Here is a 57,671-nt window from a genome sequence, read left to right on the forward strand (position 1 = left end):
TAGTGAGGTGTTATTTTTGCAACGGCAACATTATATAATAACGGGGGCAACAAGTGGTTTAGGATTGGCTCTCTTAAAAGCCTTATTACAAAAAAATGTACAAGTAACTGTATTGGCACGCAATCCTCAAAAGATTACACAATTAACGCGTACGGTTAATTCAAAGCAGTTAACTATTATTAACTGTGATTTGCTTAATCTTGATGATATAAACAACATTCCTTTACAACTACCTAACACTAAAATAGATGGTTTAATATATAGTTCAGGAACTGGGTATTTTAAATCGTTACAAGCACATACTATTGAAGAAATATTAGAAACATATCAATTAAATATTGTTAATTTCAATGTCTTGTTTAAAGTGTTATTACCATACTTCACAACCAATGCTTCTATAGTTGGCATTGGTAGTCAGGCAGCATATACTACTCAAGCTTATGCAGCACATTATGGTGCTAGCAAGGCCGCATTTATTCAATTAATGAATGCATTACGCTTAGAACATCCATCGTTTCACGTTATGACGGTCAATACGGGTCCTGTTAATACACCTTTTCACAACCATGCAGATCCGACATTAAAATATGCTAAAAAATATCAACGTATAATGCTAGATCCTACACGATTGGCTCATGATATTATCGATGGTATAAAGAAACACAAAACAGAGATTAATAAACCAAGTTGGATGCATTTAATGCTCAAAATTTACAATTTAGCACCACGTACGGTTGAACGACTATTTCCTTTTGCTTTTAAAAATAAAAAATAAAATAAAAATCCCAACAATTCAATATTGTTGGGATTAATTTTATAGAGTTTATTTTACGTGCTGTGTATATTGTAAGTTTTTCACGCGTTCTCTTGCCGCTTTTAATTGTTCGTTACCAATGGCTTGAGCCGCTTCGTAATTTTTAATATTCTCTTCAAGTTGAGCAGGGCTGCTAGCACCTACAATAATAGAACCTAATGCTGCTTGTGATTTTAAATATTTAAATGTTAAAGCTGTCAAATTATTTTCTACTTCTTTAACTGAAGCAATTGTTTCTCCTAATTCTTGGTAAGTGTAATCAAAGATACCTTCATTAAATTTATTGTCTAATGCTTTACTACTATTAGCAGTTAGAAGTCCTTTGAATACTGGTCCACGAGCTAAAATTTTCACGTTGTTAGCATTAACTTCATCAACTAAATCCTCTGGTCTATTATCAATAAGATTGAATTGCGACATTAACGTTTCTATTTGACTATGTTCTAAATAATATCTTATTACATTAGGTCTTATAGAAGAAATGCCATACGCACGAACAATACCTTCTTGTTTTAACTCATCAAAAGCACTAATTGTTTCATCTAAAGGATCATCAATCGTACCACCATGTAGTTGATATAAATCTAGCTCATCTAATCCTAAATTTTTCAATGAATCTTTTACTGCTGATTTAATATATTTTTTTGATGGATCCCAAAATGTTGAACCATCATCTTTTAAATGATTTCCTACTTTTGTACCGATGACAATATCATCTCGATTTTGGTATTTTTTCAATGCCTTACCGACGATTTTTTCATTGATTCCTTTATCGTAAATATCAGCTGTATCAAAATAAGTGATACCTTGATCAATTGCACTTTCGATAATTGATTCGGCCTTATCATATTCAGTACCAAGGCTCATACAACCTAATCCTACTTCAGATAATTCAATGCCACTTTTCAATACGTTCTTTTGCATGTTGTTTCTCCTTTCGATACACTAATGAGATAAGATAAAGAGGCGTACAAATTAAGTAATAACTTAGTTTGTAACTTTTTATATTAATTCATAAATGAATTGTGTATGACACCTCCATTATCAATATACCAATCTTAACAGTATCTATAAAATATTTAAAGGAACGTGATTACCATGAACTTATATGAAAAAACTACAAATAAAACAAGTATCTATGAAGGGAAAATTATAGATTTAGAAGTACACGATGTTGAACTACCAAATGGTGAAACTTCTACGCGAGAAATAGTATTACACAATGGGGCAGTTGCTGTATGTGCATTGACGCCTGACAATAAAATCGTATTAGTTAAGCAATTTAGAAAACCACTAGACGATACTATGTTAGAAATACCAGCCGGTAAATTAGAAATAGGGGAAGAAAGAGAAGAAGCGGCTAAGAGAGAATTAGAAGAAGAAACTGGTTATAAAGCAAAATCATTGCAACTTATTACCGATATGTATGGTTCACCCGGGTTTACAAACGAAAAAATCTCAATATATTTAGCAACAGAATTACTTCCAGGCGAAGTTCATTTAGACGAAGATGAATTTATAGAAATTCACGAATTATCAATTAGCGAAGCTCAACAAAAGCTCTTAAACAATGAAATCAACGATGCTAAGACTATTATTGCAGTTCAATATCTATTACTTAATTATAATCATTCTAAATAGATAATAGAATTAACTTGCGAATTTTATCAATTATTGGTATTTTAGATATGTATCATTAATGTAAATTAAAATGATTATAATTATTAGTAGGGGAGTGAGGCTTCCGTGGAAGAACGTTTAAATCGCGTGAAGCAACAATTACAGCAATCATCATATAAATTAACTCCACAAAGAGAAGCAACTTTAAGAGTTTTAATTGAAAATGAAAAAGATCACTTAAGCGCTGAAGATGTTTATTTAAAAGTTAAAGATAAGGCACCTGAAATCGGTTTAGCCACAGTATATAGAACATTAGAATTACTAGCAGAATTAAAAGTTGTCGATAAAATTAATTTCGGCGATGGCGTAGCTAGATTTGATTTACGTAAAGAAGGCGCCAAACACTTCCATCACCATTTAGTTTGTATGGAATGTGGCAAAGTTGAAGAAATCGAAGAGGACTTATTACCTAAAGTTGAAGAAAAAGTTGAACAAGACTTTAACTTTAGAATATTAGACCATCGTCTAACGTTCCATGGCGTTTGTTCTTCCTGTCAGGCTAAAGGAAAATAATGACAGATTGAAGTTTATGAGGTGGCTATATGGAAACCATAAAAAACGAATACTTAAAATTTATTCAAATAGAAAAAGGGCTTAGTTCAAATACAATTGGAGCGTATCGTAGAGATTTAGATAAATATGTAGCGTATTTAAACGAGCATAAAATTGACCATATTGATTTCGTAGATAGACAAACGATTCAACAATGTTTGGGCTATTTACACGATCAGGGTGCATCCGCTAAGTCTCTAGCCCGTTTTATTTCGACTGTGCGTAGTTTCCATCAATTTGCATTAAGAGAAAAATATGCAGCTAAAGATCCAACAGTATTAATTGAAACACCTAAATACGAGAGAAGGTTACCTGACGTTCTAGAAGTTGATGAAATTGTAGCTTTACTTGAAACACCGGATATTAGTAAAAATAACGGTTATAGAGATAGAACGATGTTAGAATTATTATATGCAACAGGTATGCGTGTTTCTGAGCTTATTCAATTAGAAGTCGAAAATGTCAATTTAATTATGGGCTTTGTACGTGTCTTTGGTAAAGGAAATAAAGAACGTATCGTACCTTTAGGTGATACAGTGATTGATTTCTTAACTAAATATATAGAAACCGTACGACCACAGTTACTTAAAAAGACAACAACTGATGCATTATTTTTAAACTTGCATGGTAAACCTTTGTCCAGACAAGGTATATGGAAAATGATTAAACAAACAGGTATTAAAGCTAATATTAATAAAACTTTAACACCACACACATTAAGACACTCTTTTGCTACACATTTACTTGAAAATGGTGCTGATTTAAGAGCAGTACAAGAAATGTTAGGCCATTCGGATATTTCTACCACACAATTATATACACATGTATCCAAATCACAAATTAGAAAAATGTATAATGCTTTTCATCCAAGAGCTTAAGATATTGTACATTTATAAAACCACATGCCTTCTTGAGACATGTGGTTTTTTACATTATTTAAATAACCGATTGTTTTTTTGTATAGACGCTTCTCTTGCTTGGATTACTTCGCTACGATCTCTTTTTTTATGATGATGGACAATATAGTCATCATCAATCACATATGGTGTCAATATATAGTTTGGAAACTCTTGTAATATTTGTTGTTCCATCGTCTTTGTAATAGGTAATTGAATTGGTTCAAATGCTTTTTGTTGTTCTATATTGTTGATCATTTGAACAATTAATTTTTGGTAATACTCAATGTTAAGACCTAAATTTTGAGAGCTTTCAGCTTGTGTTATAACTTTATAAGCACGTTGAAAAGAACGTTTAGCACCGACATGATTATGCCGACGATAATGGTAACAGCCTGTTGCAAAAAGTATTAAACTTACGACAGGATCGTTTTTACTAAAAGATGGATTTTCTTTCCAAGCTTCTTCTAAAATATCATGGCAAAAAAAGTAATGTTGTTCTGTATGAAATTGATAATAAAATAATTTTAGTGCATTATCCATAAACTTTCGCTCCAAAAATTTATTGTTTATTACAAACATGGTATAATATTTTAGTGAATAACGCACTTAACTTGCAACTAATATGAGGTAGATAAAATGTATGAAGTAAAATTAGATGCTTTTAATGGTCCTTTGGATTTATTGTTGCATCTTATCCAAAAATTTGAAATTGATATTTATGATATCCCAATGAAGTCACTCACAGAACAATATTTACAATATATACATACGATGAACCAACTAGAAATCAATGTAGCGAGTGATTATTTAGTAATGGCTTCCGAACTATTAATGATTAAAAGTAAAATGTTGCTACCTCAAAGTGATGAAACTGAGGATTTCGAAGAGGACCCGCGTGAAAATTTAGTTGGGCGTTTAATAGAATATCAAAATTACAAAGAATACACTGAAACTTTAAATGAGAAGAAAGAAGAACGTGCGCATTATTTTTCAAAGCATCCAACTGATTTATCTCACTTAGAACAAAATGAGACTTGGGATCCTGACAATACGATAGATTTAACAGAATTAATAATTGCGTATCAACGAGTCAAAAACAGAATGGAACTTAATACACCAAAGGCAGTTAACATACATAAAGAAACTTTTACGATTCAACAAGCTACTTCTCAAGTACAGCAACGTTTACAACAGGAGAGCTCTTTTAATTTCTTTAGTTTGTTTAATTTTTCAGAACCTGTGGAAATGGTAGTCACACATTTTTTAGCAATTTTAGAAATGTCTAAATCTGGTGTTATCAATATAGAACAACAAAAAAGTTTTGAAGATATTAATATTATAAGGGGCGTAAATTATGGCATTAATGCATAACGGCATCTTAGAAGCACTGCTGTATACTGCAGGTGATGAAGGTATAGAAGAACGACAATTACTTGAAATATTAGAGTATGATCAATCAACTTTACATGAACTCATTTCAAACTACGAATCTCCCGGTTTATTGATTCAAAAATTTGGTACTACATATGTGCTAACGACAAAAAAGGAAGCTTCAGAATATGTAGAAAAATTAGTTGAACAAAAAGCCAACATGAAAATATCACAAGCAGCTATGGAAGCATTATCTATTATTGCTTATAATCAACCGATTTCTAGAAGTGATATTGAAATGATTAGAGGTATTAATTCAGATGGTGCTGTAAAAACATTAATTGCCAAAGGGTTAGTGGAAGCTAAAGAAGAAGATGCTTCACGTAGCCACCAACTGTATACTACAAATTTATTTTTAAATGTATTTGGTATTGAAAATATCGATGATTTACCAACAACTGACGAAGAAGATGAAGAAATCGAAGCGTTCTTCAGCAATTTAGTCAATCAAAAAGGAGAAAATAATGAGTAACGAAATGGAAAGATTACAAAAGCGTATCGCCAATAGTGGTTATACATCTAGACGTAAAGCAGAAGTATTAATAGAAGAAGGTAAAGTAAAAGTAAATGGCGAAACAGTGACTGAATTAGGTACGAAAGTAAAATCTTCAGATACTGTTGAAGTCGAAGGCATTAAACTAGAACAAGAAGACAAACTATATATTTTATTCTATAAACCAGCGCAAGTCATTACAAGTGTTTCAGATGACAAAGGTCGTAAAGTAGTGACTGACTATTTTAAAGAACTTGATACAAGAATTTATCCTGTAGGTAGATTAGATTACGATACTTCAGGTTTATTGTTATTAACTAACGATGGTGATTTTACTAATTTAATGACGCATCCACGTTATAAAATCAAAAAGAAATATGTCGTCAAACTAAAAGGTTATTTAATGCGTGAAGAAGTAAAAGCGTTAGAAAAAGGCGTAAAATTAGAAGACGGTGTAACACAACCAGCTACAGTTAAAATTAAAAACCAAGATAAAGAGAAATCTACTACACTAGTAGAAATTACCATTACAGAAGGTCGCAATAGACAAGTGCGTCGTATGTTCGAATATTTCGGTCATGAAGTTTCAAAATTACAAAGAATAGAATTTGGTCCTTTAAACTTAACAGGTTTAAATGCTGGTGAAGGCAGGGTATTAACACCGCATGAAGTAAAAACATTACGTCATTTAGCGGAGAATGGTTAATAATAATAATTGTACTCGATTGAAATTGAGAAAAATTTCACAAACATTGAGTATTTTAGTAAGAGATACGCAAAGTGCTATGCTATACTAAATATAAATAGAAATTGCAAACATGTGTGGGAGGTATTTATATTGCCAAATCAAATTCTTGTCGTAGACGATGAAGATAGAATTAGAAGATTACTAAAATTGTATCTTGAAAGAGAATCTTTCGAGATTGATGAAGCCAGAGATGGTAAGGAAGCATATGAGAAAGCAATGAATCATGATTATGCATGTATTTTGTTAGATTTAATGTTACCTGAAATGGATGGAATAACTGTCGCATCACGTTTAAGAGAGCATAAAGAAACGCCTATTATAATGTTAACAGCTAAAGGCGAGGAAACTAATAGAGTAGAAGGATTTGAAACAGGTGCAGATGATTATATCGTAAAACCATTTTCACCTCGTGAAGTCGTATTACGCCTAAAAGCACTATTAAGACGTACTCAAGTAGCAACAAGCGAACAGAGTGAACCACATGCTAAAGATTTAATAGAATTTAATCATTTAACAATTGATAACGATGCACATCGCGTATTAGCAGATGAAAAGCAAGTCAATTTAACACCTAAAGAATATGAGCTATTGATTTTCCTAGCTAAAACACCAAATAAAGTGTTCGATCGAGAACAACTATTAAAAGAAGTTTGGCATTATGAATTTTATGGTGATTTAAGAACGGTTGATACACACGTAAAAAGATTAAGAGAAAAACTTAATCGTGTATCTGGCGATGCAGCACAAATGATACAAACTGTTTGGGGCGTTGGCTATAAATTCGAGGTAAAATCAAATGATGAATCGGCTGAATAATGTAGTCATAAAACTGTGGTTAACTATAATCTTTATAGTAACGACAGTTTTAATTTTATTAAGTGCTGCATTGATTACTTTTATTCAATCATATTTCACTCAAGATACCGAAAAATCACTGTTACAAGATGCTAAACAAGTCAGTCAATTAGTCAATGAATCCAAAAATAAGGATACCGCTATTGAATACAGTCATAAGTTAATCGAAGGTCCAGTTGGATTAATTATATTGACTGATAAACAAATGACTGAACCTAAACATAATAATGTCAAGCAGCAAATGTTTCATGTTATAAAATCAGATTCTAATTACGACAAAGTTTTTGATAAAGGGCAAAAAAACTCGGAGCATGTTAATGTTAAAGTTAACGGAGAGCAACGTACTTATGTATTAATTGGTTATCCTACTAAACCAATTAATAATGATGTTAAAAGTAAATATAGTGGTGTTTTCATTTATCAAAACTTAAAAAGTGTCGATGAAACAAACAATGTTATTACAGTGATTATCTTAATCATTGCGGTCATCTTCTTGGCCATTACAACAGTATTTGCATTCTTCTTATCATCGAGAATCACTAAACCTTTACGACAATTAAGATCTCAAGCTATAGAGGTTTCGAAAGGGCAATATAAACAAACAACAACCATCACTTCTAAAGATGAGATTGGCGAGTTATCACGTGCGTTTAATACGATGAGTTATGAAATCCAACGCCATGTCGATGCACTTTCATCATCTAAAAATATTAGGGATAGTTTAATCAATTCTATGGTAGAAGGTGTAATTGGATTTAATGATAAAAAAGAAGTTATATTATCCAATGATATGGCGCAAAACATCATCCAATCTATGGATAAAGATTCGCTTGCTAAATTAGATGCTCAAAACGAATTAACGTTCAAGAAAAAAATTACTCAGTTCGAAGAATATGAAATAAACACACGTTATTTTGTTATTATTATGAGTTATATTAAACAAATTCAACCTGATGGTCGTAGTGGCATCGTAGCAATTATTCGTGATATGACTAACGAACACAATCTTGACCAATTGAAAAAAGACTTTATCGCAAACGTGTCACATGAACTACGTACTCCAATTTCTCTACTTCAAGGATATACTGAATCTATTGTAGATGGTATCGTCACTGAACCAGAAGAAATTAAAGATTCACTTTCAATCGTGTTAGACGAAACTAAACGATTAAATCGATTAGTTAACGAATTATTAAATGTAGCACGTATGGACGCAGAAGGCCTTTCTGTGCATAAAGAACATCAACCTATAGATAACTTATTAAATAAAATGCAACAAAAATATAAACAACTAGCTACTGATTTACAACTTAATATGCAATTAAACCCTCAAACAGATGGTCACGATTGGTATTATGATTCTGATAGAATAGAACAAGTATTAACCAATCTTATCGATAATGCGACACGCTATACTGAGCCAGACGACACTATCACTATCGACTATGGAGAAGATGAATATACCGACATTTTATATATTCAAGATACAGGTACTGGTATTGCGCCAGAACATTTAAAACAAGTATTTGATCGTTTTTATAAAGTCGACGCCGCTAGAAAAAGAGGTAAGCAAGGTACTGGTTTAGGTCTCTTTATTTGTAAAATGATTATTGAGGAACACGGTGGTAGCATTGATGTTAAAAGTGAATTAGGTAAAGGTACTACATTTATTATAAAACTACCAAAATAACTAATTGTTAATTTAAGCAAACCCATATTAACTCTCTCTACGTTAATATGGGTTTTTATTATTATATTATTTTCATAATCATACTTAAAAAATAATATAATAAACAGGCTTTATTAAAAGGTACTAAACTATTGTTATTTATAAACCAATAATGTGACATAAATAGTGTTTTCATGCTAATATAAATTTCAATCAATAATTTAACTTAAAAAAGAGAAGACGAGGATATATTGATCAATTTTATCCTTTTATTCTATGTATATTGAATTGGGAGGAGAAAATTGAATATGCAAAACAATCAAAAAAAATTGATTACAATTAGCATGTTAAGTGCAGTAGCATTTATTTTAACTTTTTTAAAGTTTCCGATACCATTTTTACCACCTTACTTAACATTAGATATCAGTGACGTTCCCGGTCTTTTAGCGACATTTACGTTAGGTCCAGTTGCTGGATTAATCGTTGAGTTTATTAAAAATTTACTCACATTTTTATTTAATATTGGAGACCCAATAGGACCATTGGCAAACTTCTTTGCTGCTGCTTCATTATTACTTGTTGCTTATGCTGTAACTAAAAACAAACAATCTACCAAGTCACTAATTATTGGATTAACTAGTGGTACTATCGTTATGACTATTGTTTTAAGTATTTTAAATTATTTTGTACTTTTACCACTATACGGCATGATTATGAATTTAACTGACGTCGTTCATAATGTAAAAGTAATTGTTGTTTCAGGCATTATTCCATTCAATATTATTAAAGGGATAGTCGTGTCTTTAATATTTATTTTACTGTATAAAAGATTAAAAAAAGTATTGAGTTAATAGGGAAGAAACATGAGCCTTAGACATTAACGTGTCTTCAGGCTCATTTTTTCATATTGGCAGTAGATGACTGAATTGAAAATACGCTTATATCAAGCTTCTTTCAACTCTAGTCATCCTTGCCGGGGTGAGACTACAAAACCTTTTTATAAAAATAAGATTTTTATCCCGCTTTCTTTTTGTACAAAAAAGAGAACGCAATACATTACGTTCTCTTACTTAGTATATTAATGATGTTATAATCATTTATTCAAATTTTAAAGGATCGCCATCAAATGATTCCTCTTCAATTTTAATTGAGTCTGTAGGACAACCATCAAGTGCATCTTCCATATCCTCATATAACTCTTCAGGCACTTCAGCCGTTCCTTTGTTGTCGTCTAGTATAACGTAAGCTATACCTTCATCATCGTAGTCATATATATCAGGGGCAGCGGCACCACAAGCTCCACATGCTATACATGTATCCATATCAACTATTGTATATTTAGCCAATTTCTTCGCCTCCTTTGACAAAAATGCTACACTAATATCACAATTAATATTGTAGTCATCGAGTTTCTATTTTTCAAATGTTTTTGTTTACAAAATAACAAGGAGTTACCCATGTATAATATAATAAATTTTGTGCAAGCACAGTCCCACGACTATAAATCACAAAAAAGCATATATAATATTATCACAGGCAAAAAGTCACATCAAACCTTTTTTGATGCTGCCAGTCAAAATCTACTATCATTATATCATAGCTTACCTAACTTAAAATATCCGTCGTTTGAGCGATTTTCAAATGACGACAGTGATTTTAATGAAGATTGTGCACTCATTACGCATCCAAGATACACATATGACAGTTTAATTAATACGTTCAGTGCTATTCAATTACTTACACAAACTGTTTCAAATTTAAATCATCATCAAAATCATTTTATTCCAACGTCTCAACATCAATTTATTCAACAACGTGTAAAAGAAGTTTTCACTTATATAAAAATACATAATTTACATAACGACTTTAAAGACGAGTTAACTCAATTATTTACTACACTGTATCAACAACTCGGCCAAACATATTTACATTATTACCTACAAGGTTTTGAAGAAAGTATGTATACAAGACAACAAGTAAGTTTGATTGAAAATATACCTCAGCATCATTTATTAGAACTAGAATATATAGAATTAGTTTCCCTATTAAGTTTAATAGAAGATAACCAAAACTTTAAATTATTGAGTAAACTCATTATATTACCGTCGCTATTAAACAAAACACAATTAACATTAAACGGCTTAACTCACGGACAATCTATCGAGACCATTCAACAACAACAAAATGTTAAAATCAATACTATAGAAGATCATTTATTAGAACTTTTTATTAAAGGTTATATACATGATTATTACTCATATTTTAGTGAAGAAGATATTGAGACATTTAGTCCATATTATGCCACACATAGAGATGAACGTTTACGCTTATTTAAAGAACAATTTCCGAATTATAGTTATTTCCAAATTAAATTAATGATAGTGGGTATAGAAAGAGGTGATTTAGTTGTTACATGATGCACTCAAAAAGTGGTTTGGCTTTGATAGTTTTAAAGATGGTCAAGAAGCCATCATAACAAGTGTCTTAAACCATACTAATACTTTAGGCATCTTGCCTACAGGTAGTGGTAAGAGCTTGTGTTATCAACTTCCCACCTATATAAATCAAAAGCCAACTTTAATTGTGTCACCATTAATTTCATTAATGGACGATCAAGTCATGCAAATGAAAGTAAATGGCGAAACATCAGTAAGTTGTGTTCATTCAGGCATGGATGAGCAAGAAAGACAATTTAATTTATCAAAAATTAAATCTAGTCGCTTTATCTTTTTAAGTCCTGAATTTTTATTACAACCATTTAACACTAAGTTATTAAACCAACTCGATTTAGGATTAATCGTGTTAGATGAAGCACACTGTCTGTCAGAATGGGGCTATGATTTCAGACCGCATTATGCGTTAATTGGTAAGATAACTCGCCAGTTTCCCAAAGCTACTATCTTAGCTTTAACAGCAACGGCACAACCATATTTACTTAATGATATAAACCATATGTTAAATACTAAATTTACGGAAATTAAAACAACGATGAATAGAGACAATATTTCTCTCTCACATCTAAACTTTGATAACGATGAAGGCAAGTTAACTTGGCTTTTAAATTTCATTCAACATTCTGGACCAACCATCATCTATGTTTCTTCTAAAAAAATTTGTTTAACTTTAGCTAAAGCAATATACAATGAAGGATACTTAACAGGGATTTATCATGGGGATTTGACCTATCAAGAAAGACACACCGTGCAGCATCAGTTTATAAATAATGAAATTCCTATTATTGTCGCTACAAGTGCATTTGGAATGGGGATTAATAAGAAAGATATTAGAACTATTATTCATTTCCACTTACCGACAAGCCCTTCAAGTTATATGCAAGAGATTGGCAGAGCAGGGCGTGATGGGGAAATTAGCCAAGCAATCAGTTTATATCAACCTGATGACAGTTTTCTATTAGACACATTACTTTTTACTGATAGTATAACTGAAGATGATATAACTTTATTTGAATCAGGTGACTTAATTGATCCTGTTAAAGTTGAAATGCTAACTATACTTAATGACTATTATTCGATAAATGAGCTAACTACAATTTTTAATAAAGCATATCAAAGGAAACAAATCGCCTATAAAAAAATGATTGGCTATAAAATGCTAGATTCATGTAGACGTCAATTTTTACTTAATTATTTTGGCGAAAATGATTTTGCAAAACCGTTGAATTGTTGTGATAATGACTCAGATTTAAAAAATTTAACGATATATAATAGAAAAAAAGTAAAACGTAAAATGAATTATTATGAAAAGTTACAGAATTTATTTAATTAATGCACAATTACTTTACTTCACTTTTTAAAACAAGCTATAATACAATCTATAAAAGGATATTTATTGCATTTTTATTTATTTCACATACATATTTACCACTGAGTAGGGTATAACTTTGTATAAAAAATTAATAGGAAGGATGATGATTTTGTCTAATAATAATTTTAAGGACGATTTCGAAAAAAATCGTCAATCAATTGATCCAACTGATCACAACGACAAATCAGAAGAATCGATTGATCAAGAAACAGAACAACATGCTGATAAAGCTAGCGAAAAAGCAAATGAACAATTCCCTCCAAGAAACGCACAACGTAGACAGCGCAGCAGAAATACTGCTACTAATCAGCCAGAAAAAGAGCAAGATGCTTCACCTGATGAAGTACATAATGAACACGAAGAAAGTGCGCATGAACAACGTGAAGATGAGGATAATAATCATCACGATGAAGATTCACATAGCAATACCGGAAAAGGGGTTGCAGGTGGCGTATTAGGTGGCTCTGCCGTAGAATCTTCTAAGGATGCAAAAGCTTCAAATCGTGATAATGAACAGGATGCGCATAAAGCGCAATCATCTGAAGATGATACTGATAATTCAAATTCACAAGATGAAGAACATGTTGAAGATAATCATTCTAATAAAGGCAAGAAAGGTGCTGCCGTTGCTGGTGGAGCCGCTGCTGCTGGCGCAGGTGCCTATGCTGCCAAAAAACATCATGATAAAAAACATGACAATGAAGAAAATCATCATTCAAGTAAAGAAGATGACAAAGAAAGTAAAGATAACAAAGATAATGATAAAGAGAATGCAGATGAACATTCTAGTAAATCTAAAAAAGCTGGTATAGGTGCTGCCGCAGCAGGTACTGGAGCCGCTGCCGCTGGTGGAGTCGCTGCTGCAAAAGGTAGTGGAGCTGGTTCAAATAATGGCGGTACTGGAAATAACGGTGGCAATGGAAACGGCGATGACAACAATGATAATAACGGCAAGAAAAAAGGTTTCTTAGCTAAACTGTTACCAATTCTAGCTGCATTATTAATATTAGCTGCTATCGCTATATTTGCTGGTATGGCATTAACTGGTGGTAACAATGGCAGTGATAAATCTGACGATAATAAAACTGCACAAAAATCAGATAAAGATTCTAATAAAGATAAAAAATCTGATAGCGATAAAGATAAAAAGTCAGATAGTGACAAAGACAAAAATTCTAGTGACGATAAAGCAAATAAAGATGGCAACAACAGCGATAGTAACAGCAACGATAAATCTGATAGTGACAACGGCTCATCATCTGATAATCAATCTGCTGATGATAACAACTCAAATTCAGATAGCAACAGCCAAGACCAAGATCAACAGAATAGTCAAGACCAACAAGGTGATCAATCACAACAAGATCAAAACCAAGGTCAACAAAATAGTCAATCTCAACAAAATTCTAATTCAAGCCAAAATGCTTCTAGTAATAGCAGTTCACAAAGTAATAGTCAAGGCCAACGTACACATACAGTAGAAGGTCAAAACTTATACAGAATTGCAATTCAATATTATGGTGAAGGTACACCAGAAAATGTTGAGAAAATTAGAAAAGCGAATAACATTCAAGGTAATGACATTCATAATGGTCAACGCCTAGTAATTCCACAATAAAACGAACATATTTTAGAGGCCAATCATTTTCACAATGATTGGCCTTTTTTTATTTAATATCGCTACATAAAAAACTAAAAATACAATTTTTAATCGGTTTAAAGAGAATTTACAAATTTTCAATATCTAATGTTTGGAATTCATTACATAATTGGTATAATATATTGGTGATTAAAGGAGGCATAAACATATGCAAACGGTAGAAAGTATCATCATTGGTGGTGGACCATGTGGTCTAAGTGCTGCCATAGAACAAAAGAAAAAAGGTATTGAAACGTTAGTTATTGAAAAAGGAAATGTGGTTGACGCTATTTATAATTATCCAACACATCAAACTTTCTTTTCATCAAGCGACAAATTAAGTATCGGAGATATTCCGTTTATCGTTGAAGAAAGTAAACCTCGTAGAAATCAGGCGTTGGTATATTATAGAGAAGTAGTAAAACATCACCAATTAAATATAAATGCCTTTGAAGAAGTGCTAACAGTAAAGAAAATTGATAATCGTTTTACTATTACAACTACAAAAGATGTTTACGAGTGTAGATTTTTAACAGTTGCGACAGGTTATTATGGCCAACACAATCAATTAGAAGTTGAAGGCGCCGAATTACCTAAAGTTAAACACTATTTCAAAGAAGCACATCCTTACTTCAATCAAAATGTAGTCATTATAGGCGGTAAAAACTCAGCTGTAGATGCCGCATTAGAATTAGAAAAAGCGGGTGCACATGTAACTGTTATTTATCGAGGTAATGAATATCCTAAAGCAATAAAACCATGGATTTTACCAAATTTTGAATCTTTAGTACGTAACGAAAAAATTGATATGCTATTTAATACAGATGTCGTTAAAATAACTGAAGATACAGTTATATATGAGCAAAATGGTCAAACATATGAAATACCAAACGACTACGTATTCGCAATGATCGGTTATCATCCAGATTATGATTTCTTACAATCAATTGGTATTGATATTAATACGAATGAATATGGTACTGCGCCGGTTTATAATAAAGAAACATATGAAACTAATGTAGAAAATTGCTTTATCGCAGGTGTTATCGCAGCAGGTAACGATGCTAATACTATATTTATTGAAAATGGTAAATATCATGGTGGTATTATTACGCAAAGCATTCTTTCTAAAAAACAAACACCGCTTGAATCATAATAAAAGAGATTGTGTCTTACTGAGACACAATCTCTTTTTATAATTGGGATTCAAAATATGTTTTTAACTGTTGAGACGATAAACTATTACTTAAACCAACTAATAACTTCAAACGTGCTTTAGGCCCATTTAATCCATTAGAAAAGATGACGCCTTTTTCCGCCAACGTTACGCCTCCACCTTTATATGCATAAATTGGACCTACAATACCATTAAATGATCTAGATACTAGTACAATAGGTATATTTTTATCTAAACAAGCTTGTAAACCTTCTAGACAAGTAGGTGGTAAATTCCCTTGTCCTAAAGCTTCTATAATAATACCATCTACTTTGTTTTGACTATGAAAATGCAACACATCACTATTCATACCCATATAAGCTTTTACTAGAGGAATATTTAATTCGTGGTTAATATTAGTCAATACTTTCTTAGCGAAAGGTTTATGGTGAAATTGCACACTATTTTTAGTAATAACACCTAACGGGCCGTGATTGGGACTTTGGAAAGTATTTGTATTAGATGTATGTGTTTTAGTGACGTTACGAGCAGTATGTATTTCATCATTAAACACAACCATTACGCCCATGTTTTCTGCAGCGTCCGTCGTCGCAACTCTAATAGCAGCAATAAAATTATATAATCCGTCCGAACCTATTTCATTAGAAGAACGCATCGCACCAGTAATTACAATTGGTTTAGAAACTTTTAATGTTAAATCAAGTAAATATGCTGTTTCTTCAAGCGTATCAGTGCCGTGAGTAATAACATAGCCATCATATAATTGTGCTTCTTCTGCATTGTCGATAACTTGTTTTAGATGTTGAACATCACTAATTTGCATATGAGGAGAAGGAACATTAATAGGTGTTATTTCTGTAACTTCAGCATATTGACCGATTAATTGTGCATGTTTCGTAATCGGGTTTTCGTCATTTGTTATTACTTTATTTGTTTCATCTTGAGACATACTAATTGTCCCGCCCGTATGAATAACGAGAAGTTTTTTCATGTATACTTTCCTCCTAGTTTTAAAATACATATTTATGATAAAATATTATTCATAAAACAACAAGGAAGGGTTTCTTACAATGAAATTAATAAATATCGCTTTAGATGGTCCAGCTGCAGCTGGTAAAAGCACAATCGCTAAATTAGTTGCTGCAAAATTATCAATGATATATGTCGATACAGGCGCTATGTATCGAGCAATCACGTACAAATATCTACAAAATAACAAAGATGATGATTTTACTAACTTAATTAATAACACTACATTATCTTTAACTTATGATGCTGAAAAAGGACAACGCATCATTTTAGACGATCAAGATGTTACGGACTATTTAAGAGAAAATGATGTGACAAATAATGTATCTTATGTAGCTTCTAAAGAACAAGTACGTTCATTTGCCGTTGAAAAACAACAAGAACTCGCAAGTAAAAAAGGTATCGTCATGGACGGTCGTGACATTGGTACCGTAGTATTACCAAACGCAGACTTAAAAATTTATATGATTGCATCAGTTGAAGAACGTGCAGAGCGTAGACAAAAGGATAACGAATTAAGAGGTATTGACTCCAATATCGAACAACTAAAAGAAGAAATCGAAACACGCGATAATTATGATATGAATCGTGAAATTTCACCTTTAAAAAAAGCAGAAGACGCAGTTGAACTTGATACAACAGGTAAATCAATCGAAACTGTAACTAATGAAATTCTAGCGATGGTTGAACAAATAAATTAATTCAAACAGTCCGAGTTATTATAACTATTTAAAAATATTGGTCGCTACGTTTAGTTATACTTTGATGTAGGGTATAAGATAAATATCTATCAAATAAATTTAATTGCGGTGGTTAAAATTTATTACAATTCAGTTGAAATTTTAATAATTGAGATATTTGACCATTTTAAATTTTAACTATTTAAAATACCGTGCGAATTAAAGCGGTATTCCTTGACAATTTAGTGACTTTGTAAGATGTTATAATTATGTAGTGTAATAAGGAGGCAGACAAGATGACGGAAGAATTCAATGAATCAATGATTAATGACATTAAAGAAGGTGACAAAGTTACCGGCGAAGTACGTTCTATTGAAGACAAGCAAGTCATTGTAGACGTTAACGGTGGCAAGTTCAGTGGTATCATTCCAATCAGTCAATTATCTACACACCATATAGATAGCCCAAATGACGCTGTGAAAGTTGGCGATGAAATTGGTGCTTATGTGACTAAGATAGAACTAGACGAAGAAAATGAAACTGGTACTTACATTTTATCTAAACGCCAACTTGAAACAGAGAAATCTTACGAATTTTTACAACAACAATTAGACAACAATGAAACTATTGAGGCCAAAGTAACTGAGGTAGTTAAAGGTGGACTCGTCGTTGATGTTGGTCAACGTGGCTTTGTTCCAGCTTCATTAATTTCTACTGATTTCATTGAAGATTTCTCTGATTTTGAAGGACAAGTATTAAAACTTAAAGTTGAAGAACTTGATCCTGAAAATAATCGTGTCATTCTTAGTCGTAAAGCTGTAGAAGAAGTGGCAAATGCTCAGAAGAAAGACGAGTTATTACAATCACTTAATGAAGGTGACGTTATCGAAGGTAAAGTTGCTCGTTTAACTAATTTTGGTGCATTTATTGATATTGGCGGTGTAGATGGACTTGTTCACGTGTCTGAATTAGCACATGAACATGTTAAATCACCTGAAGACGTTGTAGCTATTGGTGATGCAGTTAAAGTTAAAGTTAAATCAGTAGATAAAGATAGTGAAAGAATCTCATTATCAATTAAAGATACTTTACCAAGCCCATTTGAATCTATTCAAGGACAATTCAATGAAGGTGACGTTATCGAAGGTAAAGTTGCTCGTTTAGCTAACTTTGGTGCGTTCGTTGAAATTAAACCAGGTGTTCAAGGCTTAGTACACATTTCTGAAATAAGCCATAAACACATTGGCACTCCAGGTGAAGTATTATCACCAGGTGATGATGTAAGTGTCAAAATCCTTGGTATCGATGTAGAAAACGAACGTATTTCACTTTCTATCAAAGCTACGCTACCTAATGAAGATGTGGCTGAAAGTGACGATGCAACAACAAAAGCTTATCTAAGTTCAAATGATGAAGACGAAGACAATCCAACTTTAGGAGATGTTTTCGGAGATAAATTAAAAGATTTTAAATTTTAATAACTACTATATTTAATCTTGCCTTATTTATTAAGGCAAGATTTTTATTTATGTGCAAATTTTTACATAATTTATAACAGCTATCAAAATATCTTTTTCTTTATGTTTGCCATATGATAAAATTATAGAGATTCAAAATAGAGAGGAAGTTAGTTTATGACTAAACCTATAGTTGCAATTGTAGGCAGGCCAAATGTTGGTAAATCTACAATTTTTAATAGAGTAGTAGGTGAACGTGTTTCCATCGTAGAAGATACGCCAGGCGTAACTAGAGACCGTATATATTCTACTGGAGAATGGTTGACACATGAATTTAATATTATTGATACAGGCGGTATCGAAATAAGTGATGCACCTTTCCAAACACAAATAAGAGCACAAGCTGAAATTGCTATTGACGAAGCCGACGTCATTGTATTTATGGTTAACATTAGAGAAGGACTAACACAAAGTGATGAGATGGTCGCTCAATTGTTATACAAATCCAAAAAACCGGTTGTTTTAGCGGTAAATAAAGTAGATAATCCTGAAATGCGTAATGAAATTTATGACTTTTATGCTTTAGGATTTGGTGAACCTTATCCAATTTCTGGTTCTCACGGACTTGGATTGGGTGATTTATTAGATGCCGTTGTCGAACATTTCAAAGAGGAAGAAGAAGATCCATACGATGACGAAACAATTAGATTATCAATCATTGGTAGACCAAATGTAGGTAAATCAAGCTTAGTTAACGCCATACTTGGTGAAGAAAGAGTTATTGTATCAAATGTCGCTGGAACAACACGTGATGCGGTAGATACTGAGTATTCTTTTGATGATCAAGATTATGTATTAATCGATACAGCAGGTATGCGTAAAAAAGGTAAAGTATATGAATCTACTGAAAAGTATTCCGTATTAAGAGCGCTTAAAGCGATAGAACGTTCTAACGTTGTTTTAGTCGTTATCGATGCAGAACAAGGAATCATTGAACAAGATAAGCGTGTAGCTGGTTACGCTCATGAAGAAGGAAAAGCAATCGTTATTGTAGTCAATAAATGGGACACTGTCGAAAAAGAAACTAATACAATGAAAAAATTCAAAGACAAAGTTCGCCGTGAATTCCAATTTTTAGATTATGCTGAAATTGCATTTGTTTCTGCTACAGAACGTCAGCGTTTAACGACACTATTCCCATATATTAAACAGGCTAGTGAAAATCATAAAAAGCGTGTCCAAAGCTCTACTCTAAATGAGGTTATTACGGATGCCATTTCAATGAATCCAACACCTACAGATAAAGGGCGCAGACTGAATGTCTTTTATGCTACTCAAGTAGCAATCGAACCACCAACGTTCATCGTTTTCGTTAATGATGTTGAACTTATGCACTTTTCTTACAAACGCTATTTAGAAAATCAAATTCGTGATGCATTTGGATTTGAAGGTACACCAGTGCATATCGTGGCTAGAAAGAGAAATTAAACACGGAGGGGAAATCGATGACTAATATTACTGTATTTGGTACTGGAAGCTTTGGTACAGCTTTAGCAAATGTTCTTGCTGAAAATGGCCATGACGTTTTAATGTGGGGAAAAAATGAAAGTACCATTAACGAAATAAACACAAGTCATAGCAACACAAAATATTTAAAAAGTGCGCAACTAAGCACTAAAATTATAGCTACACACAATCTTCAACAAGCGGTAGAACATGCCGATATTTATTTAATCGCACTACCAACTAAAGCTATTCGCGAAGTCGTTTCAGAAATCGATCAACTTTTAACAACGTCTAAAGTATTTATTCACGTAGCTAAAGGTATCGAAAATGGTACATTTAAACGCGTTTCTGAAATGATTGAAGATTCACTAACACCTGCACACAATGGTGGCATTGGTGTATTATCTGGTCCAAGTCATGCTGAAGAAGTGGTAATTAAACAACCAACAACAGTTGCAGCATCATCTAAAAACATAGAAATAAGTAACTTAATACAAGACTTATTTATGAATGATTATTTACGTGTCTATACGAACAATGATTTAATCGGTGTTGAACTAGGTGGCGCATTAAAAAATATTATCGCCGTCGCTAGTGGAGTCATAGCAGGTATGGGCTTTGGTGATAACGCCAAAGCGGCATTGATGACTAGAGGCTTAGCAGAAATTAGTAGATTAGGCGAGACATTAGGTGCTGATCCAATGACTTTCCTTGGTTTAGGAGGTATTGGCGATTTAATTGTTACTTGTACTTCTACACATTCTAGAAACTTCACATTAGGTTATAAATTAGGTGAAGGTAAATCTGTTGACGAGGCTTTAAATGAAATGAATATGGTTGTAGAAGGTATTTATACGACTGAATCTGTTTATCATCTAGCTGAAAGTCATCATGTAGATATGCCGATTACCGCTACTTTATATGGGGTTTTATTCGAAAACAAACCTGTTAATGAAAGCGTTAAATACCTAATGGGACGCGAAAAGAAAGCTGAATAACGGTGTAAATTTACAATATAATGTCTAATTTCCTTAAATTATGATAAAAAACCTATAATTACAACGTTTTTTGCATATAAATCATTGCAGTGGCAATAATCGTTGTGTTAAAGTCATAGCATAATGATATTAAAATATCATTATTAACCCTAGGGGAGGTGAATTTGTAATGAATAAAACAGATTTAATCAACTCAGTTGCTGATCAAGCTGATTTAACAAAAAAACAAGCAGGTTTAGCTGTTGACGCAGTATTCGAATCTATTCAATCATCACTTGCTAAAAGTGAAAAAGTTCAATTAATCGGATTCGGTAACTTTGAGGTACGTGAGCGTGCTGCACGTAAAGGACGTAACCCTCAAACTGGTAAAGAAATTGAAATCCCTGCAAGCAAAGTTCCAGCATTCAAAGCTGGTAAAGCACTTAAAGACGCAGTTAAATAATTCTTTACTTACACAAAAGCCCTTTTTTAAAAGGGCTTTTCTTTTTGCCTTTATTAAAAAATTTACATATTAAAATGAAACTAAAATCTTTCATTCACTAATTAGTCAAATACTTTAATACATACATATACAATGAATTGCGTTGTTAATGTTATAATTTATATCTATGGAAAACATAATTTTATAGTAAACTTTCAATATTTCTTGTTAACTCAATCATCCTGCATTTTATTTTTTAACATATAATGTTAATATGAATATTGATTACAACGTGAGGTGTAAAGATGGAAACGACATATAGAATATTAGAAAATCAAATTACGCAACGGTTGGCTGGTATAAATAATTACGAACCAATACATATAAACCAAGCCTTAAGTCACTATTTAGATTCGTACCAATTGCCAATGAAAGCTAAATTAGCTTGCCTCACAATTGACACGGCTATGCGCCATTTAGATACAACTTCAGCAAATAATTTATCGAGACACTCTATTTTAATTGGTGATTTATTGAGTGCTCATTTTTATACGCTATTAGCGGAATTAAATGAACCTGCATATCAAGATAAAATAAGTAAAGCAATCGTTACAGTAAATGAATTAAAATCTTCTATACAACATCAACAATTGAACATAGAGGAATTAGTTAATGCCATTGTGAAGATCGAAACGATTTTCCCATATATTACTGCGGATTACTTTTCTGTTGAAGTTTCTTTAACAGAGTTAATTAAACAACTTATTCCTTCAATCGTTGAGAATCCGCCAATTTATTTAAATAACTTTTCTCACGATAGGTTAGTTGAACTGCAAACTGAAATTGAAGCTCATTATATATAAAAGAGGTAATAAACATGACTGAAAACAAAGCTAAAAAAGAACAAGTACACACGGTATTTCAAAATATTTCAAATAAATATGACCGATTAAACAATATTATTAGCTTCGAACAACATATTATTTGGAGAAAACATACTATGAAAGAAATGAATGTTAAGCCAGGAAGCAAAGCGTTAGATGTTTGTTGTGGCACTGCGGACTGGACTATTGCATTGAGTAAAGCAGTCGGCAACAATGGGCATGTTACTGGCGTAGACTTTAGTGAAAACATGTTAGCTGTTGGTGAAGAAAAAATTAAAGGCTACAATAATATTAAATTAGTTCATGGTGATGCAATGAATCTTCCATTTGAAGATAATACCTTCGATTATGTAACGATTGGTTTTGGTTTACGTAACGTCCCAGATTATCTAGCTACTTTAAAAGAATTAAATAGAGTATTAAAACCAGGTGGTATGGTTGTATGTTTAGAAACGAGTCAACCTACAATGCCTGTATTTAAACAATTTTATAAAATGTACTTTAAATTTGTTATGCCTATTTTCGGTAAAATATTTGCCAAATCTAAGGACGAATATGAATGGTTACAACAATCAACATTTAACTTCCCTGATAAAGAAAAATTAAGACGCTTGTTCAATCAAGCTGGTTTTAGCAATTTAAAAGTTCGTAGCTATACAGGTGGCGTTGCTGCAATGCACCTTGGCTATAAATAAATCGAAACAACCAAAGGTGATTAACGTGGCAAAGTTGAACATGAACAACGAAATCAAGAAAATAGAAAAGTACTTACAACAAGCGATAAAAAGTAATGATAAAGTTTTGGAAGAGGCCGCTTTTCATTTACTATCATCAGGGGGCAAACGTGTTAGACCAGCTTTTGTTATTCTAAGTAGCCAATTTGGTAAAGGAAATGAAAGTTATACAAATCGTGTAGCGGTCGCCTTAGAGCTCATTCATATGGCGACTTTAGTACATGATGATGTCATTGATAAGAGTGATACGCGTAGAGGACGTTTAACCATCTCAAAAAAATGGGACCAACAAACGGCAATTCTTACAGGGAATTTTTTACTTGCTCTAGCTTTGGAACATATTTCATACATCCCTGACCAACGCGTTCACAGTGTTATTTCAAATGCGATTATTGATGTATGTAAAGGGGAGTTATTCCAATTCCAAGATCAATTTAATAGCCAACAATCCATTACAAATTATTTACGCCGCATAAATAGAAAAACAGCTCTTCTTATACAATTATCTACAGAGGTAGGTGCAATTTCTTCAGGTGCGGATGAACAAACTGTTCATCGTTTAAAATTTATTGGTCATTATATAGGCATGAGTTTCCAAATCGTTGATGATATTTTAGATTTTACGAGTACAGAGAAAAAGTTAGGTAAACCAGTAGGTAGTGACTTAATGAATGGGCACATTACTTTACCTGTATTATTAGAAATTAGAAAAAATCCAGAATTTAAACAACACGTTGCGGCTTTGACTCCAAATAGTCCCAAAGAAGATTTTAACTATTGTATAGATGTGATTAGAAATTCTGACAGTATTAACGAAGCTCAAGCCGTTAGCGATAAATATTTAAATAAAGCCGTAACCCTTATAAATTCGCTTAATAATAAAGAAGCACAAACTCTATTTAACAAATTAATTCAAAAAATGAGTAAAAGAAATGTGTAACATTTGTGAAAAGCATTGAAAGCGCTTTTACATACTGGTATTATAATATTGTGTTGTTAAATATGTCATACTATTTGAATATTTTTAACACAATATATTGATACATAAACACAGGGGGATTTACTCACAATGGAAAGAACATTTTTAATGATTAAACCTGACGCAGTTCAACGTAACTTAATTGGAGAAATTATTTCTCGTATAGAACGCAAAGGACTAAAACTTGTCGGCGGTAAATTAATGACAGTTGACAAATCTTTAGCAGAAACACATTATGCTGAGCATGTTGATAAACCATTTTACAACAACTTAGTATCATTTATTACTTCTGCTCCAGTATTTGCGATGGTAGTTGAAGGGGAAGACGCTGTTCATGTAGCACGTCATATTATCGGCTCAACAAATCCGTCAGAAGCTACTCCAGGTACAATTAGAGGCGACCTAGGTTTAACAGTTGGCAGAAACATTATTCACGGTTCTGATTCTGTAGAAGCTGCGACTAAAGAAATAAATTTATGGTTTAATACAGACGAATTAAGTGATTATGAACAACCACGTAATCCATGGTTATATGAATAATAATTTTACTAATTAATTTAGTTTAATATATGAGGATGACTTCGAAATGATATTTGAGTAGAAGTCATCCTTTTTATATTTTAATAATACTAGCGATTCATCTAGTGAAAGCTAATATAAAATACTTTTAATTTTACTCATACACTTTAATCATGTTTTACTTAAGTTATAATAGTTAGAATATTTTCACATTAAATAAAGGTTTTAACTAAAGGTGAAGATGCTTTGTCATACATTAATGTCTATTGCATATTAACTATGATTTAAACAAAACTTATCAAATCGTAAAAATACTATTAATATGACTATATTTATGTGATAAGATATAGAACATATTATAATTTAAAGCACTAAAGAACGGAGAGGTTATTAATGAGATATTTAACATCGGGCGAGTCACATGGACCACAATTAACAGTTATAATTGAAGGTGTACCAGCAAATTTAGAAATCAATGTTGAAGATATAAATGAACAAATGTTCAAACGACAAGGTGGCTATGGTCGCGGTCGTCGTATGCAAATAGAAAAAGACACTGTAGAAATTGTATCTGGTGTACGTAATGGTTATACATTAGGGAGTCCAATTACTTTAGTCGTCAAAAATGATGATTTCACGCATTGGAGAAATATAATGGGCGCTGATCCAATTAGTGACGAACATCGTGAAAATATGAAACGTGTCATTACTAAACCAAGACCAGGACATGCAGATTTAATAGGTGGAATGAAATATAATCATCGCGATTTAAGAAACGTATTAGAACGTTCTTCTGCACGTGAAACTGCTGCTCGTGTTGCAGTAGGTGCAGTATCAAAAATACTTTTAAAACAATTAGACATCGAATTTTATAGTCGTGTCGTAGAAATTGGCGGCGTTAAAGATCAAGGTCTGTATGATTTAGAAACAATTAAAAATGGTGTAGATAAAAATGATGTACGTGTAATTGATGAAAGTATTGCGCAAGATATGCGTGACAAAATCGATGAAGCGAAAAAAGCAGGCGATACATTAGGTGGCGTAGTGCAAGTTGTTGTTGAAGGCTTACCTGTAGGTATTGGCAGTTATGTACATTATGACCGTAAATTAGATGGCAGAATCGCACAAGGCGTTGTAAGTATCAATGCATTTAAAGGTGTAAGTTTTGGTGAAGGCTTTAATGCTGCAGAAAAACCGGGAAGTCAAATCCAAGATGAGATTTTATATGATGAAACAAATGGCTATTACAGAGGTTCAAACCATTTAGGTGGATTTGAAGGTGGAATGTCAAACGGCATGCCAATTATCGTAAACGGTGTAATGAAACCTATTCCAACACTTTACAAACCTTTAAACTCAGTTGATATTAATACTAAAGAATCATTTAAAGCTTCTATAGAACGTTCAGACAGTTCAGCCGTGCCAGCTGCAAGTGTAGTAGTTGAAAATGTAGTCGCATTTGAAATTGCTAAGGCATTACTAGAAGAATTCCAATCAAATCATATTGAACAATTACAAGATCAAATTAAAGAACGCCGTTTACTTAATATTGAGTATTAAGACTAATCATTTAATTTAAATCATGAATAGGTGAGTATATGAAACTAGAAACTACGTATCAATCTAATAATTATCCTATTATCGTAGAACGTAATGCATTAAAACAACTACATCAATATCTGGATTCATATAAGGATTTAGTATTAGTTGTAGATGCAGAAGTGAACCAATTATGGGAAGATGTATTAAGTTTTATAACAACAGATTACGATGCACATAAAATTGTAATCCCATCTGGTGAAAGTACAAAGACGTTATCATTTTATGAAGAAACAATCGAGTCTTTGCTAAGCAAACATTTAACTAGAGATACGTGTCTAATTGCTGTTGGTGGGGGGGCTACTGGCGACTTCACAGGCTTTTTAGCTGCAACATTATTACGTGGTGTAGATTTTATTCAAGTGCCTACGACTATTTTGGCCCATGATTCAAGCGTGGGTGGCAAAGTAGGTATTAATTCACAGCACGGTAAAAATCTAATCGGTGCATTTTATCGCCCTAAAGCGGTTATTTATGATTTGAACTTTTTAGATAGTTTGCCTTATAGCGAAGTTATAAGTGGTTACGCTGAAGTTTATAAGCATGCATTATTAAATGATAAAGATGCTGTAACTGCGTTAGAAGAGCAATACAATAATAGCGAAAGTCTACATCAACTTACAGACATTGATTATTACATTTATAAAGGTATTGAAACGAAATTAAATATTATTATCCAAGATGAAAAAGAAAGTAACGTTCGTAAATTTTTAAATCTTGGGCATACTTTCGGGCATGCTGTAGAGTATAATCATAAAATACCGCATGGTCACGCAATCATGATAGGTCTAATTTATCAATTTATCGTCTCAAACAAACAACTAAATACTAATTTTGATATTCAACATTTTATCAATTATCTTAATGCGCTAAATTATCCATTAGATCTTATTAAAGAATTTAATTTTGATATTTTATATGATTTGATGCTTAGCGATAAAAAAAATGACTTTGAAGGTGTACAAATGGTATTACTTGAAGATTTTGGTAAACCAGTAGTGCAACACGTTAATAAGCAAGTACATGAACAAGCTTTCGAAACTTTACAATCATATTTTAAGTAGGTGACTATATTGAGCAACAGTGAAACAATAAACATAAATGGTCCTTTAGTGGGCGAAATTGAAGTACCTGGAGACAAATCTATGACTCATAGAGGTATCATATTAGGGGCGTTAGCTAAGGGAAAAACAACGATATATAAACCTCTATTAGGTGAAGATTGTTTACGCACTGTAGAAATATTCAAACGTTTGGGCGTTGATATTACAGTGACTGACGATAAAATCTCTATAGATTCTCCAGGATATGAACAATTCAAAACACCTCACCAAGTACTTTATACAGGCAATTCCGGTACAACAACACGTTTAGTTGCAGGATTACTTTGCGGTCTTGGTATTGAATCTGTATTATCCGGTGATGAATCCATAGGTAAAAGACCTATGGATAGAATTATGAAACCTTTAACTTCTATGGGTGCACACATTACAGGTATTGATGATAACTACACGCCATTAATTATTAAACCAGCTAAAATATATGGCATAAATTACCAAATGGAAGTGGCTAGTGCGCAAGTTAAAAGTGCTATTCTTTTTGCCAGTCTATTTTCACAAGAAATTACGACTATTGAAGAAATAGATATAACACGTAACCATACTGAAACGATGTTTAAACATTTCAATATACCTATAGAAGTGAATGGCAATAAACTTCATACACAACCTAATGCTATCAGTCATATTAAACCCGCTGATTTTACTGTACCAGGAGATATTTCTTCTGCCGCATATTTTATTGTAGCAGGTTTAATCACGCCGGGAAGTGATGTTACAATTCATAATGTTGGCATTAACCCTACCCGTTCAGGTATTATAGATATCGTTGAAAAAATGGAAGGGAACATTGAATTATTTAATGTCACTGAAGGACCAGAACCCACTGCATCAGTTCGAGTTCAATACACGCCTAATTTAAAAGGCATTCATATTGAAGGTGACTTAGTACCTAGAGCAATTGATGAAATGCCTATCATTGCTTTATTATGTACTCAAGCAGACAACAGCAGTGTTATAAAAGATGCCGAAGAATTAAAGGTTAAAGAGACAAACCGTATTGATACTACAGCAAATATGTTGAATTTATTAGGTTTTACATTACAACCAACAAATGATGGTTTAATTATACATCCTTCTAAATTAGAACAAACGGCTACTGTCGATAGTTTTACTGACCATCGTATCGGTATGATGTTAGCAATTGCTTCGCTATTAACAACTGAGTCACTTACGATTGAACAATTTAATGCAGTTAATGTGTCGTTCCCAGGATTCTTATCAACATTAAAACAATTAGAAAACGAGGGATAATCTATATGCAAGATATCTACAAACTCATAGACGATATCAATGTACAAAAATTGGATAATTTAGATACTCGTGTTAATGATGCATTAAGTTCTACAAATGATGATGCTTTATTTATTTTAGGTGAGACTTTATTTAATTTTGGTTTAACACCACAAGCTATTGAAGTTTTTAGAACGCTTTATAATAAATATCCAGATGAAAGTGAACTATTAATTTATTTAATCGATGGACTGATAGCCGAAGACCAAACTGATGAGGCTTTGGAATATTTAACAGAGGTTGAAGTTTCACCAGAAAAATTAATGCTGGAAGCCGATTTATATCAACAACTCAACATGTTAGAAGTAGCAATAGATAAATTAACTGAAGCGCGTGAATTACAACCTAACGATCCAATTATTCATTTCGCATTGGCAGAAATATTATATTATGATGGCCAATACTTAAGAGCTACCTCAGAATATGAGACAGTACTTGAAACAGGTGAATATGAAATTAATGGCGTTAATCTATTCTCACGTATCGCTGACTGTAGTTTACAAAGTGGTAATTATAGTGATGCTATTAAAATGTTCGATGAGATAAGCGACGATGAAATGAACTCTGAAGATTACTTTAAAAAGGCGATTGCGTATGATAAAAACGAATTGACGCAAGAAGCAATTAAATTAGTTCAGACGCTATTATCTAAAGACCCAGACTTTTTACAAGGGTACTTTTTCTTACAACAACTTCATGAACAAGAACATAATTTTGCGGATGCCATCGAAATCGGTAAAGAAGGTTTACGTCTAAGCCAATTTTATAAAGAACTAATGGTAACGACTGGTAAGCTTGAAATAGACCATGGCGATGCAAATGAAGGTGTATCACTATTAACGCAAGCATTAGATGTAGATAATTCTTATCAAGAACCTTTACTTATTCTTAGTGATTTATTTAGAAGTGAAGAAGATTATGAATCACTAATTTCACTTTTACAATATGTAGATGAAGAGGATCTTGACCCAGTATTTATGTGGCATTTAGCTTATGCCTATGGACAAGAAGAACGTGATAAAGAAGCGCAACATTTCTTTAATCTCGCTTATCCAACTTTACAAACACAAGCAGAATTTTTAAGTGATTACTATTACTATTTAATTGAAATCGGTCAGATTGATACTGCTAAAACGATATTAAATCAATTATTAGAAATTGAACCAAGCAATGAAACTTGGCACGAAGAAGCGCAACGTATACAATAAGCTAAATCTAAAGTGAGGTGAGCGCTAATGACAACAAGTTTAAATCAAATGAAAATTAACTTTATTGAATATTTATTGTTCCAATATGAATTTAAATCTAGAATTAGCGTTTGGGTTTTAAACTACCTTAAAAGCTCACCTCAACATATAGATAACATTCACTTTGTTTACGAAACAATTCATAATCATAATACATTAGATATATCAACTAAAGCTGCCAATGAAGAAGCGATTACTTTAAAAACTACAGATAGTATTCTTATCAATAGCAATGAAATATTTACTTTCATTGCTAATTCTAATTTATCGCTAGATATTAAAATCAATTTTGCTAAAAACAGTAAACGAGAACGACGACTGGATGAATTGTTGGTTTATCAATTACTAAAGTCGCCATACTATGCCGTCTATATGAATGATATTTTTACGATTCCATTGTCAACACAACATGAATCATCAATTATTCAACATTTACAAGACAATATTGATTTAAGTTTACAATTTAGACAACCAGAACAATTTTATCAATTATCACAAATTCTAAAGTTATTTAAATCTAGAAATTCAAATTCTTAGAGGACCGTCCTATGTCTATAAAAACAATAATTAACGCGTTAATTTATAATAAAGTAGTATTATGGATATTATTAATATGCAATTTGGCAGGAACGATTTATGGTTATATTTGGTACGATACGCAATTAAGCGTAACAGATTGGCAGTTCGTCATTTTTGTACCAGATAGCCCAACCGCTTCATTATTCTTATGTTTTGTTATCTTAGCTTTTATATTTAATAAAAGTAATTCCGTTATTGAAGCTTTAGCTTTCGTATCTTTATTTAAATATGGTGTGTGGGCTGTTTTAATGAACATTATAATGTTTATCGATGAACGTCAGGTCTTCTTAAATGGCTTAATGTTAATCTTCTCTCACGGTATAATGGCATTAGAGGCGATTATCTTTTATCCTCGAATGAAAGTAACACTAATAGGACTTATTATTGGAATGATTTGGGTATTTCATAATGATGTTATAGATTACATTTTTAAACAATATCCATATTATCCATTTATCGAACAACATCTTAGCGCCATAGCATATTTAACTATGTGGTTAAGCATTATCTCAATATTATTATATTTATGGCGTGTTTTTAAGAGTAAAACATTTGACCATTTTTAACGTTGACAGTAAAATAAGAATACAAAGGAGTGAGGATTTTTGTCTTTAATATCTTATATTATATATATTGTTATTTTAATGCTCCTGCCATTGTGGGCGCAGCACAAAGTCAAATCAAACTATGAAAAATATTCACAAGTTAGATCCACGAGTGGTAAGACAGGTCAAGAAGTTGCATTAGAAATCTTACATGCGAACGGCATTTATGATGTTGACGTCGTAGAAGGTGAAGGCTTCTTAACAGACCATTACGATCCTCGTAAAAAGGTCGTTGTATTATCACCAGCCAATTTTAATAGACCGTCAGTAGCTGGAACAGCCATTGCGGCACACGAAGTTGGACACGCGATTCAACATGCACAAGGCTATTTCTATTTAAGATTTAGAACAGCATTAGTACCATTGGCTTCTATTGGTAATTCAGTAGGATACATCGCAATTATTGCCGGTATTATTTTAACAAGTATGCAAAGTGCGATAGGTACTACCGCTTTATGGATTGGTATTGCATTTATGGCTTTCGCAGTATTATTCTCTATCGTTACTTTACCAGTAGAGTTTAATGCTAGTAGCCGAGCAATGAAACAAATTACTAAGTTAAACATTGTTAATGAAAATGAATACAAACACGCTAGAAAAGTATTATCTGCGGCAGCAATGACATATGTTGCATCAACAGCAGTTGCTTTAGCAGAACTTGTAAGATTCATTCTTATTGCTAGATCTAGTGATTAATCATTTTTATAGTAGCACATCTTTTCGACTGAAAAGATGTGCTTTTTTCTTATACTATTCCATAAAATTTAATGCCATATTGATGTTGCATCATTAATGCATAGCGCTTTAATTTAGTCTATACTATATAGGACATGATAATACAAAGGAGCGATTAAATTGAAATCAATGACAGAAATGCAAAAAGAAGTCGATGCGTTTATTGGTCAATTTAACACTGGCTATTTCTCACCGTTAGCAAATTTAGCTCGCTTAACAGAAGAAGTTGGAGAGTTATCTAGAGAAATAAATCACTTATATGGTGAAAAAAAGAAAAAAGATAGTGAAGATGAAAATACAATTAAAGCAGAATTAGGTGACAACCTATTTGTGTTACTATGTATTGCTAACTCATTAGATATAGATATGACTGAAAGTTTTAATGAAACGATGGATAAATACAACAAACGCGATAAAAATCGTTACGACTGATAGAAAGGGAGTGAGCTCCTGATGAAAATTGGAATTACTTGCTATCCATCTATGGGTGGATCAGGCATCATTGCTACAGAATTAGGCATAAAATTAGCCGAGAGAGGCCATGACGTACATTTTATTACTTCTAACATCCCATTTAGGATTCGTAAACCACTACCCAACATTACATTCCACCAAGTAGAAGTTAATCAATATGCTGTATTTCAATATCCTCCATATGACATAACACTCAGTACTAAAATAGCAGAAGTCATAAATGAATATGATTTAGACTTACTACATATGCACTATGCCGTGCCTCATGCTGTTTGTGGTATCTTAGCCAAACAAATGTCTGGCAAAGATATTAAAATAATGACGACATTACATGGTACAGATATCACAGTGTTAGGATATGATCATTCGTTAAAAAATGCTATTAAATTCGGTATCGAAGAGAGCGATATTGTTACGAGTGTAAGTAAATCATTAGCCGCACAAACGCAAGAAATTATAGAAACATCTAAAGATATTGTACCCATCTATAATTTCGTGAGAGAAAATGAGTTCCCAACAATAAGAAATACTAATTTAAAACAATATTACGGTATTGAGGAAGATGAAAAGGTTATTATCCACGTCTCAAATTTTAGAGCCGTTAAACGCATAGACACCGTGATTGAAACATTTGCTAAAATTCATAAACAAATGCCATCTAAACTATTATTAATTGGTGATGGACCCGAATTAATGGATATGAAACAACTCGCTAAAGATTTAGACGTCGAAGAACACGTTATCTTTTTAGGTAAGCAAGATTGGGTAAGTGAGTTTTATCAATTAGCTGATTTAGTGTTATTATTAAGTGAAAAAGAAAGTTTTGGTCTAACGCTTCTAGAAGCAATGAAATCTGGTGTTGTGCCAATTGGTTCAACCGCTGGAGGTATTAAAGAGGTAATTAGACACGGTGAAACTGGTTATATAGTAGATATTGGTGATAGTACACACGCAAGTGAATACGCACTTAAACTATTAACTGACGCGACATTATATAATAAATTACAGCAAGCAATGCTAAAAGATATAGAACAACGATTCTCATCTGATTTAATTACGGATCAATATGAATACTATTATAGACAAATGTTAGAGGGTAATCATGACTAATATATTATTTGAAGATGCTAAGCCTATTATAAAAAAAATAAAAGAACAAGGGTTCGAAGCATACTTTGTAGGTGGTTCCGTACGAGATTATTTAATGAATAAAGACATTCATGATATCGATATCACTACAAGTGCTACGCCAGATGAAATAGAAAGTATTTTTCCTAAAACAGTACCCATTGGTAAAGAACATGGTACGATAAATGTATTATTTAATAATAGCAGTTACGAAATAACTACATTTAGAACCGAAGAGGAATATGTAAATCATCGCAAACCTAACGGCGTCGTTTTTGTTCGTGATTTATACGAGGATGTTAAACGTCGTGATTTTACTATTAATGCCATCGCAATGGATGAAGAATATACTATTATTGATTACTTTAACGGTAAAGCAGATATTGAAGCAGAGAATATTAAAACTGTCGGTCATGCTGAAGAACGATTCGAGGAAGATGCACTTAGAATTATTAGAGGTTTAAGATTTCAATCCCAATTAGCATTTACATTAGACAATAAAACATTCGAAGGTATGCAATCAAAAATTCAAAATATCGAATATCTCTCTATAGAACGCATCATCGTAGAATTTAAAAAATTGTTCTCTGGTAAAAATGTGGCTGTAAGTTATAACAATCTTATAAGATTAAATGCATTTGCTTACATTCCATTTTTTAGCAGCTATAATATGACTAAAATTAATATAAACGAGCCGCTTCCTTTTAATTTGTTTATCGCATTAATTCAACATAAGTTAACGAATGATAATGCGCAATTATCACATTTAAAAATAAGTAATAACGAAAAGAAGGAAATCCAAACGTATAACAATTTATTAAATTCTCTGCAAAATATTAATACAAAACAACAACTTAAATTACTTATTTATGATTATGGGTTACACTATAACTTAACAATTTTATCTTACAGTGAAACATTGAAGCTAAATGAAATTACACTACCATCACCAATTATTTACAATGAGCAACTTATACGTGAAGTCGCACATGAAATGCCTATTAACAATAGATCAGATATAGATATTTCTGGTAAAGACTTGATTGACAGTCTAAAACAACGAAGTGGCCCATGGATAAAAGAAGCATTGAGAAATATTGAAATTGCGATAATTGATGGTCAATTAACGAATTTTAAACCTAAAATTTTAGAGTGGGTGAAAGAACATGTCAAAATATAGTCAAAATGTCATTCATATTTTATATCAACATCAACTTGAATATGTATCTGGACAATATATCGCTGAACAACTTAATATCTCGCGAACTTCAGTAAAAAAAATTATCGACCAACTCAAAAATGAGGGATGCGATATAGAGTCGATAAATCATCGTGGGCATCGACTTATTACGTTACCTGACAAATGGTATGAAGGGATCGTAGGACCATTAATTCAAGAACAAAGTCTTTTTAATAATATAGAAGTCCATGAATCTATTAATTCTACACAACTACAAGCTAAGCAACAATTGGTTGGAAATAAAGAATCCTTTTTAATTTTAAGCGACGAACAAACACAAGGTAAGGGGCGTTTTAACAGACCTTGGACTTCTGCCAAAAGTAAGGGATTATGGATGTCGATTGTTTTGCGCCCAGAAGTAGCATTTTCAATGATCACTAAATTTAATTTATTTATGGCTTTAGGTATTCGAGATGCTATTCAACAATTTTCTAACGATGAAGTAAAAGTTAAGTGGCCGAATGATATCTATATTGAAGGCAGAAAAGTCTGTGGCTTTCTAACTGAAATGGTTGCAAACAGTGATGGTATAGAAGCGGTTATATGTGGTATTGGAATTAATATGAATCATCACGCCGAAGATTTTGTTGATGAATTAAAACACAAAGCAACTAGCATCGCATTGCACAGTGATGACAAAATAAATCGTTATCAGTTTTTAAAATCACTTATCACTAATATAGAATATCGTTATGCTCAATTTAATACTAAACCATTTGAAGCAATTCGTGATGAATACATAGAAGCTTCAAATATTTGGAACAAAGAGTTGAGATTTACCGAGAACAATATTCAGTTTAATGGTAAAGCAGTGGACATAGATAACGATGGTTTTTTAATTGTAAAAGACAATACTGGCGAAACAAAAAAATTAATGAGTGCTGATATAGAAATATAAACAAAGAAAGGAGGAAATTATAATGACCGAACCATGTTACGCTGTAGTCGACCTAGAAACTACAGGGAACCAATTGGATTTCGATGAGATAATACAAATTGGTATTACTTTCGTACGTGAAAACAAAATTATCGGTACATATCATTCTATGATAAAAACAGATTTAGAAATTCCTCCATTCATTCAAGCACTAACATCGATAGAAGAAGATATGTTGAAACAGGCACCATATTTTCAAGATATAGCAGAGGATATATACAATCAACTCAATGATTGTATCTTTGTTGCTCATAACGTGGCATTTGATTTGAATTTCATCCGTAAATCATTTAAAAACTGCGGTATTAAATATAAGCCTCGTAAAGTTTTAGATACATTAGAGCTATTTAAAGTAGCATTTCCTACAGATAAAAGTTATCAACTAAGCGAACTTGCAGAAGCTCATGACATTCCTTTAGATAATGCACATAGGGCGGATGAAGATGCAACAACTACGGCTAAGTTAATGATTCTAGCTTTTGAAAAATTTTCACAATTACCGTTAGATACGCTTAAGCAATTGTATTATCTAAGTAAAAACCTTAAATACGATTTGCATGATATTTTATTTGAATTAGTACGTGCGCAGCAAACTACGGATTTACCACAACATTTTGCCAAATTTGAGCAAATCATTTATAAAAAGCAAAAAGATTTTAAAATGCCACACTTAGATTATCATGGCACTTTAAAAGAGCTATATACGAATATTATTGAGCGTTTAGATATGACGTATAGACCACAACAACTTTATTTAGCAGAAATTATTTTAGAACAACTAATGCATAGTAGTAAGGCAATGATTGAAGCCCCATTAGGCAGTGGAAAATCATTCGCTTATTTATTAGCAGCCTTAATGTATAACATTGAAACTGGCAAGCATGTTATGATTTCAACGAATACCAAATTATTGCAAAATCAATTATTAGAAAAAGATATACCTATGATTAAGCAAGCTTTAAATTTCAAGGTCAATACTACGCTCATCAAGAGCAAAAATGAATATATTTCGTTAGGTTTAATTAGTCAAATTTTAAAAGATGAATCAAGTAATTACGAAGTAAGTATATTAAAAATGCAATTATTAATATGGATTACCGAAACAGACACAGGTGACATTCAAGAGTTAAATTTAAAAGGTGGTCAAAAAATGTATTTTGACCAAAAATTAGAAACTTATGTACCTGTGCGCAATGATATTCATTTTTATAATTTTATTAAGCGTAATGCACATAACATTCAAATAGGTATCACCAACCATGCACATTTAATACATTCGTCACCAGATAATTCAATTTATCAACTATTTGATGATTGTATTATTGATGAAGCGCATCGATTACCCGATTATGCCTTAAATCAAGTCACAAACGAATTAAGTTATTCAGATATAAAATATCAACTTGGATTAATTGGCAAAACAGAAAATGAAAAGCTTTTAAAATCTATTGATACGCTCGAACAAAAGCGTATTTTAGAAAAACTTGATATACCACCAATTGATGTTTTTGGACTTAAAGTTACGATAAACGAGATTCATGATTTAAACGAACAACTTTTCGATACTATTTTCAACACCATAAATAATTCAGACGTGCATGATGACGATATGAACAAACTTCATTTTGTATACCATTTTGATAGCGAGCCGATTATTAAAGATTTATCAACAATTATTCATAAATTAAATATGTCTTTAGAATTCTTCAATGGTATGAGTCACAAAATGATTAAGTCAGTTAGAAAACAACTGTTATATATAAACGATCGTTTTAAGGCAATTGAACAAAGTTTAAAAAACAAACATACTAGTTATTTATCTATTAAAAACTTGTCACAGAAATCGACAATTAAGTTACATGTAAAAGATTATAACGTTAAAGATGTTTTAACGTCTCAAGTGTTGAATAAGTTTAATGCCTTAACATTTATCTCTGGTACTTTAACTTTTAATCATTCATTTGATAATTTTAAAAATTGGTTCAATGAAGACGTATCATTCAACACATATGAGATTGACAATAACGTGCATAACGCAAATCAAACTACAGTGTTTATTCCTAATGATGTTGCGTCATACAACTATAAAAATATTAATGATTATGTTTCTTCGATAATTAATTATGTGACCGAATACGTCAATGTAGTAGAGTCAAAATGTTTAATACTCTTTACTAGTTATAGAATGATGCATCTCGTGCAAGAATTATTAAACGAATTACCTGAATTTGAAGACTATGTCATACTCACGCAGCAACCCAACCAAAATTATAAAATCGTACAACAATTTAATAGTTTTGATAAAGCCATTCTTTTAGGTACGGGTACATTCTTTGAAGGCTTTGATTTCCAATCAAATGGTATTAAATGTGTAATGATTGCGAAACTGCCATTTATGAATCAAAACAATACGAAATTTTGGTTAATGGAATCAGAATTTACATCTACTTTTAAAGAGTACGTATTACCCGATGCCGTAACGCGGTTCCGACAAGGCATTGGGCGTTTAATCAGAAGTGAAAATGATAAAGGTATACTGGTATCATTTGATGATAGATTGATTAATAGTAATTATAAACACTTCTTTGAACAATCATTAGAAAACTTCAGGCAAAACAAAGGTGATATAAAACAATTTCATCGTTTGTTAAATAAAATTAAAAAGTAACATCGTGCTACATTTAATTAACTAGATGTTATGTAATGATTTTGTTAAAATATATAGGGATAAATTAATTATAGGAGACTGGTTATGAAGACAACAATTAAAGAAGCAAAAAATTACCTTAACCAAGAAGTGACAATTGGTGGTTGGCTACACAATAAACGTTCAAGTGGTAAAATCGCTTTTTTACAACTTAGAGATGGTACTGGATTTATGCAAGGTGTCGTAGTGAAGGCAGAAGTTTCCGAAGACACATTCCAATTAGCTAAAAATATTACGCAAGAATCTTCACTTTTTGTTACTGGCGAGATTACAGAAGATACGCGTTCTGACCTTGGTTATGAAATGCAAGTTAAATCAATCGAAGTAATAGACGAAGCGCACGATTATCCTATTACGCCAAAAAATCATGGTACAGAATTTTTAATGGACCACAGACACTTATGGTTACGTTCTAAAAAACAACACGCTGTTATGAAAATTAGAAACGAAATTATTCGTGCGACGTACGAATTTTTCAACGACAATGGATTCACAAAAATTGATCCACCGATTTTAACAGCAAGTGCACCAGAAGGTACAAGTGAACTTTTCCATACTAAATATTTTGATGAAGATGCATTTTTATCGCAAAGTGGTCAATTATATATGGAAGCAGCAGCAATGGCACATGGTAAAGTCTTTTCGTTTGGACCAACGTTCAGAGCTGAAAAATCTAAAACACGTCGTCATTTAATCGAGTTTTGGATGATTGAACCAGAAATGGCATTTTATAATCATGCAGATAGCTTAGAAGTACAAGAACAATACGTGACACATCTTGTTCAGTCAGTATTAAAAAATTGTAAAATTGAACTTAAAACTTTAGAACGTGATACAGAAAAATTAGCTAAAGTTGCAACACCATTCCCAAGAATTACTTATGATGATGCTGTTACGTTCTTAAAAGAAGAAGGCTTCGACGACATTGAATGGGGCGAAGATTTTGGTGCACCTCATGAAACTGCAATCGCTAATCATTACGATTTACCAGTATTTATTACGAACTATCCAACTAAGATTAAACCTTTCTATATGCAACCAAATCCTGACAACGAAGATACAGTGTTATGTGCCGATTTAATTGCACCTGAAGGTTATGGAGAAATTATTGGTGGATCAGAACGTATCAATGACTTAGCGTTAATGGAACAACGTATTAACGAACATGAATTAGACGCCGAAAGTTATAGTTATTACTTAGACTTACGTAAATATGGTAGTGTGCCACATAGTGGTTTCGGTTTAGGCTTAGAACGTGCCGTAGCATGGATCTCTGGCGTAGAACACGTAAGAGAAACATCTCCATTCCCAAGATTACTAAATCGTTTATATCCATAAAATATAAAGCAAATTGTCCAGTCATCATCATAACGGCTGGACTTTTTTATCACTTATTTAATTTTGAAAAGGAGGAAACTGGATGAATGCCTATCAACTAAAAACAAGACCGGTTGTTATTCGTAAAGAACTCCTTTATCATTACAACGAACTTGGCATTAATGAAACAGAGTTAGTAATTTTGATTAAATTACTCTACGCTGGTGAAACTTCGAATAAGCAGCCATCAATCGAGTCGTTACAACAGGGCACGTCTTTAGAAGCTAGACAAATAACTGCAATTATTCAAAATTTAATTCAACGTGATTTATTAAACCTTAATGTGCGTAAAGACGAAGAGGGCAAATTCACTGAATATATGGATTTAGATCCTTTTTATGATAAACTAAGTTCAATTTTGACTCAGACTGATATTACCCAAAAGACTGAACAAAATGAACTTGATTTTAATCAATTATTCCAAAATGTCGAACAAACTTTTGGAAGACCATTGTCACCATTTGAAATGGAAACATTAAATCAATGGATTGACGTAGATCAACATGGCTTAGATGTAATTCAAGCTGCGTTAGATGAAGCGTCTAGTCAAAACAAATTATCATTTAAATATTTAGACCGTATTTTATTAAATTGGAAGAAAAATAATGTGAAGACGATTGAAGATTCAAAAAAAATAAGTCAACAATTTAATCAACCTCAAATGAAACATACTGTGGAAAATATTCCAAAAGTTGATTGGCTAAATGGAGGTTCACCAGATGATAAGTAATAAAAAGGCTTTAAGTATGATAGACGTCATCGCTGAAATGTTTCCAAATGCCGAGTGTGAACTGGTGCACGACAATCCATTTGAACTCACAATTGCCGTGTTGCTATCTGCACAAACGACAGATAATGCAGTCAATAAAATCACTAAGCCACTTTTTGAAAAATATAAAAGCCCAGAAGACTATTTAGCGGTAGACATTGCTGAATTAGAAAATGATATTAGAACAATTGGCCTATATAGAAACAAAGCTAAAAATATTAAAAAGTTATGCCAATCATTGTTAGATAAATTTGATGGCCAAATCCCTCAAACACATGCCGAATTAGAAAGCTTGGCCGGTGTAGGCAGAAAAACTGCTAACGTAGTAATGAGCGTTGCTTTTGGTGAACCATCACTAGCAGTAGATACACATGTCGAAAGAGTATCTAAGCGACTTGGCATTTGTCGTTGGAAAGATAACGTAAGACAGGTAGAAGACAAACTTTGTAAAGTAGTACCAAGAGAACGTTGGAATAGAACACATCATCAACTCATATTTTTTGGTAGATACCATTGTCTGGCACGCAGCCCTAAATGTGATATTTGTCCACTTTTTGAGGATTGTAGAGAAGGCCAAAAACGTTATAAGGCGACATTGAAAGAAGCGTGATAAATATGATTACTAAAGATGACTTTAATAGTATAGAAGCAGAGTTGGATTATTTTGCACATCATAAACAACTAAAATCTGATAAGGCAAAACCATACTTAGATCAATACTTTGATTTAATTATTGATTATTTTAAACAAATAAATAACATTCAGTCGTTAAATTTAGATGAAGTTGAACAACTACCTGTCGTTCCTATGAATTTTCAAGAACGCTATCAATATATGCAGCAAAGAAAATATCATTTTATGGGTTATCGTCAAATGAAAACTTTAAAATCTGAATTAATAAAAATGAATGCATCTTATCAAATAAGACAAAAAAACTCCGGTCTCAATAATTGAGACCGGAGCTTTTATTATTTAGTTAAAAGTAAATAATTTAGTTAACGCGTTGGCGCTTCTATTTGAAGTAGAGTTGCCTTGTTGTTGACTTGAGTTATTATTACTTTGACTATTTGAATTGCTTGAATTATTGCTAGAACTATTACTGTTTGAACTTGATGAGCTTGAGCTACTGCTACCACCTTGACCAGTTGGTTTGTTATCAGTAGTGTCGTCATCTTTATGGCCTTTAATGTACAAGCTATCCTTATCATCTCCACCAACAGAATCTGGTTTTTTGTAATCAGCACCATCTTTTGGATTAATTTGAGACATGACGTCTTTTAATAAGAATTGAGGATATTCTTGTTCAGTATGACCAACGAATGAATTAGTACCACCTTGTTTGACTTTATTGAAGCCCATCCACACTGACATTGTGTATTTAGGTGTAAATCCATTTATCCAAACATCTTTTGCTGCGTCATCAGGTAAGTTGTACTGTTGATAAGTTTCTTGACCATAAGTACCTGTACCAGTTTTGGCAGCTAGGTTAATGCCTTCTACACCATGACCATATGCTGAACCATATGCTTCGAATGTACCTTTAAGGATTTCAGCAAGCATGTAAGATGTAGAGTCTTTCATAGCTTTATGGCTAGTGTGATCGTATTCAATCGTATCGCCATCTTGTTTAACAACTTTTTTAATAGAGTGTGCATTGTTATAAGTACCACCATTTGCAATTGAAGCAAATGCTGAAGCTAATTGTGTAGGTGAGAATTCAGAAGCTGAACCACCAAGTACTTCAGAAGGGCCAATGTCACTACTATAATCTAAGCCAACTTTTTTAGCGAAGTTCTTCGGTGCGTCTTTACCAGCGTCTTGGATTGTTTGTTGCCAAGCTTTTAATGCTGGGATATTGAAACTTTGTCGTAACGCATCATAGATCTTAACTGTACCGTGACCTTTAGTGTCATAGTTTCTAAATGTTACACCGTCTACTTGATAAGAGCTTTCGTCTTTAATCGCGTGATTAGTTGCCCAGTTCATATTTTCTATAGCTGGACCGTATGCTAAGAACGGTTTTAAAGAAGAACCAGTAGGGTGTGCATCAGTTGCTTGGTTTCTATCTACAATATCTTTATAGTTACGACCACCAGAAATTGCTGCTAGTGCACCTGACTTACTGTCTAAGATTGAAGCACCAACTTGTTGGTCACTATTTTTGTAGTAGCTACCATTATTAATGCGATCTTGTAATGTTGATTGAGCATCTTTATCCATGTTTGTATAAATCTTGATGCCGCTGTTTAATACAGAACCTAAATTTTTATTTTTGAATTCTGGATTATTCATTAATTCTGATTTAACAAAGTTAATGTACGAATCATACTCTGGATGCTCATTCTTATCTGTAACTTGACGTTGTTTGTCAGTACGTTTAACTAAGTTATCTTGAAGTGACGTATTTTCAGCCTCTTCTTTTTGTTTCTTAGTTATTCTATGGTGATAGTGCATTAGATAAAGTACCGTATCTTTTCTTGATTCTGCTTGTTTAGGGTGATCATAAATGTTGTAAGTGTTCGGTACTTGAGGTAAACCTGCTAAATATGCTGATTCAGCTAGATTTAAATCTTTTAAATCTTTGTTGAAATAATATTTAGCTGCAGCTTTGACACCGTAAACACCGTCAGAATAATAAATTTTGTTTAAGTATATTTGGAATATTTCATCCTTACTATACTCTTGTTCTAAACGGTAAGATAAGTATGCTTCTTGTGCTTTACGTGCGATAGATTTTTGGTCTGTAAGAAATGAACGTTTAACAACTTGTTGTGTTAACGTAGATGCACCTTGTGAACCAAAACCACCTGTAAGGTTTTTCGCAACAGCACCGAATAGACGTTTATAGTCTAAAGCACCATGATCATAGAATCTATTATCTTCAGTAGCCAATACTGCACTTTTCATGTTTTTTGGCACTTCATCAAGATCCACATGAGCACGACGTTGGCCATTATCAATTGTTTTAATCAAATTGCCGTCTTTATCATAAATTTTAGCTGGGATAGGGTCTTGTAATTTCGACTCAGTAAATGCTGGCGCTTTCCATGCATAATAAGCGAATAACAAAATACCTACAAGCGCTAAAACGATAAACGCAATGATTAAAAAACCAATGATTTTAATGACTGTACGCTTGATATTTCTATTCTTTTTTTTCTCGGACTTTCCATTGTTGTTTGCATCGGAAGTCCTCTTGTTCTCCGTCATACGCGGTCCTCACTTTCATCTAATATCAACTTATCAACTGCTTTGAGATAATTCAATCGTGGTTGATACTGATAAGGAATATAGTAACCATTTTTTCTAAATTCTTCAACCGTTATAGACTTTTTAATGTTATTTTTATATCTATCCCAAAAAAATTCAAATTTAGAATAGGGCAAAAGAAAGACTTCATCTAGCGATTTGAAACGTATTAATAAAAATACGATGCCTCCTTGTTTATAACAAGCTTTCATATGTTTAACTTGATGTTCATGAATGTTACTTAGTGGAAAGGAAGTTTTATTTTTAGTTTCTTTTGCTTCAAAGTCTACGTAATGGCCACTATATAAGCCATTATAATCGGTTGTAGATGGTGTCCTAAAATAAGCCTCATTAATCACGGCTTTACTACGCCTAGGATAGTCGACGTTTACAATTTGAACAGGTGTTGGTTTCTTATGTATTACTGCAACACCGTGTTGTAAATAATAAGTATTGCTCTTTTCAATATCACCTTCTAGTGACATACCTCTACCACCATAGTCAATGTTACTAGATTGCGTAGATTGTTTACGTCCGACCTGAGCCTTATTTCTATTAATAAATGGTTTGCCATTAGGGTAATTCATGTTTTTCACCACACTCGTCTCAAATTCAAAATACTTCTTTCTATAGTATATGAACTCAAGTGATTATACTATCTCGTGAGAAAGGTAAACATGTATGTGTGTAGCACTACATACATCCTTATACATTTTAACGCTCTTTCTAAAATTAAACAATCATTCTAAGAAGTAATATCATAATTTTAATTTAAATATAATTTCACATTATAAATGACTCAAAATGCCTTTTATGGTAAATTTATTGTGTAGGAGGTTATCTCATGCCACAATTTATTGATGACTTAATAAATGATGTACAACTTATGCAAACGCGTTATGAGATTGCCAAAGAAGAAGGGGATTATGATTTTTATGAGGTAGTTAAACCTTTTACAATTCATATCGATAATTTACTCACTCAAATTAAAGCACATGAAACCGAAATATTAAGTCTTTCTTATATGAACAAACAGAAATTTGAAATTTTAATTTCTAATATAGAAACGTTGTCGGTTGAGTGCCATTTTAAAAGGACAAGCAGGAAATTGTTTATGGAAAAACTAAAGGCTGTGCAATATGATTTAGGCTATATACACAGAAGTGAGTTACCATTATGATTAAAACAATTTATATCACCGGTTATAAATCTTTTGAGTTGAATATTTTTAAAGATGACGCCCCTGAAGTATATTATTTAAAGCAATTTATCGAACATAAGTTAAAACAATTGATTGACGAAGGTTTAGAATGGGTATTAGTACAGGGTCAACTCGGTATAGAACTATGGGCAGCCGAAGTAGTATTATCATTAAAAGCTACTTATCCTGAGTTAAAACTAGGTATTATTACGCCATTTTATGGTCATACAGAAAGATGGAACGATGTTAACAAAAGCAAGTATATGCAAATAGAACAGCAAGCTGATTTTGTAGACAGTGTTTTCCATACTAACTATGAGGGACCACATCAATTCCAACAGACCGATCAATTTATGTTGGACCATACAGATCAAACAATTTTAATTTATGACGAAGAACAAGAGGCAAGCCCAAAGTTTTTTAAAACGAAGTTAGTTGAATTTAAAGATAAAACAAACTATACTTGTGACATAGTGACGTTTGATGAATTGACAGAGTTCATTAACGATTTACAATGGTCTCAAGAACAAAGTTTTGAATGAGGTGGAGAGAAAAATGTCAGATGTTTCATTAAAACTATCAGCAAAAGATATTTACGAAAAAGATTTCGAAAAAACGATGACTCGTGGTTACAGAAGGGAAGAAGTTGACGCATTTTTAGATGATATCATTGCAGATTATCAAAAGATGGCCGACTTAAATAATGAGGTAGTAAAACTTTCCGAAGAAAATAGTAAACTAAAAAAGGAACTTGAAGACTTAAGATTACGCGTTGCGACAACAAGACCACAAGAAAATAAAAACTTCTCATCAAACAGTAACAACAACAATAACAACAGTAACAATAACGTAGATATTCTTAAACGTATTTCTAACTTAGAAAAAGCAGTATTTGGTAAATAAACTTACTATGTAACTGCAATTAATGAGTTTCAGTACATACTAAAGTAGGTTTTGATTTTTTCAAAACCTACTTTAATTTGATTGTTTAACTTTAAATAAAATGATACAATCTTAAAGATGGTATTTTGGGTAATCGCTATAGCGATATAGAGGAAAGTCCATGCTCACACAGTCTGAGATGATTGTAGTGTTCGTGCTTGACGAAACAATAAGTCAAGGCATTAATTTGACGGCAACGAAATAACCTAAGTTGTTTCAATATGGTTAAAATAGTTTGAAAGTGCCACAGTGACGTAGCTTTTATAGAAATATAAAAGGTGGAACGCGGTAAACCCCTCGAGTGAGCAATCCAAATTTGGTAGGAGCACTTGTTTAGCGGAATTCAACGTATAAACGAGACATTCTTTTACGATTAAAAGAAGTGTAGACAGATGGTTACCACCTGCGTACCAGTGTAACTAGAACACGTTATGAGTACAACGGTACAGAACATGGCTTACAAAAATATCATCACTAGTTGCAAAGCTCTCCCATATAGGAGAGCTTTTTTAATTTTAAAAATAATATCAATATTTAATATAAAAGTTTAACTTATATCTATTTAAAACAACTTTTGATACGATAGAATATATACTTTTTTAAGGAGAAACAATATGTATAAATTATTAGCTGTATGTCCTATGGGACTTGAATCAATTGTAGCTAAAGAAGTTCAAGAATTAGGCTATGAAACAACAGTAGAAAATGGAAAAATCTTCTTCGAGGGTGACGAAGCTGCGATTGTTAAATGTAATTTATGGTTAAGAACTGCAGACAGAGTCAAGATTGTCGTTGGCCAATTTACAACAACAACATTTGATCATTTATTTGAACAAACAAAATCTTTACCATGGGAAGCTTTTATAGACCAAGATGGTAGTTTTCCAGTGCAAGGTAAAAGTGTTAAATCAACATTGTATAGTGTTCCAGATTGCCAAGCGATTGTTAAAAAAGCAATTGTTGAACGTTTGAAATCTGCTTACAACGAAAGCGGTTGGCTGAATGAAACAGGCGCTAAATATCCGATTGAGGTCTCTATTTTAAAAGACAAAGCATTATTAACAATTGATACTTCTGGTTCCGGTTTAAATAAAAGAGGATATAGACTTGCACAAGGCGAGGCACCTATTAAAGAAACTTTAGCAGCAAGTTTAATTAGATTAGCTAATTGGACTGGCGACACACCGTTAATTGATCCATTTTGTGGTTCAGGTACTATCGCAATTGAAGCGTGTTTAATTGCGCAAAATATCGCGCCAGGTTTCAATAGAGATTTCGTTTCGGAGTCATGGGATATCATTCCAGAAAATTTATATAATGATATGCGTAATGAAGCAGAAAATGAAGCCGACTATGACCGACAAATTGAGATTTATGCTTCAGATATCGATCCAGAGATGATTGAAATCGCTAAAAGAAACGCCGAAGAAGTAGGTTTAGGTGATATCATTCAATTCACTGTTAAAGATGTAAATACTTTAACAATTGATACGGAAGATCCTGTTGCCTTAATCGGTAACCCACCTTATGGTGAACGTATTGGTGATAGAGCCGAAGTAGAAGAAATGTATAGATATATTGGCAAGCTAATGAACGAACACCCATATCTATCTACATATATCTTAACGAGCAATAAAGAATTTGAATTCTTAACAAACAAAAAAGCTACAAAAAGAAGAAAATTATTTAATGGTTATATTGAATGTACGTATTTCCAATATTGGGGAGCTAAGAAACCGAAAAACTAAATAAATATAAGCGGAGGTGTTTACATGAATAATGAATTTAAAAGAGGGATTTTATTTGCCTTCGCAGCGTACTTCTTTTGGGGCGTTTTGCCAATATACTGGGACTTAATACATGGGTTTGGCGCCTTTGAAATATTAGCATATAGAATTGTCTTTTCTATGATTTTCATGGTTTTAATTGTAATTATATCTAATAAGACAAAATCATTTATTAACAACGTCAACCAACTTATTAAACAACCTATACAGCTTATCGCCATTATTGCAGCTGGATACGTAATTACGATTAACTGGGGAACTTTTATTTGGGCCGTAACTAATGGACACGTTTTACAATCTAGTTTAGGATATTATATCAATCCACTAATCAGTATTTTACTAGCCTTTATATTTTTAAAAGAACGCTTCAATAAATTTGAATGGATCGCAATTATATTAGCCTTTATCGGCGTCTTATATATGACATTTGAAATAGGCGAATTTCCATATGTTTCATTATTATTAGCTTTTTCATTCGGTTTATATGGTTTAATTAAAAAATTAGTTCCGATAGATGCGATTAGTAGTATTACAATTGAATGTATCGTGACTGCACCAGCTGGGATTATATATTTATGGTATGTCATACAACAAGGACATAATAGTTTTGGCATGAATATTTCTTCATTATGGATTGTCTTTTCTGGTGCCGTAACTGCAATACCCCTTATACTTTTTTCTGCAGGTGCCAAACGTATACCGTTATCATTAACTGGTTTTCTTCAATACATCGGTCCTACACTTATGTTTGTATTAGGCGTCTTTGTTTTTAAAGAACCATTTGATATCCATCAATTTATTACGTTTATCTTTATTTGGTTAGGTATTATTGTTTATAGTATTTCACAATACCTAAAAATTAAAAAAAGTAAAAATCCAGTCATTCAATAATTTTATACACATTGAAGCAAGACGCTTACTACATTAACTAAAAGTAAGTGTCTTGCTTTTTATTAAACTCATAAATAATTATTTCTATCAATTCACCTAAAATAATTTATTACATCGCGATGCATATCAATTTAAACACTTCAGCGTTAGCGTCATAAGTTATTTCATTTTACTAACGTTGAGAATTGTACAATAATATAATAATGCCAACATATCGCTAACACTTTAAATACAGTGTTTAAATAGAGTTTAATACTAGAATAATTAGCTCAACTGTATTATGGTAAATGTAATGAGAAATATAGTGCTTAAAACCATACAGTTTACAAAATATATTGTTAAAATATTAAAACTAAGTGTTAGCTATCAATTTTAAAGTTAACTAATTTTTTAAGTAGGAGTGAGATAATGAGAAGAGTATTAATATTAGGAGCAAACGGAGCAGTTGCCAAAGCTGCTATCAATTCATTTTTAGAAAACACTAACTATACGTTACGACTCTTTTTAAGAGATGCTAATAGATTACCGGACTATGCATCAGATCGCATTAGAGTCCGCGAAGGGGATGCAACAAATTACGAAGATGTCGAAAAAGCGATGGACGATGTAGATTTCGTAGTAGCTAGTTTATCAGGGGAATTAGATAAAGAAGCTACTGTCATTGCTAAAGCTATGACAAATAAAAACGTCAAACGATTAGTATTTGTTACAGCACTAGGTATTTATGACGAAGTACCTGGTAATTTTGGTGAATGGGTCAAAGACCAAGTTAGCGACAAATTAAAAGTTTATCGTACAGCAGCTGATATCATTGAATCTTCTGGCTTGGATTACACAATCTTAAGACCAGCATGGCTAAGCCATAAAAATGAAATCGATTATGAAACAACTGCTAAAAATGAACCATTCAAAGGTACTGAGGTCTCACGCAAAAGTGTTGCGGCAGTAATTGTAAACATTGCTAAAGATCCTGAGTTATATCTCAATGAAAATATTGGTATTAATAAACCAAATAGTACTGGTGATAAGCCATCTTGGCTATAAAAAACCATATCACCAATTCAAGTCCGTATTATGTAATCTTGCGAAAGTGATTATATATGCGGACTTTTTATGTTTAAATAGACATTAGAGTTAAATAAGCAAAATATTATAAACTATAATGTAAGTGATACTTTAGACAAAGGTTAATTTGTTATACAATATAAATAATTATAAGTAAGTTTTAAAGGAGACTTTGGCACATGGGTAACACAGAGCAACTCGATATATTATATAAATTAAAAAAGGAAGTAGAAAAATCTAGCAACGATAGACTTATTCATATTATTAATCAAGTAATTAAAAAGGTTTATTTAAATCAATATACAGCAACATTTGTAGGTCATTTTTCTGCAGGTAAATCAACATTAATTAACTTATTATTAGAACAAAGCATTTTACCAAGTTCTCCGGTACCTACAACGAGCAACACGGCAATTGTTTCTGTCGATGACGAGCCAGGTCTTATAGCAAATTTAAGTAATAAGCAATATACTCAATTAGACTCTTATGATGAAGTTAAACAAATGAACAGACAAAACGTTGACGTAGAATCTATCGAAATTAAATTTCCTTCAACTAAATTCAATAAAGGCTTTACTCTACAAGACACGCCAGGGGTAGACTCAAACGTTTCGACACACCAATCCAGTACGGAACAATTTATGTATACGTCTAATGTGATTTTTTATACAGTAGATTATAACCATGTTCAATCAGCTTTGAATTTCCAATTTATGAAACAGCTGAACCAAGCAAATGTACCCATTGTTTTTGTTATTAATCAAATTGATAAACATAATGACGAAGAATTGAATTTCGATGATTTCAAAAAGCGCGTAGAAAAATCAGTCAACGAATGGGATATTAATTTAGATAAAATATTTTATGTTTCAAAATATGAAGACCCTAATAATGAAATTAATGCGTTATCTGATTATCTAGTCGAAAAAGATAGTCACAGAGAAACACTTGAACACTATGTAGATCGAATAGTTAAATTTATTACTGACGAACAACTATCTTATATTCAAAATGAAATTCAAGATACGTTAACGCAATTAGATATCGAAGAAGAAGATTTTGACCAAGCCTATATTAATTTCCAACAACATCAAGAAGTAAGTGAAGAAGCGCAATTATTAAATGATTCAGATAAGTTATATAACTTCTTATATCAAAAAAGAAAAGATATATTAGAAAATGCTTATATTATGACGCATGATACACGTGAATTAATTAGAAACTATTTAGAAAGTTTAAGTAAACAATTCAAAGTAGGCGGCTTATTTAATAAAAAGAAAAAGACGTTAGAAGTTCAAGAAGAGCGACTGAATTTAGTAGTAGAACAATTACAAGATAAGGTGAATCAACAGATTAGACAACCATTAAGGGAAGATATGTCTTTTTTAACAAGATTCATTAATTCTTCTGAAGTCAATGACGCTATTCTAAATCAACATTATGTAATAGAGCCAAGTCTTGTTCAAAAACTTTATAAAGAACAAATCAGTATTAGTAATCAATACGTGTTAACATTTTGTGATGAAGTATTAAAAGCGATACAGCAATTTATAAAAAAAGAGTCTGATCCATTATTTAAAAAAGCCATAAATTTATCTCATGCGTCTGAAATCAATGATGAATCTCAAGATGATTATAATGATTATGAGAATTTTATCGCTTTACGTAACTTAAGAGAATCTTTAACTACACGAAATTACAGACATTATTATATTCATATCGATGATTCTCTAGATAAATTAATTGATCGTAAAGAAATTACGTTTGAATTATCTGAGACAGAAGAACAACAAGAAAATCATGCACAAACTCAAGCGCAATCTTCAGTTGCTAAAGAAGACCAAACAAGTAAAATTAAACAAGGCTTATCACTAATTGAACAAATTCCATTATTTGAACAAACTAAACAAGATATTGCTAATACCATCAAACGTATGGATAACAAAGTTGTGAAAATAGGTGTATTCGGTACATTTAGTGCAGGTAAAAGTAGTTTAATTAACGCATTATTAGGTGGTAACTATTTAGTTAGTTCACCAAACCCTACGACTGCTGCCATGACCGAAATTTCATATGGTGAAGATAGTGAAATTACATTAAAATCAGAAGCGCAATTACTAGAAGAACTGAATAGCGTTTATGAAGTTACAGGTCAGTCTTTCGAAACGATTCCATCATATATTGAATCTGTAAATGACAAATTAAAAGGGCAATTAGAAAAAAATCAACTTGCTTTTGTTAATGCAATCGAAAAACACTATAATGACTATCATGCAAAAATTGCGTCAGGCTTAACTCATAAAATTGCCAAAGATGAAATTAAAAAGTGGAGTGCAGAAGATGAGTATGCTACTTTCGTTAATACTGTACACTTAAAATTACCATTACCATGGTTAGAAGATAAAATTATTGTCGATTCATTAGGTTTACATTCAAATAACCAACGACATACGAATGAAACAGAAAAAGTATTAACATCATCAGATTTAATATTATATGTAAGTTACTTTAACCATGCCTTTACGGATAACGATAAGAAATTTATTGAACATATGAAAGACATGAATCAATTAAATTCTAATCAAGCTTTCAAAATGATAATTAACGCGGTTGATTTAGCTGAAAATAATGACGATTTAACTGCAGTGTATGACTATGTGAGAAGTGCCTTACTGCAAGTCAATATGGACCCAACAATTTATTCGGTTTCTAGTAGAGAATCGCTTAAGGGAAATGATGGTGAGATGAAATCATTACGTGATGATATTGAGCATTTCACGGTCGTAGAGTCAAAATATATTCTTCAAGATCAAATGCTTAACCAATTACAACATGTTTCAACTGCATATGAACAAATGATTGATGAATACGATACGAATAAAGCCCAAATAGAAGAAAGAACGTCTAAATTACGTAAATATGATGGTAAAAATGTTATTCAACCTTCATTAATGCAAAATGTTAATAACAGTACTGATAATGAAGTTGATGACCAGCTATATCATTTAGTAGAACGTTTAAAAATTCAATTACGAGACGAAGTACGTTCAGTCTTTAATAGTCAAATGACTAAAAGTAGTGACTTTAATGAAGAAAAGAAAAAAGCGACGAAAATTTATTTAGACCAAATTCACCAACGACTATATTTAGAACAGTCATTACTTGTTGAACGTATTAAAAAGTATTTTGAAGAACAGTATATTAATGAGATGGCACCAATCAAACAAAAATTAGAAAATTTACATGTCTTTATTACACCAGAAATCGATGCAACATTTTTACGTTTAGATGAGCCGTATTTAAGAGTTGATTTCAATGAAATGTTATCACTATTACCAAAATCATTAACAAAGAAAAAATTAATTCAACCAAATGTACAACAACAAATCCAAGATGACATCACTGAAAGTACAATATCACAATTACAACCAAAAATTGCTGATTTAAGAGAAGGACTTAACCATGTAGTAACAGATATGTCTGACAAAGTTTATGACATAAACGAACAATTAGAACAAGAAATACAATCTCAAATTCAAGAATTGCTATCATTTAAACTTGATGACGAGTTAATTAAATCATTAAAAGCGACAAATGATGATTTAGCACAAATTTTGTAACATAAAGAAAGAAGGCTACTATAATGTCTAACAAAGTTTTACTCGTTGATGGGATGGCTTTACTATTTCGTCACTTTTATGCAACGAGTTTACACAATCAATTTATGAAAAATTCTCAAGGTATTCCTACAAATGGTGTGCAAGGGTTCGTACGCCACGTTTTTACAGCGTTAAATGAAATTAATCCTACACATGTAGCTGTTTGTTGGGATATGGGGCAACAGACATTCAGAAATGAAATGTTTGAAGGTTACAAACAAAATAGACCTGCACCACCAGAAGAATTAATTCCACAATTTGATTTTGTCAAAGAAGTATCAGAGCAATTCGGTTTTGTTAACGTAGGTGTGACTAATTATGAAGCGGATGATGTAATAGGAACATTGGCACATCATCTTTCCGAAGACAACGAAATTTATGTTGTGACTGGCGATAGAGATATTTTGCAATGTATAAATTCAAACGTTGAAATATGGTTAACGAAAAAAGGATTTAATATTTACAACCGCTATACTCTAGACCGCTTCGTTGATGAGTATGGTGTCGAGCCAAAACAATTAATAGACATTAAGGCCTTTATGGGAGATAGCGCAGATGGTTATCCGGGAGTAAAAGGTATTGGTGAAAAAACAGCAATTAAGTTAATACAACAATACGGTTCTGTAGAAAATGTTATTGCAGCAATTGACGAATTAACGGCTGGACAACAAAAGAAAATCAACGCAGACTTAGCTAATTTAAAAATTTCTAAAACATTAGCTCAAATTCACACAGAGGTGCCATTAAATATCGCACAATTATTGCCAGCAATGCAATTTGGCACATCATTAACAAATGCATTAGATGTGTGTAAAGAACATGAATTGTATGTGTCTGGTAAATATTTAGCCACACATTTCAAATAATAAAAAAGAAGCGGTAATGACAAGTTACGTCATTTCCGCTTCTTTTCTTGTTGTGTATTTTTATATAGTGCTTGTTGAGCATGATGATTTGCTTCTTTATTTTGATTACGGGGAACCCATTTAACAAACATTAACTCAAACTTATTTGCAAGGGCTAATGTTTTATTCAAGTAAGGTTTGAATTTATCATTTTTTACTTGCTCTCTATTAACACTATCTTCTATTAATTTTGAATCAGTAAAAACTAAAGCATTGTCTATTTTCAAATCAATTGCACAATGCAATGCGAACTCGAATGCAGCCCATTCAGCGCTATGATTATCTAATATACCTAAATCTTTTTCAAATACGTAGCGTTCGTCTTCTGTAACGATTACGACAGCACAACTACTTAATCCAGGATTACCTCCAGTTGCTGCATCAAAATATATTTTAGCCAATGTATACACCTCTTAACATAGATTATCTTTATTTTAGCAAATTACTAAATATGATAATAATTAACTTGCATTAAGAATTGATCTACTATTATTATCTTATGATAACGTAATACAAATTAGAATAACTAAAGTAAAACGTAAAGGAGATACTAATGAAAAATTTATTTATAATTCATGGTTATAAAGCCAATACTGAAAGCCATTGGTTTCAATGGTTAAAATCCTCTATGATGCGATATGGTTATACGACAGAAATTATACCATTACCCAACTCTGCACAACCAAAATACAAGGCGTGGTCACAAACACTAGACGATTACTTAAGTCATAAATTAACTAATGAAACTATAATCGTCGCGCATAGCTTAGGTGTTATCACTACATTAGATTATTTATCACATCACGCTAATGAAACACATATCAAAGGATTGTTTCTTATCTCTGGATTTAATGAGCAATTACCAAATATACCTGAATTAAATCACTTTATTACTCAGACAGATATTTCATTAAACAATATTAACGCGCATACTATAAAGGTAATAGGCGCAACTGCAGATCCAATAGTTAATATAGATGCGACGCGTAGATTGTCTTCTTCCTTAGGCATTGATACCATAGAAATTCCACATGAAGGGCATTTTTTAGCAAGTGAAGGTTATACAACATTTGAATTCTTATTAGAGCAAATTAATCGTTTATTAAATAAAAAAAGAGATTGAATCACTTCAATCTCTTTTGGACTTAATAGCCTTCGTCTTTACTTGTAATTTTGCCTTTACGATACATAGATTTTGCAATATAACCAAAAGGCACGTTAAATATTGTAGATAATAGTTTCAATACGTAAGTTGTAATGAAAATTTCAAATACTGCAGCGTTAGGCATTGAACCTGCAAATGCAATTAAGACAAATAATGCTGTATCTATAATATTACTAAATAAAGTACTACCATAGGCTCTTATAATAAAAGTTCTATCTGAACTGAATACTTTTTTAATAAGTGAGAATATCATAACGTCTAGATGTTGTCCTATAATATAGGCGATAATAGATCCTAATGCGATTCGTGGAACAACATTAAATATTGTTTCTAAAGCGTGTTGTGACGTATCAACTGGGGAAGGCGTAAAGTGTAATGATAATTGCATAACGATAATCATTACTAATGTTGAACTAAATCCTAACCACACAGCTCTTTTTGCTACTTTTCGACCATAAATATCATTCAGGATGTCTGTCGCTAAATAAATTGAAGCAAACATTACATTACCTAAAGTAGCTGAAATAGAAAATAAATCAATCGTTTTGATTACTTGTATATTAGCTATAATTGTCCCTATAGCTACCCAGGCAAGTAATCCGTGTTTCCCAAACACTCTGTACATAATTATTAATAATACAAAGGTAACGATAAAAGTAAAGATACCAAATAACTCGTTAAACATTTAATTTCCTCCTAAATTTTGATTAAGCGGGTGTTTAGAAACCGCAAAATGCAACTTATTAATTTTAATAGATTGCTAAATAAATTGCAATAACGTAAAAAGTCAAACAGGTGATTTTAAATTTTTTACAACTTATATTAACCTTTTACAATGTACAACCTTTTGCATTCAACATTCTAACTTACAAATGCTATAATGTGATTAATTGCTTGTTTTGAACTAATAATAAAGTATTAGTTATATAAATAGCTACACATTTTAAATATTATGTTTTAATACTATAATGATTTATTTAACTATAGGAGTGTGAATAGCAATTCTAACTTATTCAGAAAAAGAAGCTATTGCAGCAATTGATAACTTAATGAATACTTACTGCCATCAATGTATGCTGAAAGCTCATAATAGAAAAGAACATGGTAAAACTTATGCACATCATTTTTGCATAAATGAATGTTCAATCGGCATACAAATTAAACAAATTGGAAATAACTTACAATAGGGAGGTAACATATATGGAAATAGTACGCGTAGAACCTACACCAAGTCCAAATACAATGAAAATAGTACTAAGTGAAAAAAGAGAAGATAATAAATCAAATACTTATACAACAGTAAAAGAAGGGCAACCTCAATTTATAAATGATTTATTAGCTTTAGACGACGTTAAATCAATTTTTCATGTTATGGACTTTTTAGCAGTGGATAAACAACCTAAAGCTGACTGGGAAGAAGTATTACCTCAAATTACCTCTACTTTAAATGACGAGATAGGTGAAACGGAAGAAGCAACGCCAGACGAACATTTTGGTGAAATCCAAGCTGAAGTTTTAATGTTCAAAGGTATACCATATCAAATCAAACTAACTAATAACGAAGAGGAAAAACGTAAGCAATTGCCAGAAGTATATGTAGATAGTATGCTTGCGGCACAAAAAGAAAATGATAATGTTGTCTTTCTAAGAAAGTGGGAAGACTTTGGTATAAGATATGGTGAATTTGATGATATCATGTCAGAAATCAGCGATGAAATTACTGCGATGTATCCACAAGAACAACTAGACAAATTAGTAAGTGATGCACAAGCAACTGACATTGTTGTGCCTGAGAAAGTTTATACTCATGTTACATTGGAAGAGTATAATAGCGCTGAAAATTGGAAAGATAGATTGCGCATGTTAAAACAATTTCCAACACCAACATTAGAAGATTTACCATTACTAGGTAGTGTATTAAGCGATGAAGAAAAAGCGCCATTGAGACGTGAAGCGGTTGTACTTTTAGGTATGCTTGAAGATGAACAAGTGTTACCTTATTTATATAAA

General features: G+C 32.1%; 58 protein-coding genes and 1 other RNA gene (1 of these 59 cut by a window edge). 51 read left to right on the forward strand and 8 right to left on the reverse strand.

The annotated features are described in order from the left end of the window. The first annotated feature begins 16 nt into the window (after positions 1–16). Complete coding sequence (locus C7J89_RS08360) at positions 17–775, forward strand: SDR family NAD(P)-dependent oxidoreductase (RefSeq protein WP_103295127.1); 759 nt, start codon at positions 17–19, stop codon at positions 773–775. Positions 776–823: 48 nt separating this feature from the next. On the opposite strand, the gene C7J89_RS08365 is transcribed toward C7J89_RS08360, so the two are convergent. Continuing rightward, positions 824–1,738, reverse strand: a complete 915-nt coding sequence (locus C7J89_RS08365; RefSeq protein WP_103295126.1) for an aldo/keto reductase — start codon at positions 1,736–1,738, stop codon at positions 824–826. A 174-nt stretch (positions 1,739–1,912) separates the two neighbouring features. Here C7J89_RS08365 and C7J89_RS08370 point away from each other — a divergent pair, with 174 nt between their 5' ends. The 3 genes from C7J89_RS08370 to xerD all read left to right on the forward strand — a co-directional run bounded on the left by C7J89_RS08370 (position 1,913) and on the right by xerD (position 3,924). Continuing rightward, complete coding sequence (locus C7J89_RS08370; protein ID WP_103295125.1) at positions 1,913–2,455, forward strand: NUDIX domain-containing protein; 543 nt, start codon at positions 1,913–1,915, stop codon at positions 2,453–2,455. Positions 2,456–2,560: 105 nt separating this feature from the next. Continuing rightward, complete coding sequence (fur, locus tag C7J89_RS08375; RefSeq protein ID WP_048793634.1) at positions 2,561–3,007, forward strand: ferric iron uptake transcriptional regulator; 447 nt, start codon at positions 2,561–2,563, stop codon at positions 3,005–3,007. 29 nt (positions 3,008–3,036) lie between these two features. Next, the gene (gene xerD / locus C7J89_RS08380; protein WP_061854626.1) at positions 3,037–3,924 is read left to right on the forward strand and encodes a site-specific tyrosine recombinase XerD; all 888 of its coding nucleotides are present in this window, start codon (positions 3,037–3,039) and stop codon (positions 3,922–3,924) included. A gap of 54 nt (positions 3,925–3,978) precedes the next feature. On the opposite strand, the gene C7J89_RS08385 is transcribed toward xerD, so the two are convergent. Further along, positions 3,979–4,485 carry a DUF309 domain-containing protein gene (locus C7J89_RS08385; protein ID WP_103295124.1) on the reverse strand — a complete coding sequence of 169 codons (507 nt, stop codon included), beginning with the start codon at positions 4,483–4,485 and terminating at the stop codon, positions 3,979–3,981. A gap of 96 nt (positions 4,486–4,581) precedes the next feature. Between C7J89_RS08385 and C7J89_RS08390 the strand changes: the two genes are divergently transcribed. The 6 genes from C7J89_RS08390 (at position 4,582) to C7J89_RS08415 (ending at position 9,992) form a co-directional block, all read left to right on the forward strand. Further along, complete coding sequence (locus C7J89_RS08390) at positions 4,582–5,316, forward strand: segregation and condensation protein A (RefSeq protein WP_103295123.1); 735 nt, start codon at positions 4,582–4,584, stop codon at positions 5,314–5,316. After that, positions 5,300–5,848 carry an SMC-Scp complex subunit ScpB gene (gene scpB, locus C7J89_RS08395; protein WP_061854629.1) on the forward strand — a complete coding sequence of 183 codons (549 nt, stop codon included), beginning with the start codon at positions 5,300–5,302 and terminating at the stop codon, positions 5,846–5,848. The genes C7J89_RS08390 and scpB overlap by 17 nt, the downstream gene beginning before the upstream one ends. After that, positions 5,841–6,575, forward strand: coding sequence for a pseudouridine synthase (locus C7J89_RS08400; RefSeq protein ID WP_103295122.1), 735 nt, complete (start codon positions 5,841–5,843; stop codon positions 6,573–6,575). Before scpB ends, C7J89_RS08400 begins: the two co-directional genes overlap by 8 nt. A 132-nt stretch (positions 6,576–6,707) precedes the next feature. Next, the gene (locus C7J89_RS08405; protein WP_103295121.1) at positions 6,708–7,433 is read left to right on the forward strand and encodes a response regulator transcription factor; all 726 of its coding nucleotides are present in this window, start codon (positions 6,708–6,710) and stop codon (positions 7,431–7,433) included. Continuing rightward, entirely contained in the window at positions 7,417–9,162 is a 1,746-nt protein-coding gene (locus C7J89_RS08410) for an ATP-binding protein (RefSeq protein WP_103295138.1), read from the forward strand. Before C7J89_RS08405 ends, C7J89_RS08410 begins: the two co-directional genes overlap by 17 nt. A gap of 287 nt (positions 9,163–9,449) precedes the next feature. Continuing rightward, a complete protein-coding gene (locus C7J89_RS08415; protein WP_103295120.1) occupies positions 9,450–9,992 on the forward strand; it encodes an ECF transporter S component in 543 nt (180 codons plus the stop codon). A 246-nt stretch (positions 9,993–10,238) separates the two neighbouring features. Here C7J89_RS08415 and C7J89_RS08420 read toward each other — a convergent pair whose 3' ends face one another. After that, positions 10,239–10,487, reverse strand: a complete 249-nt coding sequence (locus C7J89_RS08420) for a ferredoxin (protein WP_061854634.1) — start codon at positions 10,485–10,487, stop codon at positions 10,239–10,241. Positions 10,488–10,598: 111 nt separating this feature from the next. On the opposite strand from C7J89_RS08420, the gene C7J89_RS08425 reads away from it, so the two are divergent. From C7J89_RS08425 to ypdA, 4 genes are all read left to right on the forward strand, one after another. Next, the gene (locus tag C7J89_RS08425; protein ID WP_103295119.1) at positions 10,599–11,558 is read left to right on the forward strand and encodes a helix-turn-helix domain-containing protein; all 960 of its coding nucleotides are present in this window, start codon (positions 10,599–10,601) and stop codon (positions 11,556–11,558) included. Further along, entirely contained in the window at positions 11,548–12,927 is a 1,380-nt protein-coding gene (locus C7J89_RS08430; protein ID WP_103295118.1) for a RecQ family ATP-dependent DNA helicase, read from the forward strand. The genes C7J89_RS08425 and C7J89_RS08430 overlap by 11 nt, the downstream gene beginning before the upstream one ends. A 148-nt stretch (positions 12,928–13,075) precedes the next feature. After that, complete coding sequence (locus tag C7J89_RS08435) at positions 13,076–14,584, forward strand: LysM peptidoglycan-binding domain-containing protein (RefSeq protein WP_106884420.1); 1,509 nt, start codon at positions 13,076–13,078, stop codon at positions 14,582–14,584. 190 nt (positions 14,585–14,774) lie between these two features. After that, on the forward strand, positions 14,775–15,761 hold the full coding sequence (gene ypdA / locus C7J89_RS08440; RefSeq protein ID WP_103295116.1) for a bacillithiol disulfide reductase YpdA: 987 nt from the start codon (positions 14,775–14,777) through the stop codon (positions 15,759–15,761). Positions 15,762–15,798: 37 nt separating this feature from the next. Here the strand turns inward: ypdA and C7J89_RS08445 are convergent, their stop codons facing one another. After that, positions 15,799–16,773 carry an asparaginase gene (locus tag C7J89_RS08445; RefSeq protein WP_103295115.1) on the reverse strand — a complete coding sequence of 325 codons (975 nt, stop codon included), beginning with the start codon at positions 16,771–16,773 and terminating at the stop codon, positions 15,799–15,801. 79 nt (positions 16,774–16,852) lie between these two features. Here C7J89_RS08445 and cmk point away from each other — a divergent pair, with 79 nt between their 5' ends. From cmk to C7J89_RS08570, 25 genes are all read left to right on the forward strand, one after another. Continuing rightward, positions 16,853–17,512 carry a (d)CMP kinase gene (gene cmk / locus C7J89_RS08450; protein ID WP_103295114.1) on the forward strand — a complete coding sequence of 220 codons (660 nt, stop codon included), beginning with the start codon at positions 16,853–16,855 and terminating at the stop codon, positions 17,510–17,512. Between the two features lie 275 nt (positions 17,513–17,787). Next, the gene (gene rpsA, locus C7J89_RS08455) at positions 17,788–18,969 is read left to right on the forward strand and encodes a 30S ribosomal protein S1 (protein ID WP_103295113.1); all 1,182 of its coding nucleotides are present in this window, start codon (positions 17,788–17,790) and stop codon (positions 18,967–18,969) included. Positions 18,970–19,125: 156 nt separating this feature from the next. Then, positions 19,126–20,436, forward strand: coding sequence for a ribosome biogenesis GTPase Der (der, locus tag C7J89_RS08460; RefSeq protein WP_061854642.1), 1,311 nt, complete (start codon positions 19,126–19,128; stop codon positions 20,434–20,436). A 17-nt stretch (positions 20,437–20,453) separates the two neighbouring features. After that, positions 20,454–21,452, forward strand: a complete 999-nt coding sequence (locus tag C7J89_RS08465) for an NAD(P)H-dependent glycerol-3-phosphate dehydrogenase (protein WP_061854643.1) — start codon at positions 20,454–20,456, stop codon at positions 21,450–21,452. Between the two features lie 169 nt (positions 21,453–21,621). Beyond that, positions 21,622–21,894, forward strand: a complete 273-nt coding sequence (locus C7J89_RS08470; protein ID WP_048793653.1) for an HU family DNA-binding protein — start codon at positions 21,622–21,624, stop codon at positions 21,892–21,894. Between the two features lie 284 nt (positions 21,895–22,178). Next, positions 22,179–22,736 carry a heptaprenyl diphosphate synthase component 1 gene (locus C7J89_RS08475; protein ID WP_061854644.1) on the forward strand — a complete coding sequence of 186 codons (558 nt, stop codon included), beginning with the start codon at positions 22,179–22,181 and terminating at the stop codon, positions 22,734–22,736. Between the two features lie 14 nt (positions 22,737–22,750). Continuing rightward, complete coding sequence (locus tag C7J89_RS08480) at positions 22,751–23,452, forward strand: demethylmenaquinone methyltransferase (RefSeq protein ID WP_048793655.1); 702 nt, start codon at positions 22,751–22,753, stop codon at positions 23,450–23,452. 25 nt (positions 23,453–23,477) lie between these two features. Beyond that, positions 23,478–24,431, forward strand: coding sequence for a polyprenyl synthetase family protein (locus C7J89_RS08485; RefSeq protein ID WP_061855511.1), 954 nt, complete (start codon positions 23,478–23,480; stop codon positions 24,429–24,431). Positions 24,432–24,560: 129 nt separating this feature from the next. Beyond that, positions 24,561–25,010 (forward strand): nucleoside-diphosphate kinase, encoded by a 450-nt coding sequence (ndk, locus tag C7J89_RS08490; RefSeq protein ID WP_061854645.1) that lies wholly within the window; start codon positions 24,561–24,563, stop codon positions 25,008–25,010. Between the two features lie 372 nt (positions 25,011–25,382). After that, complete coding sequence (gene aroC, locus C7J89_RS08495; RefSeq protein WP_103296089.1) at positions 25,383–26,549, forward strand: chorismate synthase; 1,167 nt, start codon at positions 25,383–25,385, stop codon at positions 26,547–26,549. A 38-nt stretch (positions 26,550–26,587) separates the two neighbouring features. Beyond that, positions 26,588–27,652: a 3-dehydroquinate synthase gene (aroB, locus tag C7J89_RS08500; protein WP_103296090.1), complete on the forward strand. Its 1,065-nt coding sequence runs from the start codon at positions 26,588–26,590 to the stop codon at positions 27,650–27,652. 9 nt (positions 27,653–27,661) lie between these two features. Beyond that, entirely contained in the window at positions 27,662–28,960 is a 1,299-nt protein-coding gene (gene aroA / locus C7J89_RS08505) for a 3-phosphoshikimate 1-carboxyvinyltransferase (RefSeq protein ID WP_103296091.1), read from the forward strand. A gap of 5 nt (positions 28,961–28,965) precedes the next feature. Further along, entirely contained in the window at positions 28,966–30,207 is a 1,242-nt protein-coding gene (locus C7J89_RS08510) for a tetratricopeptide repeat protein (RefSeq protein ID WP_061854649.1), read from the forward strand. A 27-nt stretch (positions 30,208–30,234) separates the two neighbouring features. Next, the gene (locus C7J89_RS08515) at positions 30,235–30,783 is read left to right on the forward strand and encodes a YpiB family protein (protein WP_103296092.1); all 549 of its coding nucleotides are present in this window, start codon (positions 30,235–30,237) and stop codon (positions 30,781–30,783) included. Positions 30,784–30,794: 11 nt separating this feature from the next. Next, the gene (locus C7J89_RS08520) at positions 30,795–31,391 is read left to right on the forward strand and encodes a DUF1405 domain-containing protein (RefSeq protein WP_103296093.1); all 597 of its coding nucleotides are present in this window, start codon (positions 30,795–30,797) and stop codon (positions 31,389–31,391) included. Positions 31,392–31,430: 39 nt separating this feature from the next. After that, positions 31,431–32,126, forward strand: a complete 696-nt coding sequence (locus tag C7J89_RS08525) for a zinc metallopeptidase (protein WP_061854652.1) — start codon at positions 31,431–31,433, stop codon at positions 32,124–32,126. 159 nt (positions 32,127–32,285) lie between these two features. Next, positions 32,286–32,597, forward strand: a complete 312-nt coding sequence (locus C7J89_RS08530; protein ID WP_061854653.1) for a nucleotide pyrophosphohydrolase — start codon at positions 32,286–32,288, stop codon at positions 32,595–32,597. 21 nt (positions 32,598–32,618) lie between these two features. After that, complete coding sequence (gene bshA / locus C7J89_RS08535; protein ID WP_061854654.1) at positions 32,619–33,749, forward strand: N-acetyl-alpha-D-glucosaminyl L-malate synthase BshA; 1,131 nt, start codon at positions 32,619–32,621, stop codon at positions 33,747–33,749. After that, positions 33,742–34,947, forward strand: a complete 1,206-nt coding sequence (locus tag C7J89_RS08540; protein ID WP_103295420.1) for a CCA tRNA nucleotidyltransferase — start codon at positions 33,742–33,744, stop codon at positions 34,945–34,947. Before bshA ends, C7J89_RS08540 begins: the two co-directional genes overlap by 8 nt. Then, positions 34,934–35,905: a biotin--[acetyl-CoA-carboxylase] ligase gene (locus C7J89_RS08545; protein ID WP_103295419.1), complete on the forward strand. Its 972-nt coding sequence runs from the start codon at positions 34,934–34,936 to the stop codon at positions 35,903–35,905. The genes C7J89_RS08540 and C7J89_RS08545 overlap by 14 nt, the downstream gene beginning before the upstream one ends. A gap of 22 nt (positions 35,906–35,927) precedes the next feature. Beyond that, a complete protein-coding gene (locus C7J89_RS08550; protein WP_103295418.1) occupies positions 35,928–38,612 on the forward strand; it encodes a helicase C-terminal domain-containing protein in 2,685 nt (894 codons plus the stop codon). Positions 38,613–38,696: 84 nt separating this feature from the next. Beyond that, positions 38,697–39,989 carry an asparagine--tRNA ligase gene (gene asnS / locus C7J89_RS08555; RefSeq protein WP_103295417.1) on the forward strand — a complete coding sequence of 431 codons (1,293 nt, stop codon included), beginning with the start codon at positions 38,697–38,699 and terminating at the stop codon, positions 39,987–39,989. Positions 39,990–40,071: 82 nt separating this feature from the next. Beyond that, positions 40,072–40,758 carry a DnaD domain-containing protein gene (locus C7J89_RS08560; protein WP_103295416.1) on the forward strand — a complete coding sequence of 229 codons (687 nt, stop codon included), beginning with the start codon at positions 40,072–40,074 and terminating at the stop codon, positions 40,756–40,758. Then, positions 40,748–41,407, forward strand: coding sequence for an endonuclease III (gene nth / locus C7J89_RS08565; RefSeq protein WP_061854660.1), 660 nt, complete (start codon positions 40,748–40,750; stop codon positions 41,405–41,407). Before C7J89_RS08560 ends, nth begins: the two co-directional genes overlap by 11 nt. 5 nt (positions 41,408–41,412) lie before the next feature. Further along, a complete protein-coding gene (locus C7J89_RS08570; protein WP_103295415.1) occupies positions 41,413–41,751 on the forward strand; it encodes a YpoC family protein in 339 nt (112 codons plus the stop codon). An 18-nt stretch (positions 41,752–41,769) separates the two neighbouring features. Here C7J89_RS08570 and C7J89_RS08575 read toward each other — a convergent pair whose 3' ends face one another. Beyond that, positions 41,770–44,007 (reverse strand): transglycosylase domain-containing protein, encoded by a 2,238-nt coding sequence (locus C7J89_RS08575; protein WP_103295414.1) that lies wholly within the window; start codon positions 44,005–44,007, stop codon positions 41,770–41,772. Beyond that, positions 44,004–44,633 carry a Holliday junction resolvase RecU gene (gene recU, locus C7J89_RS08580; RefSeq protein WP_103295413.1) on the reverse strand — a complete coding sequence of 210 codons (630 nt, stop codon included), beginning with the start codon at positions 44,631–44,633 and terminating at the stop codon, positions 44,004–44,006. The genes C7J89_RS08575 and recU overlap by 4 nt, the downstream gene beginning before the upstream one ends. A gap of 257 nt (positions 44,634–44,890) precedes the next feature. Between recU and C7J89_RS08585 the strand changes: the two genes are divergently transcribed. The 9 genes from C7J89_RS08585 (at position 44,891) to C7J89_RS08625 (ending at position 54,457) form a co-directional block, all read left to right on the forward strand. Further along, positions 44,891–45,226 (forward strand): DUF1798 family protein, encoded by a 336-nt coding sequence (locus C7J89_RS08585; RefSeq protein ID WP_061854664.1) that lies wholly within the window; start codon positions 44,891–44,893, stop codon positions 45,224–45,226. Further along, on the forward strand, positions 45,223–45,789 hold the full coding sequence (locus C7J89_RS08590; protein ID WP_061854665.1) for an SLOG family protein: 567 nt from the start codon (positions 45,223–45,225) through the stop codon (positions 45,787–45,789). Before C7J89_RS08585 ends, C7J89_RS08590 begins: the two co-directional genes overlap by 4 nt. A 13-nt stretch (positions 45,790–45,802) precedes the next feature. Beyond that, positions 45,803–46,150 (forward strand): cell division regulator GpsB, encoded by a 348-nt coding sequence (gene gpsB, locus C7J89_RS08595; RefSeq protein WP_061854666.1) that lies wholly within the window; start codon positions 45,803–45,805, stop codon positions 46,148–46,150. Positions 46,151–46,271: 121 nt separating this feature from the next. After that, positions 46,272–46,654, forward strand: an RNA gene (rnpB, locus tag C7J89_RS08600) — RNase P RNA component class B. A gap of 149 nt (positions 46,655–46,803) precedes the next feature. After that, a complete protein-coding gene (locus tag C7J89_RS08605; protein WP_103295412.1) occupies positions 46,804–47,937 on the forward strand; it encodes a THUMP domain-containing class I SAM-dependent RNA methyltransferase in 1,134 nt (377 codons plus the stop codon). Positions 47,938–47,961: 24 nt separating this feature from the next. Beyond that, positions 47,962–48,867 carry an EamA family transporter RarD gene (gene rarD / locus C7J89_RS08610; RefSeq protein ID WP_103295411.1) on the forward strand — a complete coding sequence of 302 codons (906 nt, stop codon included), beginning with the start codon at positions 47,962–47,964 and terminating at the stop codon, positions 48,865–48,867. Between the two features lie 408 nt (positions 48,868–49,275). Continuing rightward, positions 49,276–49,911: an SDR family oxidoreductase gene (locus tag C7J89_RS08615; protein ID WP_103295410.1), complete on the forward strand. Its 636-nt coding sequence runs from the start codon at positions 49,276–49,278 to the stop codon at positions 49,909–49,911. A 200-nt stretch (positions 49,912–50,111) separates the two neighbouring features. Then, positions 50,112–53,552, forward strand: coding sequence for a dynamin family protein (locus C7J89_RS08620; protein WP_103295409.1), 3,441 nt, complete (start codon positions 50,112–50,114; stop codon positions 53,550–53,552). 23 nt (positions 53,553–53,575) lie between these two features. Further along, entirely contained in the window at positions 53,576–54,457 is an 882-nt protein-coding gene (locus tag C7J89_RS08625; RefSeq protein WP_103295408.1) for a 5'-3' exonuclease, read from the forward strand. Between the two features lie 29 nt (positions 54,458–54,486). Here C7J89_RS08625 and C7J89_RS08630 read toward each other — a convergent pair whose 3' ends face one another. Next, on the reverse strand, positions 54,487–54,897 hold the full coding sequence (locus C7J89_RS08630; RefSeq protein ID WP_103295407.1) for a ribonuclease HI family protein: 411 nt from the start codon (positions 54,895–54,897) through the stop codon (positions 54,487–54,489). A gap of 152 nt (positions 54,898–55,049) precedes the next feature. Between C7J89_RS08630 and C7J89_RS08635 the strand changes: the two genes are divergently transcribed. Further along, complete coding sequence (locus C7J89_RS08635) at positions 55,050–55,619, forward strand: RBBP9/YdeN family alpha/beta hydrolase (protein WP_103295406.1); 570 nt, start codon at positions 55,050–55,052, stop codon at positions 55,617–55,619. 22 nt (positions 55,620–55,641) lie between these two features. On the opposite strand, the gene C7J89_RS08640 is transcribed toward C7J89_RS08635, so the two are convergent. Then, entirely contained in the window at positions 55,642–56,346 is a 705-nt protein-coding gene (locus tag C7J89_RS08640) for a queuosine precursor transporter (protein ID WP_103295405.1), read from the reverse strand. A gap of 310 nt (positions 56,347–56,656) precedes the next feature. Here C7J89_RS08640 and C7J89_RS08645 point away from each other — a divergent pair, with 310 nt between their 5' ends. Together C7J89_RS08645 and C7J89_RS08650 are read left to right on the forward strand one after the other, a co-directional pair. Continuing rightward, positions 56,657–56,848 carry a zinc-finger domain-containing protein gene (locus C7J89_RS08645; protein WP_233432456.1) on the forward strand — a complete coding sequence of 64 codons (192 nt, stop codon included), beginning with the start codon at positions 56,657–56,659 and terminating at the stop codon, positions 56,846–56,848. A 13-nt stretch (positions 56,849–56,861) separates the two neighbouring features. Continuing rightward, positions 56,862–57,671: the 5' portion of a conserved virulence factor C family protein gene (locus C7J89_RS08650; RefSeq protein ID WP_061854675.1), read on the forward strand. Its footprint extends 309 nt past the window's final position; the window shows 810 of its 1,119 coding nt (coding positions 1–810); the start codon lies at positions 56,862–56,864; its stop codon lies off the right edge, out of view.

Source organism: Staphylococcus kloosii, assembly GCF_003019255.1.
In the GTDB taxonomy this organism is placed as follows: domain Bacteria; phylum Bacillota; class Bacilli; order Staphylococcales; family Staphylococcaceae; genus Staphylococcus; species Staphylococcus kloosii.

Coding starts and splice junctions, on each gene's coding strand:
- nth (WP_061854660.1), top strand. CDS start 40,748: ATGATAAGTAATAAAAAGGCTTTAAGTATGATAGACGTCATCGCTGAA.
- rarD (WP_103295411.1), top strand. CDS start 47,962: ATGAATAATGAATTTAAAAGAGGGATTTTATTTGCCTTCGCAGCGTAC.
- C7J89_RS08425 (WP_103295119.1), top strand. CDS start 10,599: ATGTATAATATAATAAATTTTGTGCAAGCACAGTCCCACGACTATAAA.
- C7J89_RS08615 (WP_103295410.1), top strand. CDS start 49,276: ATGAGAAGAGTATTAATATTAGGAGCAAACGGAGCAGTTGCCAAAGCT.
- aroB (WP_103296090.1), top strand. CDS start 26,588: ATGAAACTAGAAACTACGTATCAATCTAATAATTATCCTATTATCGTA.
- C7J89_RS08560 (WP_103295416.1), top strand. CDS start 40,072: ATGAATGCCTATCAACTAAAAACAAGACCGGTTGTTATTCGTAAAGAA.
- C7J89_RS08390 (WP_103295123.1), top strand. CDS start 4,582: ATGTATGAAGTAAAATTAGATGCTTTTAATGGTCCTTTGGATTTATTG.
- C7J89_RS08635 (WP_103295406.1), top strand. CDS start 55,050: ATGAAAAATTTATTTATAATTCATGGTTATAAAGCCAATACTGAAAGC.
- asnS (WP_103295417.1), top strand. CDS start 38,697: ATGAAGACAACAATTAAAGAAGCAAAAAATTACCTTAACCAAGAAGTG.
- C7J89_RS08515 (WP_103296092.1), top strand. CDS start 30,235: ATGACAACAAGTTTAAATCAAATGAAAATTAACTTTATTGAATATTTA.
- C7J89_RS08570 (WP_103295415.1), top strand. CDS start 41,413: ATGATTACTAAAGATGACTTTAATAGTATAGAAGCAGAGTTGGATTAT.
- gpsB (WP_061854666.1), top strand. CDS start 45,803: ATGTCAGATGTTTCATTAAAACTATCAGCAAAAGATATTTACGAAAAA.
- C7J89_RS08400 (WP_103295122.1), top strand. CDS start 5,841: ATGAGTAACGAAATGGAAAGATTACAAAAGCGTATCGCCAATAGTGGT.
- C7J89_RS08545 (WP_103295419.1), top strand. CDS start 34,934: ATGTCAAAATATAGTCAAAATGTCATTCATATTTTATATCAACATCAA.
- C7J89_RS08385 (WP_103295124.1), bottom strand. CDS start 4,485: ATGGATAATGCACTAAAATTATTTTATTATCAATTTCATACAGAACAA.
- C7J89_RS08480 (WP_048793655.1), top strand. CDS start 22,751: ATGACTGAAAACAAAGCTAAAAAAGAACAAGTACACACGGTATTTCAA.
- xerD (WP_061854626.1), top strand. CDS start 3,037: ATGGAAACCATAAAAAACGAATACTTAAAATTTATTCAAATAGAAAAA.
- der (WP_061854642.1), top strand. CDS start 19,126: ATGACTAAACCTATAGTTGCAATTGTAGGCAGGCCAAATGTTGGTAAA.
- C7J89_RS08625 (WP_103295408.1), top strand. CDS start 53,576: ATGTCTAACAAAGTTTTACTCGTTGATGGGATGGCTTTACTATTTCGT.
- C7J89_RS08410 (WP_103295138.1), top strand. CDS start 7,417: ATGAATCGGCTGAATAATGTAGTCATAAAACTGTGGTTAACTATAATC.
- C7J89_RS08550 (WP_103295418.1), top strand. CDS start 35,928: ATGACCGAACCATGTTACGCTGTAGTCGACCTAGAAACTACAGGGAAC.
- C7J89_RS08585 (WP_061854664.1), top strand. CDS start 44,891: ATGCCACAATTTATTGATGACTTAATAAATGATGTACAACTTATGCAA.
- C7J89_RS08370 (WP_103295125.1), top strand. CDS start 1,913: ATGAACTTATATGAAAAAACTACAAATAAAACAAGTATCTATGAAGGG.
- C7J89_RS08475 (WP_061854644.1), top strand. CDS start 22,179: ATGGAAACGACATATAGAATATTAGAAAATCAAATTACGCAACGGTTG.
- C7J89_RS08465 (WP_061854643.1), top strand. CDS start 20,454: ATGACTAATATTACTGTATTTGGTACTGGAAGCTTTGGTACAGCTTTA.
- C7J89_RS08520 (WP_103296093.1), top strand. CDS start 30,795: ATGTCTATAAAAACAATAATTAACGCGTTAATTTATAATAAAGTAGTA.
- bshA (WP_061854654.1), top strand. CDS start 32,619: ATGAAAATTGGAATTACTTGCTATCCATCTATGGGTGGATCAGGCATC.
- rpsA (WP_103295113.1), top strand. CDS start 17,788: ATGACGGAAGAATTCAATGAATCAATGATTAATGACATTAAAGAAGGT.
- ndk (WP_061854645.1), top strand. CDS start 24,561: ATGGAAAGAACATTTTTAATGATTAAACCTGACGCAGTTCAACGTAAC.
- C7J89_RS08510 (WP_061854649.1), top strand. CDS start 28,966: ATGCAAGATATCTACAAACTCATAGACGATATCAATGTACAAAAATTG.
- C7J89_RS08470 (WP_048793653.1), top strand. CDS start 21,622: ATGAATAAAACAGATTTAATCAACTCAGTTGCTGATCAAGCTGATTTA.
- cmk (WP_103295114.1), top strand. CDS start 16,853: ATGAAATTAATAAATATCGCTTTAGATGGTCCAGCTGCAGCTGGTAAA.
- C7J89_RS08415 (WP_103295120.1), top strand. CDS start 9,450: ATGCAAAACAATCAAAAAAAATTGATTACAATTAGCATGTTAAGTGCA.
- C7J89_RS08590 (WP_061854665.1), top strand. CDS start 45,223: ATGATTAAAACAATTTATATCACCGGTTATAAATCTTTTGAGTTGAAT.
- C7J89_RS08575 (WP_103295414.1), bottom strand. CDS start 44,007: ATGACGGAGAACAAGAGGACTTCCGATGCAAACAACAATGGAAAGTCC.
- C7J89_RS08640 (WP_103295405.1), bottom strand. CDS start 56,346: ATGTTTAACGAGTTATTTGGTATCTTTACTTTTATCGTTACCTTTGTA.
- ypdA (WP_103295116.1), top strand. CDS start 14,775: ATGCAAACGGTAGAAAGTATCATCATTGGTGGTGGACCATGTGGTCTA.
- C7J89_RS08540 (WP_103295420.1), top strand. CDS start 33,742: ATGACTAATATATTATTTGAAGATGCTAAGCCTATTATAAAAAAAATA.
- C7J89_RS08620 (WP_103295409.1), top strand. CDS start 50,112: ATGGGTAACACAGAGCAACTCGATATATTATATAAATTAAAAAAGGAA.
- aroC (WP_103296089.1), top strand. CDS start 25,383: ATGAGATATTTAACATCGGGCGAGTCACATGGACCACAATTAACAGTT.
- C7J89_RS08365 (WP_103295126.1), bottom strand. CDS start 1,738: ATGCAAAAGAACGTATTGAAAAGTGGCATTGAATTATCTGAAGTAGGA.
- recU (WP_103295413.1), bottom strand. CDS start 44,633: ATGAATTACCCTAATGGCAAACCATTTATTAATAGAAATAAGGCTCAG.
- C7J89_RS08445 (WP_103295115.1), bottom strand. CDS start 16,773: ATGAAAAAACTTCTCGTTATTCATACGGGCGGGACAATTAGTATGTCT.
- scpB (WP_061854629.1), top strand. CDS start 5,300: ATGGCATTAATGCATAACGGCATCTTAGAAGCACTGCTGTATACTGCA.
- C7J89_RS08605 (WP_103295412.1), top strand. CDS start 46,804: ATGTATAAATTATTAGCTGTATGTCCTATGGGACTTGAATCAATTGTA.